Source organism: Pseudomonas sp. MF08831, assembly GCF_059862645.1.
In genome coordinates this window covers 504,899-560,574 of record NZ_JCBCUX010000004.1, presented here as the reverse complement: position 1 = coordinate 560,574, position 55,676 = coordinate 504,899, and the positions used below count along the sequence as shown (strand labels likewise).

The following is a 55,676-nucleotide window of genomic DNA, read 5'->3' as shown; positions in this document are numbered from 1 at the left end:
AGTCGATGGGGCCGCTGACCTTTCCCACCTTCTGGCCCTTGAATGCAATTCCGGATACGGTCATCTTGGGCGTGGGCCTTACAGGCCGATCTACATAAACACCGCGCCGCTGAAGGCGGGATTCTGCCTCTGTTACCGACAATCCGGTGTCATTGGCGACCGTTTCAAGCCAACTCATGGTCATGCGGCATTTCCTTGCAAAAGAGCTTCCAAACGTTGTCGTACGCGATCTGTGATAGGCGCGATGATGTGCTTGAGTGCGGTGTCGGCGTACTCGGCCTGAAGGTACTGGCGGTCTTTCAGTGCCTTACCTCCCGCGCCACCGGCTATCCGGGCTACCACGCAGGCCCTATCTCTGTACCAGGCGATCTCCTCAGCCATTTCCGACAGCTCGTTCATGGCATATCTACCTTTAAGCGTCAGCAGGTAGATATGCTCTTGTACCTTGCCGGGAGAGCCTTGACGTTTGATCCTGATAAACTCGGCAGCGCGCAGAATCGATAGTGCGTTGTCTAACGGTTCAAAAGCACCAAAGCGATAGCGGATCATCGGGACACGACGCAGATCGGGCTCTCGGGAATCAAGTATTTTTTGCGCCAGAACTAATGATGCCGGATCGCCTCCAGCTTCAAACTCCGTGAGCAATTCGTTGGCAAGATAGTCGGGATTTCGCATCCAGAAATCCAAGGCCTGAAGACGAGACTGAGCACGCAACGTTGCGACGACATCGGTTCCCCAAGATTGATTGATGACGTCTGTGGAGCCAGCATCAATGCAAGCGAGAAGTCGTACAGCGCTCTGACGATCGCTGGCTATGGGAATAGAACTCAACGGACGGTGCCCCCCATTACGTCGTGCGCTTCAATGCGCAGATGAATTCTTAATTAAGCAGTGCTGATGAATGGCACATTAGCATCATTTTGTAAGAGTCTGTCAGAATGGCAGGACTGAATTGCATTTTCTGAGTGGGCGCCCCTATAGCTGCAACTACGGGGCATTCCGAGCGATCTCTTGAGTTATGGTAACTATTGAGGCGAAAAAATGGATGTTCATTGGAGCGCAAAACATACGTGCCCACGCTGTGGTCAGGAGTTCCCATTTCCCGCCCTAAAAGCTTGGGGACAGCACAAATCAGAGTGTATGGCGTCATCGAAGCCTGCGGTCCCCAAGAGGAAGCCCACGAAAGCGAAGTACTAGTTCCTAATAAGCCCATTGCTCATGGCTTTAGGGTGCATCATGTGTGGCGTGTTGCGTGTAGACGCAACCAATGTGGTCTATGAACGAACTCACAGATTGATTGGGGCAGTAAAGGAGCAAGAACGCCCCATCATCGTTCTGACGGGGCTATTCCAGTTAGCAGGTTATCGCTCGACTCGGCTCAGGTAGCTTTCGGCAGGTTTATCACCGTCCACTGAGCGACAAGCGTGTACCCAGATATCAAGAGGACCTGCAACGTCTTCTAGAGCTTTGCGACCCTTCGACGTAACGACGAGCGCGACTCCTTCTCCCCAGAATTGATCTTGATCAACATCCAGCGAGGCGCCATCACGCCACCAGATTAGTTTCGCAACGCATTCGCCGACCTGATCAATGTAGTTCATCCAATTGTCTGGATCATGTTGCCACTCCAGACGCTGCAGCCACTCAGGGCACAGCACCAAGAAATGCTCTGGATAACTAGGTATGCGACTGATCGACACCCTACGGACAATAGTCGGAGATGGCTCTTCAGGCGCCCACACTCCTTCAATCCACAGGGCGCCGGGAAGTGAGTAGCCCGTACTCGCCCTGCGTTCCTTGTCGGCAAAGAACGGCGCTCTTGCCCTTGTCATTTCAAGGTTGCGTCTCACAAAACGGCAGTAAAAATGAGATATCTCGGCAATGACAGAGTCGCCGTTATCCATCAGCGGCGAAAGGTCGAGTTCAGTCTCATCCAGCCACTGCATCTCCCCCGAATGCCATCCTGCGTCATGGTGCGCGAAAGGACGTGGCATGAAGGCTGGTCGCACCGTCGGACCAATGAGCGGTGGCGTGTCGGCTTGATAGTTCATGCCATAGAGCAAATTGGGGATGGCGGGAGCCCCCACTTGTCCTGCCAGACGAAGCTCTCCCGCAACATGGCGAAGCGCTCTGAGCGCTGCGAGCATATGCGGTCTAAAGAAGGTGATCTTCATGTCCACTTTAGACAGCCCGGATTGCAAGCGTGTTGTCTCGGATTGGCCAAATGCCTCCAGCCCACCCCATGACTCGATCAGGAAGTAGCAGCGATGGCGGATGGTTGCCATTGAGATGCCGGTTCGGGCCAGGTCATCGACTTGAGAGGTGAGTGCAGCTGTCCATCCGAGTGGGTCGTTCACACGCATCGCCCCGGACGAGGGGTCGGTCAGAAACGAGGGTTCGAGTTCACCCTTGCTGGCAGGCATCTGCAAACGATAGAAAAATGGTAGCTCCTGTCGTGTCATTGCCCAGGCATTTCCCCAACGATCCAGAAGACAACCTGCAAAGACCGCCACTACGTAGTCCGGATCATTTACCAACGGCGAAATCCGCTCGGCCCAATCCGTCGCAGTAGCGTGCGTGTCGCGCAGAAGTAGCTGAAGCGCCTCCGCTGGCTCATCCGCGTTGCCTTCCAATAGGGCGTCTACCAGTAAATGAAAGGCCGCCCTGCCTTGAGGTGCCCTCGATAGCTGCAGGGCACCAGCGCGGGCAAGATTTGTCAGTTCAATGGCAGAAAGGGAAAAGGACCATTGGAACAGCGCCGCAATCAGTGCTTCATCAGATTCAGGGGCCTGCGTTGGAAGGTTAATCTGAGCGAGCGAATGCTCTCTGGTCGTTGCAAGTTGTTCGGCAAGAAGCTCCCACACTGCTGCCCAATTTGGCGTTGCGCAGATAGTCGACAGCACATCCTTACTGTCAAACAGGATCGGGGATGAATTGTCCGGCGCGGTAATGAGTTCCTCGAGCAAGTCTGCGTAGGCTTCTTTATGCACCTTTGATCCATCAAGCTCAATGAGTGCTCGAAAGTACTTTAGCTTCGCTGCGCCTCTCCAGTAGCTCCAGCCAGGGCGACCATCGTCATGGCTCTGGCTATCATTCACCAGACGCCTAGCCAGTGTCTTGTCATCTTCGGCAAGCGCTCGTTCGATCAGTGAGAAGCGGGCATGACTGTCGCGTTGGATGGAGGGCCAGCGTTCAAAAATAGCAGTCGCTTCTTCCAGTGTTGCGGTATCCAAGAGGCGCGAGAATGCGCGGGCAGAGTCGTAGCTCGGAGCTTTGTCGCGGCTAAGCTCATCATCAAGGAGGCTCAATGAGCCAATGTCATCGTACTTTCCTGGCGTGCCCCTATCATGAGGTATGGGTGTCTCAGCTTGCCAACGACGCAGTGCATCATGGGCACGCTCGTTGTTGATTCCCATTTGCTTCAGCGCCGCGACAAGGCGCTGAAGCAACCTGACTCGTGCTGCGCTCGTGCTGTGAATCTCAACACCATCCAGCAGGGTTCCAACAACCGCGGAAAGGTCTGTTTCTGGAGCAATGGCAACGACTTGGCTGACGAACTCGCCAGTTTGATCCTCCCGGTAGTACGGTTCAGTGTAGAAAGGAAGGGCAAGTGATCGCCAAGTGACCGCGCATGACGCGGCCAATTCTGGATTTCGTCGGACTACTCCGATCATCAGCGCATTGATAGCGCGATCCCAGCTCAAAAGCCCCTCTGAGGTGAGTACTTTGGCGGCGCGATACCCGAGTGCAGAATCGCACAACGCCGCCTCTGACAGCGCTCTGGAGGCCAAACGATGAGCGGCATCACGGCCCTCCGTCAGGGTCATGCCAGCAAGCTGTTTTAGCATAAGGACTACACGCTGCGCGCGACCAGCAGGATCCTGATGGTTGGCGCATTCTAGAAGATCTCCCCACAAAGAGTATTGTGGATCTTTTTTGGCCGGCAGGGCATAGCCAAGCGTGTTGGTATGCAGCTGTTGCAACAGTTCGCGGGCGCGTTCGGTGTTGCCCATCTCAGCGAACAGTTTTGCCAGGCCTGCGATCAGATCGATGTGTTCTTCAGGGGTATTACCGTGGATCACACCCAAAAGGTCTTCCAGTCGATCGAAGGCTGCTTGCATATCGCCATTGCTGTGAAAAATCTCTTCAATCGCCGCTCTTCGGGAAGGAATGTTCTGCTTGGCGGTCCCCTTTCTATTGGCAAATGACGAGTCAAACAGTTGCACCACTGCTTTGAATTCTTGCTCGCCACACATTGAGGCGATCCGAATCATCATCCGGCTCAAGATCGGATCAATGTTGTTCAGTTGATGGGTCGCATAGAATTCACTAGAACTCGCCGCGCGAGCATTGTCGAGAAAGCCAAGCAGAGCTTGAGTCGCCTGAATGACTTCACCTGGCGTGATTTCATGACCTGTAAGTGCTCGACCCAGCAGCATGCCAATTGTGTTGGCATGGTGCTGCAGTGGTCTCAGTACCGGACTCTTCGACTTTGCGGTATTGGTAACGGGTAGCCTAAGTGCTGAGGCGAGTGCTGCGTGCTGTATGACTGCATGGGTGATGTTCTCCGCATTATGCTCCCCGATGGCGTCATCCATTAATGCGATGGATGGAGTTTCCAGTCCTTCAAAAATCGTGGTGGACACTGTTTCGTTACCGAGGCGTAGGGCGAGGGTCGCCAATTGCCTACGCATGCCACTAGCAATGCCTGGGAAGCTTGGATGTGTATGCGCTGCGTCGACAAATGTGTGTGCTCTATCAAGTTCTCGGTGATCGTATGCGCGTAGGCCGGCTTCGATCAACAGGTAGGGCAGTTCAGAGTCACTGACACCAAGCTGCCTTGCCGTGAGCGATGGGTCGCTATCAGGATCGGCGAGCATGGCCGAACGGGCGACGTTGCAGCGAAGTGTGGTGATGTCCTCAACGTCCAGCCCGTGTCCGCCTTCGGTGGCGGTCAACTTCGCCAAACATGTCTCTATCTGTTCCGCGTCCCGAAAGTGGAAGACCCGCTGTGCCCACTCTTCCAAATCTGAGTGAATAGGGGACGGCTGTGAATCCTTGGAGAAGGGGTCAATCTTATTGAATAGAGCCTTGGCACTATCGATTTCGCCCGCTACAAGAAGCACATCAATAGCCTTGTAGTGGTCGCCGATTTGTCCCTCTGCCATCGTTCGGACTCCATCAATATCGCCGAGCGCCTGCAGCGCATCGACAACTGCAGGGGCGTACTCAATTGCGGAGCAGCGGCGTTCCATTTCATCTCGTGCGAGCAGCAGACGAAAGACCGCAGATGCGTCTGGCTCGTGCTTGGCACAAATCAATGCCAGGCGAATGTCACCTTGGATCTCAGTCGCTGGGCGTGAATCTGCCAGTTGATGCCTGAATCGGCGCGGCTGTGCCAGCCTGAGTACGTCCTGGTGTAGCTCGGCGCGTGCCAGGTACCTCAACTCGAGCCAGCGTTGCGGGTTATCGGATTCTGCAAAGCGGGCGAGCTCCGCCAGCTTGCAATAGATGGATGGTGCATAGTCTGGGTCAAGTTTCCCAAAGCGAAGTTTGGGTTGTTCCAGTACAAACAGGCGGAAGCTATTGTGGAACACACTCCAGCCGTGAGTGGTCTGGCTGAGTAGATGGCTCGTCGATCTCAATGCCGTTTCTACAGCGTGCTCTGACGTGGCTACTGCCAGCAATTCGGGTGGGATTGGACCTTCAGCACGTGCAATAAAATCGATGACCTTTCTCGCGTCTGCATCATCGGAAATTTCGCGCCATGCCGCCTTGTAGACACGCTCAATGTCGCCTTCAAAGCTGAAGGCCCCGTTTAACAGTGCTTCCCGACGAGCTACGTCTGCTTGACGCAGAGCTTCTATCAAGTACCGCGCTACTAGAGGGTGTCCCTGGCAAAGCTCATAGATGCTAGGTCGGGGCACGGCTTTGTCCAACCCAAGCTTCAGTGCCATCTCGCTGACGGCTTCTGGTGAGAGCGGTGCGATCTGAATATTACGATCCGCCAGGGAGGCTTGTTCCCGAACCTGATGCTTCAGGCTAGTCAGTTCCAGTCGCTGGGTTCCGAGTAGGATCAATACGCCAGCTGGCAACGCCTCTGGGAGTGGCAGCTCTGCCAGCAGTGAGCGAGCAGGGTGCTCTTCTCGGGGGATGTGATCCAATCCATCGACGATGATCAGTGTGCGGATGCCTTCATCGCGATAACGGTCTCCAGCTTGGCGCAGCAGTTGCTCAAGCTCTAGCTGTCGCTCTTGAAGGGTGTTGTTGCGGGCCAAGCGTCCCGCCAAGCCACTTTGCCTAAGCTGAGTGTTGAGATCGTCGAGGAAGTTATCGGCTTCGGCGCGGCCAATGCCTTGGCCTTCGCCAGGCATGTAGGCAAGGTATCGCACCAGCTGCAGCGTCGGCCCGCCACTGAGTGCCGATTGGAGTAGGGTGGACTTACCAGCTCCTGGAGGGCCGACAAGGGCCAGGTATCCGTGGTCCAGTCGGTCAATGCATTCGAGAAGTTGTTGTTCGGTTTTGCGATTACGCTGAACGTGCTCGCCAATAGGGAACTGGTGGGGGCGGTGCACGATGAAGCGATCCTTCCAGCCAAGTTCTGCAAGCAGCTCGGCGCGGCTCCAACGATCCTTATTGCGCCGATCGGCGACCAAGTCGGGGAGCTTTGAGGCAATTTGCTGGACTAGCTTTAACGACTCTGACGACAGGCGATGGCGCAAGATGAAGTCAGCGGCTGATCCCGTTAGAAAATGGACTGCATGTAGGAACGTCTCGAAATCCGCGACAGGGAGTTTCGACGCCGCCGCAAGCTTGTCAATGAAGGGCTGCCAGCGGGTGGCTTTCCATTCGGATAAGGTGCGGCTGTGGTAAAGCTCGAACTCTCGCAAGAAAGCAGCGCTGTGATCGTCCTTGTCGCTTAACAAGTGATCATTGGTGGTGGGTATGTCGTTGGTAACGAAGCGAACTTCTGTCAAGGCCTCACCATGGGATTGGCGCAGACTCGTCCATGCGGTCACCAGCTTCAGCAACATGCCTTCTGCGCCAAGCAGCAGGGCTTCAATCTGGAAAGCTTTGGGGAACGTGGAGGTCTTGAATTGGTGACCAACTGCCTTTCCCGGAAGGCCTAGTACGAGATCGTCAGCAATACCTGCGCTACGATCAGCTAGACCAACCCAATTCAACTGGTCTTTATCTAACGCGGCATAGATGGCTGCTGCGCCGGATTGATACTGTTGAACGAATCCGCGTTGCGCGTTGCGTTCGCCCTCTCCTGAGGTCATGGTGTTGGTTGACTCTCTCATTATGCCTCTCAACTATCCGTACTGTCCGTGATGACGGACGTTGTTCAATCCATGAGGTAAAGCAATCCGGGGTCTTGAGTGCGCGGGCACACTGTGGGGACAGTGTGACGACCTAGGAGTGATCATATCAACTCGGCTTCATATGAAAACGCGTTACCCTGACAGCCCACTGGATCGTTACCAATCGGTGGTAGTAGTTGTTTCAATAAGAGGGTCTGCGCGTTATCGCGGGGTTTGCTGCATCGGTTTGCGACGTGCTTAGAGATAATGGCGGGACTTCAGTCGAGCTGCAGGGAATCTTGCGAAACAACAGTCTGCACGTAGCAAGCTGGTTATGAACCGTTCAGGTGTGCTCCAGCTTGAGGTCGCACGCTATGCAGGCGCTTCTGTCCCAAACGTCCCGGACGAATACAGTCCGAGTGGAGCGGAAAGGTCTGACAGGGTGGGGTTTTCGGTGTTCACTGCATCCAATCCATCATCGAACGCTATGAGCCGCCGGGGAGCGGCAAGAGAGCGGTTCAGTGGCGAGTGCACCCCAGAGTCGATTCTGCGTGTCGAGCTCCAATGGGATGCTACGGAAATTTAAGCTTTTTCGACCTTAAGAAAAGGATTGTCGGCAGGCATCGTTTCGAACAGCAGTTCCGGCTTTTCTAGCAAATAACCTTTGAGTCTTGCTTTCTTCCGAGGACCTTCGACCTGACAGATCCAGATGTTCAAGCCATCGTCCCGTTTCCTGTGGACCTTCAGTTTTTCGAACTGCTTCTGCACCCAACGCCATTCTTCAATCTCTTGATCGGATTCCTGTGAGATACCAGGAAACTCCCGCGCGTAGCGTTGGAAGAGACCTGGTGTGACCAATAGCACGGTGCCGCTCACCGTGTGGATTTTAGCCTTGCTGTCGTTGATGATCAGCTTGTGGTTCTGGATGCCTTCCTTGACCCAATTCAGGAAAGCCTGACCTGGGTTGTCCAAAGGGGGGGCTGAGACTTCGAGAGCATTTTCTGACGGCGTATCACGCACCTCGGCTTCTCCCATTTCGAACATATCCAGCAACGTTCCGAGGTAGTCGGCATCTTCCATCGCCATTGGATCTTCCATCGATTGTTTTTGATGCGATCCTGTTCCGCCTGCCTTGGGTGCTGGTGATGATACTGGTGCGTCAGTCGGGTGCTCATCGACTGCAACGCTCACCATTCCGCGGAAAGCCTCAGGCCGCTCTTCGCTCCCCCAAATCAACGCCGGTTGAAGGCGCAGAAAGGTAAAGCTCTGCTGCCAGTTTCCCTGCGCGACAATAGCGGTCCAGATGGCTTTGCCTTCCGGGGTCGACTCGACCAGCCCATGCGATTGCAGCTCGTCGAACACAGCGATGTTGGATGAGGGAATGCCCTCAATCGATTGCGACAGCAGATAGGCTCGCAGCTTGTCCGTGACCGTCTTGCTGACCAGCCACAGTGTGTCTTGAGTCAACCAACCCGCGGCACCCGGCTGGTTGAGTTTCAGCTCGTGCTGAACCAGATGACGCAGTCCGCTGATCAAGTGATGTTGCAGCGAATGAATCGGCGCTTGTAGCGCCTTGCTTGGGTTGCCGCCAATGTTCTGTGTGGTGGAGACTCGGTCGGCTTGAATCACCAGTTCGCCCAGCACACCAGCATGTTCATACTGACCGGCCAGGACATACAGCAGACTGGCCCACAGCGACGGAAATCCACTGAGCCAGTCCAGGATCGGGCGGTCGAGAATTTGGGTATAGAGCAAGCCTGCGGCGGCACCGTGCAGGTGGTAGTCACGACCTTTGATGTAACGAAAACGGTAGGGCTGATCCAGGGGACCCTGCCAAGGATGCCAAAGCCGGCCATCCTGGCATTCGACCTGCAGGTCCACGGCGATCTTGCCGATGTCATGGAGCAGGGCGCCATAGGCGATGCCAGCGGACCAAGCGTCGGTCTGAGCGGCCTGGTCTTCGGGCGCGGCGCCAGTGGGAAGCAGATACGACTGACGCAGTTTCAAACTGCAAGCGACCAGCTCCAGGCCATGGTCGAGCATGCCGCCGAGATACGCATGGTGGTGCGTCTCGCTGGCCGGGAGTTGCTGGACCTGTTCGGCGTAGCGACGGATCGGATTTAAGTAGAGCTGGGCGAATTGGGCGTGGGAGAGGGCGGTGTACTGCCAGATGCGATCGAGCAACTGGCGGCGGTGCTCCGCGGCTAACAAGCTGTGGACCGACTCGATGGGCAGGTAACCGTCGGCGACGTTGACGGTCGGTGGTGGAGGAGGCTTCTGCTTTTTGTGGCGAAACAGACTGAGCATCGTGACCTCCGGGAAGTGACAGGGTCAGTGGCCCTTTAGCCTTTTCGGATAGGGCTCTTACCCTTGAATCCCCATTCCCTTCCAACCCTTACCTGTCCTTTTGGCTCGTGTCCCTTTGTGCCGCAATCGGAATATTGATACGGCTGGGCATCATTTTGTTGGAGGGCTGGTACGGAAAAGACAAGAGTCGGTACACTGCGGTGCGAATTTTCTCGGGGCTTGCCATGAATCTGACTGACGCCACGCTGGTGCTGCTCCTTGCGGCACGTATCCATGGGACAGACGAAGCCGTCAGGGCCTCGGCGAGGAGCGTGGTCAAGAAGTTGCCACGCAGTAAGCGCGATCTGATCTACAAGGTGATCGACAGCCGGAGACCACTCGAGCTGGTGGATTTTCTGGCGCAGAACCTGGATGCGGAATGACAGGCTGCTGGTGTGCGCGCCTCTCTTGTTCTTTGCGCCAGAGTCCCGCGGCATGGAGCCTTTCTTCTGAGCATAAAAAAGGGCCCAACTCGTGTCAGGCCCTTTGAAGCGTTTGCAACGGTGAGGTATCGATTAAGCTCCATCGTTCATGCAAGGCGAGTCATCCATGACCGCTTGCTTCAGTTGCTGCTCCAAGTCGAGTACATACTCCGATGCGCTTCGGGCGTGACCACTGGCGCGAAAGATCGCGCGCTTGTCTGCCTTGAGCAGACCGAGCCAGGAGTCGATGTAGCCCTCGTGCCGAAGCTCTCCCTGTATACCGGAGTAGGCACATAAAAACGCCGCGCCCATTTCCGCGATCAACTCCTCAAACGCGTAGCCTGGCGAGCCAAACGGACAGACTGACGTCACGCCTTCGCGCTGCAACCGAGTGCGATGCCCGGTCCAGTGCGTCAGCTCGTGAAGTGCGGTGGCGTAATACCCACCTTCATCGTGAAATTGCGCTTTTGTCGGCAGTTGGATGAGATCCCTGATCGGGTGGTAAAAGGCTTCGTCGGCAGATCGATGAACGATTTTCGCCCCGGAACTGAGCAGCAGATTTTCCGCAACGCTGTTGGCCAGGAAGGGATCGGTCGGTTCTGTCTCGAGCAGGGTTTCATTGAGCGTTTCGAGCCCCTCTGTTTGCTCGATGTTGAATAGAAAATGCGTCCTGAGAATGCCAAAGTTAGCGACCTTGGGCTGACCGTGTTCATCGAGTACGGGTTGGCCTGACTCGGTCTGTTCCTCGCGCTCCATCGGCTTGTAGAGTACCGCCAGGGTGCTGTGCTCACCCTTACGGATGTGCCCACCGGCCTTTCTGGCTTGGTTGAAGGTCAGCCAACGATCTTGAGTGAATCCCTGCAACCTGGCTTCGGCCCAGAGCAGTGGCAAGTTGATACCCGAATAGGGACGAAGCGTGATGGCGTTGATGGGGTAGGGTTGATGATTGCCGACGTAAGCTGAGCCACTTGAGGACCAGGGTTTGATCCAGGGAGCAACGCCTTGGTCTAACGCGGTAACGATTTTGTCAGTCACGTCTTGGTAGATATCGCGCATGGCATGTTCCTCAACAACGGAGGAACGCCTTGCCCGTCGGGGAGGGTTCCCCGGTGGGTGATGGGTTGGATTGATGCAGGTCTTGCAAGCGCTCCGACTGTGGATGTGGGTGCCGAGTACGGCCATATGCACTTAGCGCTGATGCTCTTCTGCGAGCGCTATCAGTAAGGCGTTAGGCTGGTCTGGCTCGAGGAGCAGGCTAAGGTTTAGTTGCAGCAACGGGTTTTGGCGTGGATGACCGGTTGACGCGATGTGGGCTACCTCGAACAGCACATAGGGCTCGTGTGGATGGGCCAGGTGAGCCTCGAAGGCTGCGCGCAATACGTTGCTCAGGCGATCGACCTGCAGCTTCTCAGGATGACCTGAGCGCTCGAGCAGTACTGCGCGTTGCCACGCGCCAGGCGTGAACACAATGGGTAACTGTAGGGTGTTCAGTGCTTCCGGCGTAAGTGGGTCGGACATGGTGTGCCTCCGTTGAAAACGCGAAGAAACCTGCCCGTGCGGGAGAGAATTTCCCCGCGGTGGGTTGAAGAAAAACAAGAAGGTTTGCCTGGCGAGCGGAGCTCGGAAGACGCTCAAAAGAGCAGTAGGCGTTCATCACCGTAGAAACGGTGACCGTGCGAGCCACCGAACGCTCATCGCACTTGGGGAAGAACCATCACCGAAGTGACGTAGCCTTGAAGGTTCTGGCTGCCTGGGAAGGTGCTGTCGATAACAGCGATCCGTACCTTGTATTTAGCGTAGCGATTTATACGGGTCAACCTCCGAAGAAAAGCTGTGCCCTGATGTTCGTCTTCTATCTTCCAGTGAAGATTTTTTGGCTGGGCAAGCTGATAAACGGTCAAGCACGGACAGTTTTCAGTAGTAGGCTGTTACTCCTGTCTCAATCATGAAAACGCTCAGAAGAGGGCGAGAACATGCCGACTCAGAACCCTGTTCAGAATTCACGTGCCCTCCGCTGGGCGTACGCCTGTGGCATGTCGGTAAAGCGTGGTTATCGCAAATTGAAAGCGTTTGAGTCCCACCTGGCGGAGCGTGCGGTGACGGCAGGTATGCCTGCGGGTAAATTACTCGTTCGCGGGAGCTTTCTGATTGCCAAGCTGGCATTGATCGGAGGTTTGCTCCTTGTCAGCGTTTGGCTGGTTACTTTTTTTATGATGATGTTGGCTGTCATCACTTTGATATGGTTCAGGGCTTTTGTTGGTTCCGATCATCAAGAGGAAAGTCCAGGGCCAGACTACTTGGGTGCTGATCTCTACATTGGTGACTTCGATGACAATGGGCATTATATAGGCGACAGCAAGTCATCTAATTGAGCGCTTAGTAGCCCCCAATATTTGATCCGTACCTTTGCTCGCTGAATCACTTGCGGCTTTGCTACCGTTCGCCAACATGCCTTGAATCCCGTTGCCGACTGAATATCCTGCCCAGCTCATGGCCCCTAGAAACAGCATCGGTAGCACGATGAACATCGCCCCCATCACATACTCGATCACCTGTGCCGTGACGGTTCCCTCCATGAAGCCGGATGTGGGCAGCGATAACAGCACTTGATTGGAAGCCGAAACTTGGTTGTACAAGGTGTCGAGCATGCTGGAGTCGACCCAGCGGGCTAGTTCCCACCAGAAGCTCAGCATGTGCAAGGTGAACAGCGCAAACGTCACCGTCATGACGGTCTTCAACTGGTAGGTACTGACCAACAGAATCAGCGGCAAGCTGATGATGACACCCATGATCAGGAAAGCCTGCACCATCGGTAGAGCGGCGCGTAACGCATTCATCGCCGGGAAGTTGCTGAAGGAGCCAAGGGCTAGCCCGGTATTGGTGGCGAGATTATTGAGCCCCTGATTGATCGACCCGCCGCGAGCACTGGAGCCATAGTCCTGGTAGACCTGTCCGGGCGACATGGACATCGATTGCTGGCGCGGGCTGACCAGTTCGCGCAGGGTGGCATCCTCGATCTCGTTGCTCGAACGGCCAGTCAACCAACCTTTCAGCTGAGTCAGCAGCGAAGGATCGACTTGCTGGATCAAACGTTCGCGCAAGCCAACACCGCTATCGCTCCACCACTGCTTGCAGGTGGGATAGCCCGCGCCATTCTCCAGCCGAGGTAAGGAAACATCTCGGCTTTCGTCATACGGCCAGCTGACTCGCGGTGTGCGTGAACGATCCGTATCGTAGTAACCGGGTGTGTCAAAAAAATAGTTTGAGCCGATCCAGGACGCGTCATAACTTTGTGCCTTGTCCAACTGCGGACGGTTGGTGAATAGCCGAGAACGGGAATAACCATAGCAATCGCGAGTGAAGTCGGCAACTTCCTGCAGCAGTACCTGACTGTCGATGCGCGAGCTGTCGATCTCCATGCGCATTTGTCGGATATCCGGTGCGCAGGGGATGGAGGCGGTGGCCGCCGCGGTTACCCCTTTGCTCAAGGCATGCACCAGAAACCACCAGATCGGTACGTTGGCGGAGCGTTCGCCGATAGTATTGAAGGTGGTCCCCCAGGCGGTTTCCGTCGGTTTGGCGACACTCACGCCGCAGCGCTGACTCGCCGCATCATCGAACGCCATTGAGGCGAGGCTCAGCGGAAAGACGGGCGCGCAACCGAACAAGACGACGATATAGGCCAGCCACAACCGGTTCTCGATCCGCGGCACCGAGAGCAGTCCCTTGTTGCCTTCATCCGCGCCTTGCTGACGGGCAGACAACCATTCCTGCAAGATAATTGCGCCAAAGGGCGCGGCGAATAGCCCGGTGTCGGACAGGACACTCCAGAGGCCGTTGTTGATGATCCAGGCCAGCAGAGAGAGGTAAAACTCCAGGTAGCTGTTGGTGCTCATGAGCATGGTGGTGACCTCACAGTCGGGTGAGTTCGACGCAGGTAAAGAGCACGAGCCCTAACGCTCCAATGCGTTTCACGCGCAGTCGATGCTGTGGTCGATGTCGGTAGCGCCGAAGCAGATCCCACCAGAGCGCAAAGAGGGCGGCGTAGAGCAGGGCGCGCCACCACCGCAGATAAGGTCGTGCCGATTCGAATGCCTGCTGCCAGACCTCGAAACTACCCAGCGCAGTGCGGCCGATCCAGGCGACCAGTGCGGCGGTCAGGATCATCACCGCGGCAATCCTCAGACCTGAAAGCAGAGTGAATAGCGGTGAGCGTTTCATGGCTCACTTGCGCCTAGCGTCAGCATCATTGAGTCGGCCCGGCTCAGGGTCGCCTTGCTCGACGGTACGCGAAGCATCGGCACCACCCGCATGTCGATCGAGCACCAGGCTGGCGGTATTGGTTGCGAGCATCTGCCGGACCTGCAGCTCGGTTTGTAGCAGACGTATTTCGCGCTCCAGGGCGTCGATATTTTTCGTCAAGGCGGTCTGGGCCGGCTCGGCTGAAGCGATGTTCGGTTCGTGACTGCCTGCCAGCAGGGTGCGCAGTAGCAGCAACGCTTTGTCGAGCACGCTGGACAAGGCCGTTTCACTGGCCAGGCGTCGCGCCAGCAGATCCTGGTCGGGATCGTCGCGCAAGGCTTCGATCACGCCACGGGTCACTGGAAGTATTGGGCTTGAGGCTTTAGCCAGATTGTCAGGGGTAGGCGACAGTGAACCGGACAGCAGCCCTTGCAGGGCCTTGAGGCGTTCGCTGTAGGCCTCCTGGATCAGCGGCGTCAATCCGCTGCCAGCGGCAGCACGCAGGGTTTCGCAGCTGTCGCAGGTCGCGACTTCGCTCTCGCCCAACACCCGAACGGCCCATTCGGATTCCTCCTGGGGCGAAGCCCATGTCTGGCAAATGGCTCCACCCAAACAGTCGCTGCTACTGATCGACGTACTGTCAGCCACCGTCCGGTTATGCAGCAAGTTGTAGCCCGCGCGCACTACGTCGGAGGTCACCCGAATGGGTGTCTGCCCATTCCCACCAGCCTTCGAACCGCCGACCCAGGACACCCCATTGTTGCCGTTTTGGGACTCGGTATTTTTCACCGTGGCCACTGCATCACCGCCGGTTTGCTCCAGATTACTCTGCATCTCCTGGTTCTTGGCCAGCGCACCCCAGCCGGCTTGGCCGACCTTGTCCGCCATTTTCTCGGCCATGGCTTGGCAGGTCAGTTTGGAGCGATCGAAGTCGATACGGCCCTGCATCACCCCGTTGCTCAACAACTCATAAAGGCCGGGGTTGGCGCGCTGGATGATCAACGCTGGCAGCGACATCACCGCTTGGGTCGCGTTCTGCACAACGCTGCCCATGATCTGCTGGAAACCCTCAGTGGCACCGTTCAGCTGGTTTTGCAGGGTATTGGTGAGGCTCATGTTTCCGCACATCATGTTCGCTCGCCAGGACCCGCCGACACCGAGACCACTGGGTCGGTAGAGCGAGCTCGGTGAGCCGACTGCCGAGCCGCCACCAATGGTGTACATCACCCGGTCGTCGAGCACTTCGCCGTGAGTACCCAGGCGGTAATCGCCCTCGGCGGCGTGGGCATGCGTGGCAATGGAGAGCAGTCCGCAGAGCAACAGACTCATCGGGCCCAGCCATGGTCGTGCGAGAAGCCGACTCATGAAACACCACCTTCGAAGTCGATGCTGAACAGGAAGGTCTGTCCCTCACGTTTGCAACAGCTATAGGGGCGCCACAGCGCCCAGGCGTAGCCGCCATCAGCGCTCTGCACCGGATCGCTGGGGAAGATGGCACACGTGGGCTGAATCTGGGGGGAGAGCAACTGCCATTTGTGGGTTGAAGCATCGTTTTCAACGATCGGACCCGGCGGCCAGTAGCCGTCGCGTGGTGCGGGTGTGAGCGGCAAGTACACATGTGGTTGCCCGTTACGGGTGATGACATCGCCGGCCCGTTGCGCCATCACCGCGGCCGCCTTGAAATCGTCGGGCTGTACCAGAAAACCCTGCCGGGGATAGACGTTGCCCCACATGTTTCCCAAGGCCTGCCGACCGATTTCACGGATCCCCGGCATGAGCGACTCGGGGTAAAGACTTTCCGGTATGCCATGGCGCCAGGCCAGCGAGTCCAGGGTGCTCAGGTAGTAGGGCATGAACGCAGTAGCGCCGCTGGCGCAGGCGTAGCCGGAATGCGAGGCCAGTTGAGTGGCGGCCCAGCCACCTGGATGACCGATGCCATCAACGTTTTTGAAGCGAGGCAGGTTGTCGCGGTGGCTGTTCGGCGTGATCAGGTTGCCGCCACCTTCCGCACCGCCAATGGGAGAGGAGAGGGTGGCCATCTCGGACCATGGATTATTGCCCGTAGTGGCGTAGCTCGAGACCACCAGCTCAGGAATGAAATGACGCACCTTGGTCGAGGTTTTGACTTTGCAGCCGAAGGGCGTGCAGAGCAGCCAGAAACAAATGCCGACGACCCTGTAGGCGAGGCAATTTGGCGACAACACCGAGGACGTGATGCTGCCGGTATCCAGCGCCACGCTTGGCCCGCACGCCAGCAGGAGGCTCAGTGCCAAAGGTCGTAACTTCTGGGGCGCAATTGATGGGCATACGACAGGCATGATCCAGGCTCTTTGGGCTAATGGCCTGGACACGTTCGATGATTGAACGTACACCGTCAGTGATAAAGCTGAAGCTGGCGTTGTCGGTTTACAAGGATTTGCAGGGCGACGAGGTAGCTATTCGATGCTCAATGCACGGCGAAGGGTGTCTGACTCAGTGAGGAGCTGATCCGTCGTGATTTCGAGAATATTGGCGAGTTTGCACAGGACCATCAGCGACGGATTGCCCGTGCATCGTTCGATTTGACTGACGTAGGTGCGATCCACCTCGGCCATGAGCGCAAGTTGCTCTTGGGTAAGGTTTTTCACGCGTCGCATCAAGCGGATGTTTTCCGCCAGATGCAGACGAAGCTGTTCGTAGTCTTGAGTCATGCGCGCAAATTGCGCCTTGAGGGACTCTCAATCCACGGGATATAGTCTACATTGGCATATCTAGGCTATTTGATGCTCATGCCTGTTATCGAGCTTTCATTTGGCTTCGTTAGGATTTTCGAGGCTGTACTCCGCGTCTAACAATAAATCAGAAATCTAGGGTGTGTATGGACGAAAACTACATTTCAATTCCTGCGGCGGATGGTTGCCCAAGTCTTCTGACACCATGGAGCAACGAGTTTGCCTCGATGATCGAACGTGGCGTGCAATGTGCTCAGGCTTGGCTTGATACGCCCGGCGAGATTCCCCTGTGGTGGGAGCTGGCGCAAACCCGCAAGACCTTTCCTGTCGGTGACTGCCAGGATGCCTTCGAAGCCGGATTCTTGTTGAGGATTCAGCAGCGGCTCCGGGGCGTACCGCAATAACCGATCACTCGCTTTAGAGCGAGAGGCCTGAATAGATTCCCCTATGCGAGTTCTATTCCTCGCGCTCTATCGATCAGTTCCGCTACCCGATACGCCGCTTCCAACTCAGAGCAGCCGTTCTCCTGCATCAGTGTCCAGCGCTCGGCTTTTTCCTCGGGCTCCGTCATGGCCAGGGCGAGATAAAGACTTGGCGGCACGGCCCGAAACAGCGTTTCGAGCTTCTTCGATAGCACGACCCCCTCAGTGTATTTTCCCGGCTCCTTGCTGGCGGAGAGCAACAAGGCTTTCTGTGCCGGCGTGAGTTTCTTGAACCGTGCGATTTCTTCGATTTCCGCGGGCGGCATGTTCAAACAAATCCACCATTCGATCATGTTGAGCATGGTCTGCGCGGCCGTGGGGAAGTCGGCCAGGTTCTGTGTGGCGAGCCAGAACCAGGCACCGAGTTTGCGCCACATCTTCGTGCCCTTGACCACGAATGGCGCCAGCAGCGGGTTCTTGGTGATGATATGGCCCTCGTCGGTGACCATGACGATCGGTCGACCCAGGTACTGGTCGCGCTCGGCAAGGTTGTTCACGGTGTTCATCAGGCTGATGTAGCTAATGGACATCTGGGCTTCGTAGCCTTCGCGAGCATAGGTGGCCAGGTCGACAATGGTCACATCGCTCTCGGGCCAAGGCGTGCCCTCGCGATCGAACAGTTCCCCTTCGAAACCCTGGCAAAACAGGTCGATGGACTCGCCCATTTCCTGGGCACGCTCACGACGCTTCTCCGGCAAGTGCGTGTCAGCGGCGACGTGCAGCAAGGCGTCGCGCACGTCACGGGTCAGTACCTGGCGACCCGCCGCGACACACGTTTGCGCCGCATCCAGGATGCATTCGCGGATCAAGCTACGATCGGCTCGACTCAGGCGGGCTTCTTCCTTGGCCTCGCCACCGGTGATCATCAGGCGAGCGGTGATTTCCAATTCGCCGAGAACATCGCGCTGGTCTTCGCGACTGGCTACCGCCTCATCGTCCAGCTCATCGATCGACAGACTCGCCACCTGATCCGGCTGCTCGACCAGGCGCCAGGCATCGGCGAACGGGGCGAGACTGACCGAGGCGCCAGGTTTCAATTGGACCTTGTTGACCGACAGGCCCTGTGTCGCGAAGTAGTCGCCCTGCAAACCGAATGAGTTGCCGGCCTCGACGATATACAGGCGAGGGCGGTACACGGCCATGACCTGCATCAACAGGGTGACCAGGGTGGCCGACTTGCCGGCACCGGTGGGGCCGAACAACAGCAGATGACCGTTCATGGCCCGGTCCAGACGTGACAACGGATCAAAACTCAACGGCGAGCCACCACGATTGAACAGGGTTATGCCCGGGTGGCCGGTGCCCGTGCTGCGGCCCCACACCGGAACCAGATTCGCCAGGTGCTGGGCGAACATCAGGCGGGTGTACCAGTTGCGCGTGTCGCAGGCCGGGTTGTACGCCATTGGCAACCAGCGCAGGTAGCTGTTGCAGGCGGCGACCTCGTCGCCTTCACGTACTGGTTGCAGCCCCGCACCCAGCAGCGCGCTGGCCAGGCTGACCGAGCGCTGGTGCAACTGCTGTTCATCGTGACCGCGCACGTAGAACGCCAGGGTGCCACGGTACAGCTTGTGCTGGCGGCCGATGATCGCGCGAGCCTCTTCGACATCCTGGCGGGTTTGGGTCGAGGCCAGGTTTTCACCGATGGCTTTGCGCGCTAGGCGGTTCAACTGCTCTTCGAGCACATCCTGCGGTTTGACCACCAGGGTCAGGCTCATCACCGTACCTTCGGGTAACTGGTCGAACAGCGCATTCACCGCGTCACCCTTGCGGGTTTCGCCAGTGAGTTGGCCAATCAGTGGCGCCCGCCGCAGTTTGTCCACCACCATCACCCGATGGGGTTGATCGTCGAAAAACCAGAATCCGTGCGGCACATCCGAACGCGGCTCATTGAAGAACAACCGCTCGGCGAAATCGTGATCGAAGGGCAGTTCCAGCGACTCATCGTTGCCCGACTCCGGGTAGGCCACGCGGCGATAGAACTCCTCGGGCGATTCATCGGTGAGCTTGGGGGTTGGATTGAACCAGGGCACTAACCAGGCATATAGGCCTCGGCCATCGACTCGTGTCGATTGCACCCCGCACGCCTGCAACGAAGCACCGATACGTTCGCAAGCCTGTTGCAGGGATTGCACCGGGCTGAGTCCCGTCTCCTCATCGCCAGACCCGAGCCAGCGATAAACCACCAGGCGCACCCGGCGGTTGTTGCCACGCCAGGGCAGGCGCGTCACCACCTTGTCCTCAAACAGCCCACCCGGCTTGGCGATGGCCTTCAGATGACGGCGGCTGAGTTGCAAATACGCCTCGGTGAAGACGGTGCCTCGCGCGCTGTCCTGAATATAGCTAGTGAGCCGATTGAGGTAGGGGGAGAAGTCGTTGTCGTCCTGACAGAAAAACTGCGCCACCCACGGCGCTTGGTCCAGCTCGTCAAAGCTATCCTGCAGGGCATCCTCGAGGGCATCGCGGGCGGCCATCAACCAATCGGGTTCGCGCCCTTCAGTGCCAATGGGCAGCAACTCGAACACGGCACCCACCGAGCGGTTGTCATCCAGTAGAAAACACTGCTCGGTGTCGAGGTATTCGACCCATGGCAGGTGATCGGTGAAGCTGGGGTTATGCGCATAGAGTGCAGCTTCATCGGCCAAGGTGGCGCGAGGGCGCAATGGGTGGCGCCAGGCTTTCCATGCAGAAGTGCGGTTGCCCGCATCGCCGGCACGCACTACAAGTCTTCCTGACGTTCACCGGGTAATGCGTACTGCACCCGTTGGTAGAACGGAAAGACGGTCGAGTAACCCGGAACCGGAGCCTGCTCGGTACCACTCAAATGCGGATACACGTACAGCACCAGATCGGGATTGGGCAGGCGCGGGAACAGGTTGCGGATCTCGTTCGCCGCTGTGCGCGTGTACGGTTCCTGGAGAGCCGCGGAGACATCTGCCTGAGCCAGCGGGCGGCGTAACTGCTGTCGAGCATCCAGCAGTTGCTGCTGAGTGCCTTGCGAACCGGCGCCGTTCCAGATATCCATCATGGTTTGCTCGCCATGGGGCAGCAGCGTGTCTTTGTCGGTGGAACACCCCGTCAGGACCCAGCAGAGCGAGCTAATCCAGGTCAGGCAGAGAAGCATGGTCTTTTTCATGGCGAACGCTCCGGCCCTTGGGCTCGTAGTCGATGGTGATCTCATGGTCGAGGTGCAGTGCGACCTGTGCTGCAGGTGGTACGTACACGGCAGCAAAGGCTTCGCCATACAGTTTGTTCACCCACTCGCGGATGTCGCTGACCCCACCACTGAGAATTGAATTCAGTGCGCTATTGCCACTGCTGCTGGTGACTCCGAGCGTACTGCCGCCCGAACTGATCACACTACTGTTGTTCCGCTCATCCTCGAGCAGCGCTGCGACACCGGCACCGGCGGCAGTGATCAGGCTCTGGCTGCCGAGGTATTGCTGGGCGTTCGAGCGGCGCTCGCCAGCGATGCAAGGAATGCCGTACGGATCGGACAGGTAACCGAGCCCGCCACGTATCTTGTCGGTGTTCGAGTTCTTGTTGGTGGAGGCATTGCGGCTGGCTACTGCTTTCGGCTGCGGCACTGTGCGGATGGTGCCATCGGTAAACACAAAGGTGATTGACTCGACCTGTCCGCGTACGCAAGACAGGGTCCAGTCACCGGACGCCGTGCCGCTCATTACGGCACCCGCAACGTCCGGCAGGTCGATGCCGTTGGCTGTTAGGTTCTCGGGGCCGACCAGCACCTTGAAGGGATAGGGATCATTCACGGTGCCGTCTACCGGGACTCGGCCGATCAACGCGGTCATGGCGACCGAGCCCATCAGCGTGGCGTTTTCGGGAATGGTGTAGACCGGTTTCGCGTCTTCGGAACGATCAACGGATCGCGTGAGGTCACGCTCACCCTGGGTGACTGCACGTAGCTGTTTCTGGCTGCGATCATTCGCGTTATCGTTCAAGCCTTCCAGTGAGTTGAAGGCGGTAGGCAGACTCAGTGCGGAAGAGATCTTGGTTTTGCCTCGGGCGTTGGTGGGCGGAGCATCCGAGGGCTCAATCCACTGCAGCGCATCATTGGCAGAATGCTGCCCGTCGAACTGAGCTCCGTCGCCCGGCTCAAGCCCCAATCCTATTGGCATATCCTTGCCTTTGCCGGTCAGCCCCGACAACTGGTCCTGCAATTGCGTCAGCAGACCGCGAGCCTGACGACTGTCTTGTTCCGCTTTGAGCCGGGCCTCGTTGGCTTGTCGGCGACCTTCGTCGACCTGCTGGGTCACGCTGCCAAGCGCCGTCTGGATACGCGAATCGACACTGTTTTCCCGCTCGCGCAGGCGGTTGTTCTCCGTCAACAGCGACTCGTTGTGTTTCTTCAACCCGAGCATGTCGCTACGCATGGCCTTCACCTGGCCGACCAGGGTGGCGACCGTGTCGCGCGGGGTATCGCCCGCAATGCCGAGCGACTTGGCTTGCTCGGCGGATAACTGAATATTGCCCTGATCAACCGGGTGCTCTGGAGAGGGCGTGCTGCCACCCGCGACCCAGCTTTTCAGGATGATCACCACCACGGCCAGCAGCGCAGCCGGTACCAGCCATTTGAGCAAGGCGTTAGCCTTCATCATCAGCACCTCGCGCAACGGGCGGAAGCAGCACGGCGTGTTCGAGGCCAGCACCACGGGTGACGAGGTAGGCAATCGTGGTGTCTTCCGCACTGCCGACCGGCCCGAGAAAAGCATGCTGGAAGGCTGCGGCGAACAGCTTGGCCTGAAGCCGGCGCGGATCGAGTTGCACCGTCTCTGAACCACGATTGCGCAACTTCACCGCTGTCACCCAGTAATCACCGAGTCGCCAGGTGGCGATGGGTGTGCTGGAAACGTTTTCGCTCGGCAGCAGGGTTGGCAGTTCGCTGCGCAGCTTGAGCGGTAGGCGGCGTACGCCGGGCAGGGATTCTACGGTGCGCAGCGGCGCGTACAGGCTCTGTGCGGCATAGCGCGTTAAAGCGACCGGGATCGGCGTGCGTGCTGGAACAGGGACAGTGCTAGATTCTGCCTCGGCAGCCTGCGCCGGAGCATTCTTAAGAATACGCACGGGCTCCAGCGGTTGATCGCCAGGTGTGGCCGCGATGTCCAGGAGGATGACCTCGCCCGTCGCGACCGATTGCAGTTGCAGGCGGGTCGGTGCAATGGCGTCCGACGCGCGCAGGTACAACGTGCCGCCGGTTGATTGCACGCGCAGCTTGCCCGTCAGGGTTGAGGGCACACCGACTCGAACATCTTCATCGATAAAGACCACCCGCTCTTGATTGATCACCAGAGGGACCGCGAGGGGAAGGCGTTCCCAGTGCATCAGCTCGACGGCCTGCACTGCAGCTTCCCATAATATTAGTGCGACGGTGAGCCCCAGGGTAGAAATCCGCTTCATGGCTCACCTCCAGGCAGGGCGATTTTTTGCGGCGTGCCCTGATAACAATCCAGTGCCAGCCCCCACTTATTGCGTTCGGGATCCAGGTCAAAACGCACCACGCGTAATGGATAACGCACCACCACTCGTTTCACCGGTTCGGCGGCGTAATACTCATCGGCGTTGAGGTCGAGCTTGACCAGCCAGCTGTCGCGATCGAGTTGCTTGACCCTGAGTTCCGGATCTTCGCTGTAGCCTCGGCCCAGAATTTCGTAGACGCCACGCACCCGCTGGCGCAACTCGCCAGCGGCCTTGCGGTACTCGTAGTCGCCATCGAGGAAGGCTTTGCAGGAGGGTGTCAGGTAGGACTGCAAGCCATAGATGGCGCGGCGATAGTCCTGCTCGCCATCTGAGGGCCAGCGGTTGAGCTGGCCAAAGATGTACAGGGCAAAGGCATAGACATTCTCTGAGGGGATATCCCACCACTTGCGCGTGCTGCCCGAGCGCAGATCTGGGGGGACATGCACGGTCAGATCGGTCGGTGCCGAACGCCAGCCGTACCAGAGCCCGGCACAGACCAGGGCAAGGATCATTACCGCCAGACGCAGGCTGAAGATATGCGCCTGTTGGGCATCGACCTTGTTTCGAAATCGGCTCATGGCTGCCACCGGGACAGGGCAGGGCGCAGTCGACGCGAACGGCGAACCGTCCAGGCGCCGGAGTGGAGAATCAAACTTCCGCGCCCCAGGTGCCAACGGCTGGCGAGTACCCATTCGAGTTTGCGGTACAACCAGGTCTCGGGGCGAGCCCGTTTGGCCCGGCGCAGTAGCGTGCCACCGGCAAATAGCACCAGCGCCATGCCTGCGATCATGCCGGTCGGCGCTACGGCAATGGAAGCGGTGGCAATCGCTAGAGGAACGCCCAGCAGTAGGCCAATGACGGCGCCGGTGCCGAGTGCTACCCACATCTCATCATTGGTCAACCCGCGCAATACGGCGGGATCACGATTGAGTCGCTCTGGGAGAAAGACCAAGGTGCCGTCGGCCAGGCGTTCGATAGTGTCGTTCATGCCAACCTCACAGAATCGCGGCCGCCTTGGTCAAAAACCAGATGATGATCACCACCAACAGGGCACCGATGCCGACTACAGCACCCAAGTCCTTCCAGGTCTTGCGCTGGTTCTGCACGTCGGCATAGACGGTCAGCGAATGCCAGGCCACACCGAGAAAGGCGAGCAGGGCGATCAGCAGACCCAGCAGGATGCCGCCGTCGTAGGCGTAGTTTTTGATCGTCTCGATCAAACCAGATCCTTCGCCACGCGAAGGGGCTTCCATGGTCGGGAGTTCGGCAAAAGCCAGGCTTGGACCGAGCACCAGCAACAGACCGATCAAGCGCAGGTTCGCACGATCACGCAGGTTGTTTTTCAGGGGGACAAGGCACTTGAGCATGACGGCGATCTCCTGGTTTAGGAAAGGGTGAAGAACATCAGAACCAACAACGCGAGCAACACGCGTGCAGTGCTGCCACCGAACAAGCCGAAGCGCACACTGCCTGTCGCCCATCCCCGGTAAGCCGTCCACATCACCCAGGTACACCAAAGCAAAGCCAGGACGAGAACCAGGGACAGCCACAGTGTCGAACTGCTTTGCGCCGAAAAGCCGGAGGCGTTTTGAAAAGCGGAGCTCTGAGCGTCAGTCATGCTCATGGCGACGGCTCCGCGGGCAGTGCGTCCAGACGGTAATCGCCGACCAATTCAGTAGCATCGCGGGGTTGAGCGCGAGAGGGGGACATATAGCCCTGCACCCCCTGGCGAATACGTTGGATGTCCTTAGACAGACGGAGATAGTCGAAGCGATAGCGCTCGACTGGTTCAGCCGTGCTGGCTGCCTCAGCTCGTGTCGCAAGGCGTTCGATGGTGTCGAGTTGCCGCTGGATAAGGCTGAGTTGATCCTGCTCATGAGCCGAGGCGGCATAGCTGCTGCCGTGAACGATAGCCAGCGAGAGTAGTAAGCAGCGAAAGACGGTAGTCGGCATGATGCTGTCCCATATGGAGCTGGGAGCAGAATCAAGTCAAAGGTCGAATTATTCCGTAAGAAACCTGAGGTCTAATGAATCGCTTTTTCTGGGGAGGTACTGGAGATGTTTACTTACAGCTATGTGGTCCTTCGATCTTTGATGGAGGGAGTGGTTGAGGCTCTAGGGAAATTCCACTCTCGATGAGCTTCGTTGATGACGATATCGTCACAACCCATTTTCCGTGAACAGCACGGCACGCGGGCCTGTAAGCTATTCAGGAGGCCCGCTGCCAACTCTCTCAGGATCGTCCGCGATTCGTCACCACTCCTGACAGAGAACCCCATGACTGCACCCATCCGCCGCGCAACATCTCTTCGCCCAGGGCAATTCAAACACCTGATCCGCGTTGCATCCGTTACTGGCCGTCTGCCAGAGCGTGACGTGATGCTTTTGTGGCTCACACACACACCACTGGGATTCGCGTCACCGAACTGGCCTTACTGGAGGTCGCAGACGTGCTGTACCCCAGCGGAGCCATCAAGCCCGAGGTGTATCTACGAGCAGACATCACAAAGGGTTGCCGACCGCGCAATGTGTACCTGACACATGCTCGATGCCTTGCGGCCCTGGACGGCTGGACGGCTGGATCGCGGTTCGCTTGCGACGACGCTGGGGCCTTTCCGGCGCTGACGAATACCGGGGCCTGCGCCCAGGTTCAAAGCTGGTTACCACACACAAGGGCCAAGCCTTTGAGCTGGCATTCAAGCACCGCGAGTTGAACAGTGGGTCGGAGGTGTACCGGGCCTGTGATTCACTCCAGCAGGCGATCAGCCGGCTCTACCGGCAGACCGGTATCAAGCAGGGGGCATCGCACAGCGGCAGACGCTCACTCGCGGCAAAGGTGTTGGCCGCGACAGGCGACGTTGAGACCGTACAAACCATTCTTGGCCATTCCTGCCTCGATCACAGCAAGCCGTATCTGAGCGTTGACCAGCTTGTTATCCGTAGGGCATTTGAGCTTGCGCTGTAGACGACTATCGCTAGCGTTAGAGTCTGGCGCCTGATTGGGGGCATTCACTTTCGCGATATTTTTTAAGCGAATAGTCTTGTGGACCCAATCCTCATCCTATCGCTTTCCAATAAACGAGCCGCCAAATAGATGGCTTTTGGCCGCATGGCTGATTAACATCGGGATGCCTCGCCTGCTTGCTGGTGCAGCCGCCTCACAGCACTGAACCAAGTTTGACAGACGCCAGCCATCTCTCTTCGGAGGTTGTTGTCCGGGTCGCGACCAAGATCGCCGTTAAGGCTTCGCGGTCTCCCGAAGGTAAAGGGCACCGCTCGACTGCTGCGTCAATAACCGTAACTCTGTCTGTACGTTGGGGTCACCAGACGGTTAGCAGCTTTATTTTCAGCGCGGTGTTCGATGTTCAGCCGCATGGCGCGCGCTTGACCGCGAAACCCAAAAAGGTACGATTTGCACCTTGGCGGGGCCTTCGGAGGACAATATGCGGTCGTGCAAAAACGTGCCAACCTGGCGCATGGCGCGAGCTTAACCGCGAGGCCCAAAAAGCTACGATTTATCGTATTTTGACGGAATCTTTGGGGGTAATCATGCGTTTATGCAAAAACGTGCCAGCTTGGCGCTCGCCGCATCACGGAGTTTCGTGACTGCGATCAGCCTCGCCTGCTTGCTGGTGCAGCCGCCTCACAGCACTGAACCAAGTTTGACAGACGCCAGCCATCTCTCTTCGGAGGTTGTTGTCCGGGTCGCGACCAAGATCGCCGTTAAGGCTTCGCGGTCTCCCGAAGGTTGAAGGTCCCCTGTAGCAGTTGGGTGAGAGTTCACTGGTGTCTCCCAACAAACAAGGAGTTTTTGTGGCCTCGTCGCTTTACCGTAGAATCTACAGCGGGGATTCGTTGTATTCGGCCTGGAGGAAGGTCAAAGAAAGCGCCTTTTCTTCATCATCCGAAACTATCCGAAACGAAGCCAAGGATTTCGAGAGCCAACTCCCCAAGTCGCTTTCCGACATCCAGCGCGCGCTATCCAAGAAGACCTTTACCTTCCAAAAGCAGACCGGCGTGGCAAAAACCAAAGCCAACGGAAATTCTCGCCCGATTGTGCTTTCACCTATACCCAACCGGATCGTCCAGCGGGCTCTACTCGACGCCTTATCCCGTATTAAGTTCGTGAAAGAAACGCTGGCTACCCCTACGAGCTATGGGGGCATAAAAAACAAACGGGTCTCGATGGCGATAGCCGACGCCAAAGCAGCCATTGCCAAAGGAGCCGCCTACCATATCAGGTCAGATATCGCCGAGTTCTTCACTAGAATTGACAAGGCCCGTGTGATGAGACTCGTGGCCCCTCACATCAAATGCGCAGACACAGTTGCTTTATTTCAAGCAGCTATCACCACAGAGCTTGCGAACATTGACGTGCTTCGGCGACAGGGTCTCGATGAGATTTTCCCCATTGGGGTGGAGGGTGTAGCCCAGGGATCTCCCCTGTCGCCACTCATAGCCAATTTGTACCTCCACGACTTCGACAAAACCATCAACGATGGTGAGGTCACTTGCCTTCGGTACATCGATGACTTCCTGATCCTCGGGAAGGACATGGGCTGTGTGGACCGTGCTTTTAGCAAAGCACAGACTGAGCTCAAAAAGCTCTCACTTGAAGCATACCGGCCCTTAGCAACAAGCGACAAAGCTTCAAGGGGCCTTACAGCTAAAGGATTCGATTTCTTGGGCTGCTTCGTTTCGGCAGGATTGGTCCAGCCATCTACAGCTACGAGGGAGCGATTCAAGAAACGGATCAAATCCGATTTAGACGCATCGATACGCATGATGAAATTCAGTGTCGAAGCTGGAGATATATCCCCAAAGGGGTCCTACTCTGGCGCGCTACAGAATCTCGACCGAGTAATCCTGGGTTGGGGAAAGGCCTTTTCCTTCTGCAGCAATGGCCAGTGGATAAAGAGCCTGGATGACTACATCACAAGTACATTGGCGCAGTATGAAATAGAGAAAGCGAATCTCTTTCAAAAAACAAATGGCACGGCTCAGCGTAGGATGTTGGGGGTAAGGCTGCTTGCAGCGGTCCACTCGGAGCGCCCTGAGCCAGCGCAGGGCATTTGAAATTGCCTAATGCAGGGCCGTAAATCTCACCGGTGACAACATCCTTGGCATGAGCTTGCGGCTTTGCAGCGTGATTTGCAGCGTCAGGTCTAGGAAAATCGACCATGCCGACCACCAACACCCCGTTTGTGCTGTATGTGTACCGCTGCACCGTTTGTGGCAATGCAGGCACGTTGCATCTGCCTGAATCAGCGCCCGAGGTGACAACAGCCTGCTCCGCGTGCGGTGCCGAAGTACGGGTCGAATGGGACGGCGGCGTAGAGCTGACCACCAACGAACCCGAATGACGGAAAATCCCGCGACACTTCATCTTGTGTCGCCGGCAGCTGCGATCGACACCACATCTAGTGGTACAGAGGAAAAACCCCTGATCGACTACTGAGACCCTTGAGGACCTGAACTTATGCTCCAGCCCACGGTAACAGATGAAATCGTCTCGGCCTTAGCGACGAACGACATACCTGGCCGCAGATTCAAGGCGATTTTCGATTACCTCCTTGAGCAAGGCCTCAAGCCGGAAGGTAAGTCGAATTCCGGAACGCTGGTGTTCCAGCATCGCGATACGGATGGCAACTTTATCGACGTGCTCGCTTTCCGCCGCAAGCTCGAGGATGTTCTTTCGTTCCCGCGCTCGTACTGGGGCAGCCGTTCAGATCGACGCGAGGCGCTGTGCAAACCGTTCGATTATTCAGAAAGTCCTTCGGTGGCGACTGGGGTGGTGGGCTATACAAATTACTCAAGCGGGCAGCTTGCGATCAAGTCGATCACCCAGGAGCGCGTCATGGCTGTTTGCGTCGCCGTGTGCAGCGATCTGAAAAGAGGTGATGAAGCATCGGCCACGGCAGTTGCCCTATTGAGTGAGTGATGCTGGATAACCTGATGATTCCGGCTGTTGCAGCAGGTGTCAGCGCCGCCGTGTACTTCACCTTCGGCAAGTGCGCCGGGAAGTAGGAAAAGGACCATGAACATTGAGACTATGGCAGCAGCCGTCGCGAAATGGGCCAGCTCCGAGCCGCTAATTCGAAAGGCGTATCTCTTTGGCAGCCGAGTTCGTGGCGCGCATAAGCCAGACAGCGATCTGGATGTTGCGGTCGAGATTTTCACCTTGCAGGGCGATAGCAGTCCATTTACTACCTGGACCTGTGAAGCGCAGCGCCTCAAGGCCTCGATAGCTGGAGTTGTTCCTGTGATCATCGATCTTGATTGGTATGGGGGTGAGGTAGAGACGCCCCGCATCCATCAGGCTTTAGAGCAGTCAAGTGTCGTGGTCTATAACGTTGAAAATTCCACCTCAACCATCCCGACCAACTGATCAGGGAAAATCTAACCATGGCACAATTTCCACGCCCGATTTACGTCGATACGCGCAGCAACGTCATGATCGGTGGGAAAAGCTCAGAACAGACTGAAGCTGACCTCGCTGCGGGGGTTGCCCGTGTGGGTGGGTTCTTTCGTGAGCCAAGCTACTTTGAATCCTACTTGCACGCCGCACAGGCGCTGATCGACAAGGGAAGGGCTGACGGGAATCTTGATGACTTGGGCATGCCGGCGTTCTACCTACAGCGTCACACTTTGGAACTGCTCTTGAAGTCGGTGCTGAGTTGGCTCCATAGCATTGATGATCTAAAGAAACGGATACTCAATGTTAATTTTCAGCCAGACCTCGACGCACGCGATAAGAACGTGAATAAGCACAGTCACCGAAAGCTTCTAGATATGGTGCTAGCTGCGGCCAAGGAGCTTGAGTTGCCGGAGCCGCCTTCAGAGCTGGAGACTCTCGTGGAGAGGTTCACGAGTTTTGAACAGACAGGTACGTGGGCTCGCTACAGCTCATCCCGAATGCGCGGGCATGAGAAAGTCCAGCATCTTGAAAACGAAGTAGTGATCCCACTTGTAGATCTACAGTCATCCCTGGCAGATCTGGCAGCAAGGGTGATTTCTAGAGACCTGGATGCACACAGCTACGAAAACGTTCTCGTCGACGAATGGGACTACCTGAACCAGCAGGTAGAAAACATGCGATCGTGCAACTGATGTAGACCGCCAATTTTCATTTCCGTGATCGAGGGAATGCGCAATGAATATAGGCTTCAGAGCTGTATCGTTAACGGTTATTGCAATGCTTTCACCTTGCGCCATTTCAGCTGCTGAACTGGCTCCTGGCGTACTTGATGCCCAATGGTTGGTGAAAAACTGCGGTTCAATTCCCCAAGGCTCAAGCAAACCTAGTGGTATCGGAGCTGCTGCGGAAGCTGGAGCCTGTATTGGATATCTCGGTGCGCTTGCAGAAACAGCACCGCTTCTGAACCGTGTTGTGCCTGCAAATGCTCAAGTGTGTACGCAAGGTCAGGTCAAACCTGCTGCCCTGGCACAGGTCGTCCTTGACTACATCAAAAGGCGACCCGCCGTAGCAGGTGATCCACGTCTTGTGGTCTCACTGGCTGCTCTTTCTGAAAAATATCCGTGCCGATAGGACAGTTCGCAATGCGTGAGGTAACGGAAAAAAGGACAACAGATATGGAAGATGTTCGGGCAGTCGAGTTGTACGCTGAGTTCCGAAGGAGCTACCAGACAAAACGGGTAACCATCTCTGTTTCGAGCCCTGACTTAGCTGACGATCTGACGATGCCCGCATTCCCGATGATGTTCCACCAGGCTGTCTCAGACCCTCTCCGGGAAATGTCGAGAAGCACGAATGACTTCCAGCGTTGGATCAACATGCTCGCGGCCTGGGAGCCGATATACGAAGCCTGCAATCAAGATGAAAAGCTGAGCATTCTAGGCGAACACATTGCGCCCATCTCCGCTCTGGTACTGGGCGCCCCACAAGCTCTACGGGGCCGTATGATATTTGCGGCTGCAACCGGATGTGGTCATGCAAATTATCACCTGTCAGGTACTCGGCCTGATCTGCAATGGAATGGCTCTGGCCATCTGACAATGAGTGTTGCGTCGCGGATTGGCCAGCCATGGGCGAAATGGCGGCAATTGGCCCCAATCCTGGGCGAGTTGGGTAGAGGCTCAATCTCCGAAGACACGGATGACTACCGTAATCAACGGGAACATGGCCATCCCCGCAACATTGGAATGGGACTTACGGCTTCCGTATCCGTGACGGAGGATGCTGGCGGCCGAAGCTGGGGTTTCGGTTCCAAGGAAGCAATACCGCTTGAAACGGTCATTAATGTCGCAGTGGGTCAACATGCAGTTGTCGTCAGGGCCTACGAAGCGCTCTGCGACCTTGCACATGAACAATTCGAGGCCCTGATGGTGTTTGACCGAACCAACACCGCCACGTAGCAGCACAAGAACGACCTTGGCAAACACAACTGAATCCACGGAAAAGCCGCTCCACCGCCAGCCCGCCAATGCGCGGGCTAAGCCCGTAGGAGGGGACCACTTTCGCGTCCACGTTTACAAGGGGATCAGCATTATGAGCACTGCTACCTGCCGCATCTGCGGGCTTCTTTATGTGTCGTCTTTGGTAGAGGATCAAAAAACTCACGCTGCTATTCATAAAAAGCTAGCAAGCGGTTCACAGCCGCAGAAGGTTCGGGACTTTTCCAAAGCCTTTGGCTGGGCGGTAGCTCATAACGATGGCGGTCTTGAGCGAATGAAAGATCAGCATGACCCTGAACTCGGTAAGCTGGTAGTCGCATTTTCTTGGTGGAGTCGCGCTCTTTCGAATGGTGTCCAGGTGAAGGACTTTGACAGTTACATGGAGGCTCACCTTGCATTTGCCGATTCACTCGTCAGTGGTATAGACGTGGATAAAACCAGCGCAGCGATCAAAAAATGGGAAATGTTCGCAGGCTGATCACCAGCTAGAGGAAACCACGGCTATGACCATGCGCACATATGAATACTTTGCTTGCCCCAACGGCCACCAGGGCGAAGAGAAAACCACCGAGAACGATCAGCCATATTCGAAGTGCTGGGAGAGTATTTCGATCAAGGGCCTCAGAAACGGGCCATATGGCAGCTATTTATGCGAAGTGTGCGGGTTGCTGATGTCTCGCGTCCCGAAGCCATCCGCATAGGAAACGACCATGCCATTCCCAAAGATCCACCAGCACAATTCACACGTCACGGCCGATCCGATCATGTCGGACTATGTTCGCGAGCAGTAGCAACGGCTTCATATCGAATGGCTTACTCATGTTCGACCACCAATGTAAGTCGATAACAGGTCGATAAGGCCGAGTCCCAACTCGTAGCTGATTTGCACTCGGGCATCCTGATCTAGGCGTCGGTCGAGTTGGTAGCAACGGCCACCGTTGATGGGCGCAAGATGATGAGTGCTCTGTTCATAGCGTTCGCACGCATAGGCGGCCCGAAGCTCGTGGAAGCCTTTGAGGTTGTGCGAATGGAGCATCTCTCGTGCGGGGCGGACGATTTGCCGTTGTAAATCGACATAGCTTTCGTTCGGTGCAAGCAGATTGCGGCTACCGTTGGGTGAAACCTGTTCGGCAAATTTCAGCGCGTCACGAATAGGATCATTTACCGTAATCCAACGAAGCGCCGACGCACGTGAGCGGCCACCTTGGATGCCATCTCGGATGTTGATTTTGCCGTAGTGTTCGGTCTCATGTTTTAGGCGCGGTAGGTCGGCCAAAATGGCCTCGCGCAAGCGCATGCCGGTGGCTCGCGCCAACTGAACGATGGCCGCCGCGCGTGGCATTTGGTGTTCGCAGAGCACGTCGACGATCGGCTTCACCTGCTCATGGTCTTGGCCTTGCGGCGTCGAGCGACGAACACTGGTACGCCGCATTCCCAAGGCCTTACTCGGGCTCGGCACCGCCACAGACTGATCGCCGCGAAGCGCCGCCATAGTCCGGTTCACGCTGGACAACCGGTTTTGCGCGGTGGCGATGCCGATAGCGCCTTGTTCAACTAGTTGGCGCAGATGCCCTGCGTAGTCCAGCAAGGTCTGCCGATCTATCTGTCGCGCATCGTTAAACCCCGGCCCATCCTCCGAACGACACCAGCGGACAAACGCCTGCCAGCGATCACTGTGCGCCTTGACCGTGGCGTAATGCCCACCACCAAAAAGATCGCGCAAGGCTTGCGGTCCGGCATAACTCAGTTGTCGGCCATAGCCAAAATTGCGCCCATCTCGTCTACCAACCAATGCCATGATCAAACTCCTCTCGAAGCCAAACACCTGTGAGGGTTGTCCACTAACGCGAGACTGGCGGCTCCTTACGACCGGGAGCTTGGGCCTCTCAAGAGCTGGCCTCCTGAACACTTCCGCAGATAAGCATTCGTGTCGCACTCAGAGATATTTTTTGAATGTCGCCGTCGTGATGGCCATGGCGACCCCGAGCATCACGGCGCAAGGCAGAAGTACCGCCATTGGGTTGAGCGAAAAGGGTTGGGACAGGTAAAGAATCCAGGGCACGATCAGCAGTGGGATGACCGCTCGCTTGGCCCGATGATAGACAAAGCTGCTTTCGCGCCCAGCGCCGAATTTCCGCAGGTCGCGGCGCATCAAACCATCGATGAAGCCGGTGAACATGGCCAGCAGAAGCAGGGGGGTCGCCAAGACCAGAATGGTCAGACGCACCACGAAAGTGAAAGTGACATACACCGCCGCCAGTACAAAATCCTCGATGCTCACATACAGCTGATTGAGCCCGCTCCAGAAGCGGTTGTCCTGGCTAGACGCCCGCGCCTGCTGGGCGAAATCCGTAAAACCGGTCTTGACCAGTAACCACTGCTGGAGGAAATCCAGCCACTGGACAATCGTCTGTCCAGGCTGTTGGATAATCAGTGAGGATGTGAAGTGCTCACTGAGCCAGCCCAGTTCGCTGCTCAGCATCGCCTGACTGTGTCGCCGGCCTTGATCACCCCAGAACAGCAGCAGACCGGCCCACTCGATCAGAATCGAGAACAGCAATGAGGCGATCAGCAAACCGATGACGTGCAGGACCAGGTTAATCGCCGAGACGATTAGCCCTGGGCGCTGGATGGGTTGCGGTGGAGGGTTCTGAGCTGAAGTCATCCTTCTTGACTCCGCGAGATGCACTGCAGGGCTGACGGTGTCATGGGGCCTCCTGAGCAGGAACACTTGCATCCACCGCTGAAGAAGTGCGTGGAGGCGTAACCCGATCTGGATCGAAGTCGAGCGTCGGGCCGCCACCGCTTGCGCTCCACCATTGTCTCGCCTGCTCGTTGTAGGTCGCCCGCATCCGCTGAGTGAGTTCCTGCAGGTCCTTGGGCATGGCATCGTCGTTGGAGGGTTTTGGCAACGGCATGCGGACTTTCCAGAGCTGGCCACCGGCCTGGAAGGAGAACATCTGTCCCTTGGGTAGACTGACGATATGCGCTGGCTCGATCAGCGGCACACTGGTGCTGCTGACACGGTCCTGCGAGGAGGAGGTGAAATCCGTGTTGGCTTCAGGATCGGAGGTGTCGGTGGCGCCGGACACCAGGGTCTTGGTCAGCACGTTAACCTTGGGCAACTGCTGGGTGAGCAGTTCAGCAGTGGCGGTTTCGCGCACCCGCAGCATCTGCAGGGTGTTGAAGTTGCCAATAACCTGGCCAGCTTTGGCGCGGTTGCCGATTCGCGCTTCGATATCGCTGAGGGTCTGGGTGTAGGCCGTCACCTGGATGCCGGCCCCGCCGCCCTTGTTGATCAGCGGGATGAATTCATCGCCCATCAACTCGTTGAACTCATCGGCGTGCAGGTTGATCGGTAGCTTGTCGGCGCTGCTGCCAGCGGTAGGCAAGCCATGGTCGATGCCGTGTTTGTAGATGTGTCCGGCGACCGAGACCAGATCGGCGAACATGGAGTTGCCCACGGCAGCGGCGACCTCGGCATCGGTCAGTGCATCCAGGCCGACGTAGACGATGCCGCGCTTACGGATGATCTGTATCCAATCGAAGATCGGTCGTGGGTCATTCAGGTCGGTGTAGTTGGGGGCCAGCAGTTGAGAGGTCTTGCCGGTGGTGAGTTTCTCCAGCAGCGGCAGTAGGGAGGCAACGATTTTGTCGAAGTAAGTACGGTCATATCGCACCGCCGAACGCAGTCCATCCAGTACCGGATCAAATACCCGCTTCACCGCCAGGTACTGCTCGATCGCCACCACGCGCTTTTCGCGCCCGATCATATGCCGGGGAATGTTTTTCTCGGTGAGTTTGCCTTCAAACTGGACGATCACTTCCCACGCCTTCGGGTCAGTTTTGGCGAAAAACTGCTGGGCGTATTCGATGAACAGTGCGTCGATGTTGACCACATGCCGTTGGATCTGCAGGTAGTCTGGACGTCGGCCTAGCTCGATCAGCGCTCGGGCGATGATGTTGACGAAACGCCAGGCGAACTCGCGAAAAGCCGCAGAGTTACCTTCACCGCTAAGCTGCCCGGCGATGCGTGACGCCACTTCCGAGATACGACCGAAACGTCCCACGGCGTTGTAGCGGGCCGAGATTTCTGGCCAGCCCAGATGGAAGACATAAAACTCCTTCTCCCGACCGGCACGTTTGGCTTCGACGTACATCCGTTTGAGCAGGTCGGCATCGCCCTTCGGATCGAAGACAATCACTACCTCGTGTTCAACGCGGTGTATGTCCTGGGTGATGTACACCTCGGCGAGTCGCGTTTTGCCGACACGGGTCGTGCCCAGCACCAGGGTGTGTCCGACCCGTTCGCCCAGCGTCAGGCTGACTTCCGTTTCGTTGGGTTCGACCCCATGCAACAGCGGCGAACCACCGACCGGGGGCAAAGGCCGCAACGGATTGAAGGCGCTGTCCCAGGCCGTGACACGCGCCAGTGACGAGAGCGGAAACGGTGCATGCTCCAGGCGGCGTTCGAGTTCACGTGCCAGCCGGTAACAGGTCGGTTGGTCGACATAGTGGGCGACCGCCGGATCCTGGGCTTCGACCAGGCGCTGGGTGTGCAGGTGTGTCCAGCGAAAGCCGCGCCCCATAAACAAACGCTTACGGCTGACTGGAATCTGTCGGCTGGTCAGTTCGTAGCGGGGCAGCCGACGGATATTGCGCCGATAACGCAGCACCTCCCAGGCTTGTCGCAGCCGGATCAGGCCGAACAGGGCATAGGCCAGCGCCGCAACCAGACCGATCTCGGGTGACAGGGCCACAGCCCAGGGCGAGTACACGCACAACACCGTGGCAGCGATGCAGATCGCTACGGTGTACAGCTCCACCGCTGGCCGGAGCTTGGACTCCATCGCATGCTCGGCCATGACCTGGACTCACTGTTCCAGTGAGGTGGCAGTGATCAAGACGGGATAGTGCTCAATCTGCAGGCGGGTGGCGATGTCGTTGCCGTTGACCGGCAGGATGGTAATGCCCGGAGCGGCTGCTCGAATCCGGGCCAGGGCTTCATTATCGGCCACTTCGACGGCGAGGCCAGCCGCGCCCATTTCCTGCAGTTCAGTCGCGCGTTGACGCAACCAAGCCAGCGACTGGGGATCGTCACCGACCAGGACAAATGGCCGCAAACCAGGCATGCTCAGGGCGCGAGACATGATCTGGCCGGGGCTCAAGTGAAAGCTGCGGACGGGCAGTATCCAGGCTTCATCGGCAAACGTGGACAGGTCCGCATGCATGACCCGATCAGGCTGGATCTTGTTGTTTATTGGCGGCCTGGAAACTTGAAAATGGGGCCGGGTGACGTCGCTCGGCTGATCCTCGGCAACGCTCAGTTCCGGCTGGGCGAAAGGTGCCAAGAGCAGGATGAGATAGCAGGTAAGGGATATTCGCTTCATGGTGGTGTGCCTTGTTCGAAGGAAACCAGCAACCGTTCGAGTTGCCGGGAAAAACCTGCGCGGTAACGCGCGGCGGGCGCTCCTCCTGCCGGGCGGTGATAGCGTCCGGCAGCTGACACCCAATCACCGGTGGCGGCGTGATGCTCCTGCAACAGCGCGGCGGTTACGGCGAGATTTCGGTAGGGATCGAGGGCTTCGCAGGGACTGGAAAAACGTTGCCCGTGGTAACCCAGGTTGGTTTGTCCAAGACCGACATCGACCCGCTTGGCGTCATGCAGGGCGAGCGCCTGAAGCAAGGCGTGACAGGCGGCCTGGCGAGTGGCGAAGTGGTAGGGTGTTCCGGCGATGTTCAGGGTCCAAGGCCAGGGCAGCAGTCGACCACGGACGCGGATACCACTCTCCTGCAGGGCAATCGCGAACAGCACCGTAGAAGGGATGTCGGCGTCATGCGCCGCCAATTGGTAGGCAGGAGGCGGAAGTTCGTCAGCCTGGACGGCGAGCATTGTCAGCAGGAGCGCAATACCACTCAGTCGAGGCGTTGCCATTGTCCATTCACCTGTTGAAATGTGGCAGGCAATGGCCCCGGGGCACCCAGGTTGAACCAGCGACCACGGTCATGGTTCAAGGTGATCTGCCGGCGTTGGACCTTGACCGGATCGATGTCCGCTTGCCGAGCCCAGCGACGGACGCGTTCATCCTCGCCTTGGCTGCCCACCAGGTAGATATCGAACGCCGTGTCGCTGCTTTGCAGACGCTGCGCTTCGTCGGTGCACGTCTGGCAGTGGTCCTCCACAAACAGGGCCTGGCGCGACATGACCGATGAGCTGGCAGGGGGTGGGGACGCCATGCCCTGGATCGGCAGCAGCCCGGGAAACAGCTTGGTCCAGGCCGCGGTGTAAGCGTTTTGGTAAGCCAACTCGCGCTCGGCGCGTTTGGCTTCCAGCACTATCTGTAATTCGGCATAGCGCTGGCGCTCTTGGTCGGTCTGGGCTTCGACCCCGAGTGCGGTCAACGGATCGAGGTTCGGGCTCCAGAAACCGCGCGGGCCGGCTTGGATCTGTTCGAAGCGCGTCCACTCCTGCTCCGTCAGACCCCAGCTCGTCGCCTGTTCAGAGTCAGAGCGCCCCAGGGGAGCGGACTGCGTGTCCTGGATCCGTGACTGTGTCGCGACGGGGTTGCCCACCGCAGCGCCCATGGCCAGTAGCGAAGCGAGACAGACAACGGTGGGCAGTAGCGCTCTGTTCATGATCACTACTCAAGGGAGGTGCACGGTCTGATCTGGCTGAGCGGCCACCGCGAAGATGGCTGAGTTCGGCTCCAGCACTTTCAGGTGCCAAGTTCCGAGATGCTCGCCGCTATGCAGCAGCCGGACATCCGTGAGCGAGCGACTGTCATGAGGTGCGATCGCCAGAAAGCGCTCACCACCGCGGGACTCGACACTCAATACTGAAAACGGTGGCGAGAGCGGGGTGGGTTTGGGGCGAGCGGTCTTTTTCGGTTTGGTCGCAGAAGGCGTCAGCGGTGGGGGGGATGGCTGGGTCTTGTGCTCCAGGAGCTGCTGCTCGACCTGTTCAAGGCGTGGGCGCAGCGCTGTCAGGTCTGCCTGGGTGGCGCGGGCTGCCAGACCATCACGCAGTTCCTGTATCTCTTGCGCCCACTGATCCAACATCGGATCGAGGGTCTTGACCTGTTGCTCACCAGTATCGACCATCTGCTTCAGGTCTTTCAGCGCGTACTGCAGCTTCTCCTGGGCATCCTTGAGTGCGCTTGAATCATGTTGCAGGGTGTCCAGGGTTTGTAGGTGTTGGGTGTTCGTGCTCTGCAGTTCGGCCACGCGTTGATACTGGTTATACAAACCACCGCTCAGGCCGGCGACCGCCAAGCAAAGCAGCCCAATGATGAGGGTTTGAAACGTCGAGGCTCTCATGGGCGTGCCTCCAACAGATGGGGCGAGACGGGTGTGATCAGCGCGCCGCCGGCCTCCGTTTTCTGCTGTTCGAAGCAGACCGAACGGCTGACTTCGTCGGTCGTGAGTTGCCAGGCGGGGCCAGCGAGCACTTGCAGCGCGCGGCGCAAAGAGATCGGGCCGAGCCGGTAATGGGCCGCGGGCAGGGGCCGAGTAAACAGCACCCTCACCGACGCGGTAACGGGGCAGAGAGCATAGCCCGAGCGCTGCAATACGTACTGCAATGCATCCTGCACTGAAGGGTTCAGGCTGGACGGGATGCTCACGTCAATGATTTGGGCAAGAAGATCGCGTTGTTCCGTGGTGGGCTCGGTGCTAACCAGCGTGTAGCGGCCATAACGAAGCTCTGCCGGATAGCTTTCTTCGGCTATGCCCTTCGAGTGCTGGGCCCGATTGGAGCCACTGTCTATCTCTGGATTGGTCGGCAAAGGATCGGGGATTTGCGCGGTGCAGGCGCTCAACAAACCCAGCAGGCAGACAGGCGTGAAAAAACGCTCCATGGAAGAAACCTCATGTCAGATTCAGTGCAGAACCTGACATGAGGTGAAGGAACGATTCAGTGAGAAAGTTGATTCAAGGTGGGTCGTGTTAACACTGAACACGTTGCTATTCATCGAAAATGGCGAGCCCATCCAAGACGGCAGCGTCGGGGTCGAAGATCAACAATCGCACATCCGCCAATGCCGCCAAATACAGTACGTTGACCAAGGTTTCCGGTGTGCCTGCGTCGAGTTGTTCTTGTCTCAAGCTCGAATAACGATTGCCCTCATTGTTCAACAAGTTATCGTCCGTCCATGGCGTGCCGATCAGTTTGCAACCGATACCGCAGCAATCTGGAAGCGTAAAAAGCTCGAACAAAAGGCCGGTCTGCCGCAGAGCGAAGTTACTGACCCACTCTTTCAGATAAAGCATCGCTGCTTCGGGAAGGTGTGCGGTGCTGATTTCCCAGGCTCGACTGTAGTGTCCCGTTTCGAAGCTTAAGCGATGTACCATGGCTTGTGCCTCTTCCAGGGAGTACAGATCTCCGAGGTGATGCCGCTCGTTGAGCATTTCGCCCGTCACAGCGTAGATTACTTGGCGCACTAGCCCGGTGGACTGGCAGCGTTCATCCAAATCATCCGAAATGGATTGGCCTTCGCTGATCACGGCGAAATCGTCATTGAACAGGCAGGGGAACAGTTGCAGCTCGTCGTCGGGCAGATGGGCCTGTGCGTCGTGCACGGGTCGACAGCAGGGAGGGCAGTCGTCTTCGTAGGTGATCAGTAGCAGCCGTTCGATATGAAGGTTGTCGTAACCGCGAGCAAATGGGTTGGAGGCCGTCAGCAGGGCTGCAGCTTGGTGCGTGGGGTTCATGAAGGATCTCCAGAATGATAATGGACAAGGCGCCCGAAGACGCCTGTGAGGATTAAAGCCAGCCATGTTCGGCAAGAGAAAGTGGACGACCTTCACCCACGATGAAGTGATCCAGTACGCGCACTTCGATCAAGGCCAAGACCTCTTTCAGCCGTGCCGTCAAGACGCGATCCGCCTGGCTGGGTTCTGTACAACCTGAGGGGTGGTTATGAACAAAAATGGCGGCCGCGGCGTTATGCGCGAGGGAACGCTTAACGACTTGGCGGGGATAAACGCTGGCGCCATCAATGCTGCCGTGAAAGAGGACTTCGAACGCCAACACCCGGTGCTGGGCATCGAGAAATATCACACCGAAGACTTCATGCTCTTGTTGCACAAGATGCAGTTTTAGGTATGAAGCCACGGCGTCAGGCGACATCAGGTTAGGGCCGCGGGCGAACAGCCGACGATCCAGAATATGCAGTGCTTCGTCGATCACCTGGTTTTCTTGGACGATACGATCAGCCTCGAAATCCGAGGTCTCAATCAGTGTGAGTTGGGTGCTCATGGTGGTACCTCCGAAGGGAACAATCAGGGGTACACACCCGAGGGGAGTGGTGTCCCCGAGGTGGATATAGAGTTGTGGGCGTTAGCAGGTGACGCGCTGTTTACAGCCGAGTGAATCGGTGGCGTTGACCGTGTAGGTGTGAACCACAACCGTCGCAGGGCAATGGGGAAAAAGCCTTTATTCCCCAGCCAGTTTCGGGATCGAAGTCGGCACTGATGGGCATTAACCGAACCAGTCCACGATGGATACCGGCGATGCGTTTCTCAATTTCATCCGTCGTGTAATAGAGCGATAACGTGCTGTAGTCCTCGTAAGCAGTAGCGAACAGGCAGTCGTCGCAAAGCCAGAACGATTCCATGATGGTTCCCTTGTGCGGATTGAAGAAAAGGCGCTCGAGGGAGCGCCTTGATGGGAACATCGTGGACTGTTCAGGCGGACTGAACGGTACGTGTAGCATCACGGCGAGCCGTGCGGGGAGCGGGTGGAGATTCAGGTTCGACCCGAGCCTCTGTTGGGTTTGCGGTCTCCTCAGCTTCGGTATCAGCCGATGAAGGGGATGGCTCACTGTTTGGCGCTTGCTCAGCAGGTGCTGTTACTTCCTGCCTGACGGGCGCTTTGTATTCGAACGTGCCGTTGACCTTGATCCAGTCAATGAACAGCAAACGACCTTTCAGGCTGGCGCCCGGTTGACCTTGTTTATCGCCTTTCTCGTAGAGAAACGGATCGATCCACAGGTCGCCGATACGGAACGACAGCAAGACCTTTTTCTCGGCTTTGACGGCGCCCATATAGAGACGAATCAAGCGTTCAGCTTCACCCCCAGCGACTTTGCAGTCGAAACGGGTGTACTCCACCGCATCGGTGGCACCGTGCAGGGCTGCGATATCGCAAGCCATGAATGGCTGGCCGCGGCGGACTTGTACTTCACGAACACGGTTGAGATAACCGATACCGACGGTGTGCAGATTGAAGTAAGTGGTCGCTTCTTGGGAGTGGTTGGCGTGGGCCATGGTGTTTCTCCTGTTTCAAGGGAAAACGGCGACGCACAGCCCCTGACGGGGAAGCGAGCCCCCGTCAGGGTGGGTAAGGTGAAGGCGAGCGATGAACGACTCGGCACCGGCAAGCCGATGACGATCAGAACGATGCGTCTGGGGAAATAGCGGTGCAGCAGAGGAGCATCTGCGGTGGTGATCCGCAAGCATAGGGTAGTGGGCATTCATTACCGCTGAAGCGGTAACCGCGCGAGCTTCCGAACGCTGATCGCACTTGGGTAAACCACCACGAACGTGGCGTAGCCTTGAAGGTTCTGGCTACCTGGGCTGGGCTGTCAACGACAGCGAACCACGCCCTTTGTATAAGCCTGTCATAGGGGAGCGTCAAGACGCTGCCACCCGATTTTTTATGGCCGGAATATAGTGGTAGTCACTGGACTGAAGAAAGTGAAGAGTGCGCCTGGCGGGGTGCCAGGCGAAGAAGAGAAAAGCCACCTTTGACGGTCGTACGCAGTCGACAAGCTCCTCGCAAAACTGTATTCACTGCGTCACGCTTCGCCAACCGACCCTTGTCGTGGCCCGGGTCGGAACATGCTGGCACGCATCCGCGCACAAAGGGTGCCCAGTGTTTCCCCGGTGGGCTCCGGAACTGAATACGATCGCTGAAGCGGATGACCGCTATTGCCTGGTAGAGGCAACAGTGGTCATCCGCCACAGTGATCAGGTCGAGCACAAATCAGGAATGAAATTCCGCAGAAAGAGAAGGCTCCGAACTCAAGGAGTTCGACCGACCTGCCCGGAGCGATTCGGTCTTGGGTCGCCGTTGGCGATGATCCTGAGACACTACAGCAGAGAGGGTGGGATCACGTCAAGCCAGTGGGCGATCCCGCATAAGCCACTACATTGAGCACGATGAAAGAGGTTACTTACTGCCGAGATGAGCGGCCAATTGTTCGACGGTTGCCAGGATAAAGGCGCGGTCACTTTCTTTGCCTTGGCCCGTGAAATCGGACAACACTTTATCGACTTAGAGAGGGATCAGCCGCCGTTGATGATGCACTGATCAGCACATCACCCCAATACTCATGCCGATCTACAGTGAAGCGTCATGAGCGACGCGTATCTTTTCTGATCGGCACTGTTCCCTTACAGTCGGGGTAGTGGGAGCATGACCAGAACGGTCCTGATTTGCCCTTTCGTTTGAGCATTGAGGCGTTGCAAATGGGGCAGGTCGGGCCGGCTTCGACCGGTACCGCCAAGGTGAGTGCGCCACAGTGTTCGACCAATTGTGCAATCCAGTTCGCCTGCTTGGCAACGAACGCATCTAGGGTCAGGCGTCCCGCTTCGATTTCGTCCAACGCCTGTTCCCAGATTGCGGTCATACCCGGATCTGCGACTGCTGCTGGTACCGCCTCGATCAGGGTATGGGCCGCGGCGGTGGCCATCAAGGCGCGTTTTTTCTTCAGCAAATAACCGCGATCAATTAACCCTTTGATAATGCCGGCTCGTGTGGCTTCGGTTCCGATACCGGTGGTGTCCCGAAGTTTCTGTTTCAGGCGTGGGTCGTTGACAAGCTTGGCGACGTTTTTCATCGCCTTGATCAGATCACCCTCGGTGAGAGGTTTAGGAGCGGCCGTTTGCATGGATTTGAGTTCGGCATTGTCCACTGCGCACTGCGCTCCCTTTTGCAAGATGGGTAAGACTTGGGATTTGTGACTGGGCTCATCCTCCTCGGTGTTTTCGGAGAGTAAGCTTTTCCAGCCCTGGACCAAGATCAGTTTGCCCACAGCGGTCAATCGTTCTTCGCCACGCGCCAGTTCGACCTGGGTCCGATCAAACTCATGATGCGGAAGAAACTGCACTAGGTAGTGGCTACGGATCAGTTCGTAGACATGGCGTTCTTGTTCGGACATCCGCACCAGGTTTGCCGGTTCGATGGTGGGGATGATGCCGTGGTGCGCAGTGACCTTGGCATTGTTCCATGCGCGGGAGCGCAATGATTGATCGAGGTCCTCGAATGCAGGTCTGAGTGCAGGATCCGTTTTGAGCAGGGCGTCTAGTACCGCGGGAGCCTCGTTGAACATATTCTCTGGCAAATAGCGGCAATCGCTGCGCGGGTAGGTGGTGGCTTTGTGGGTTTCATACAGGGCTTGGGCGATGTTCAGGGTTTCCTGGACGCCGAGCCCCAGCTTACGCGAGCAGACTTCCTGCAACGTGCTTAGGTCGAAGGGCAGGGGCGGCGGTTCTCGGAAGTGCTCAGTATGTAACGAGATTACCGTGGCGGACTTCTCGTCGGTGATTGTTTGGACCGCGTGATGGGCAAGCACTTGTTGTAGGCAACGCCCCGACTCGTCCCGTCCTGAGCATGGCGGTAACCACGCCGCGATGAATCGCTGGCCCATCGACGATAGGTGTACCTCAATGTTCCAGTAAGGTACCGGGACGAAGCCGGCAATCGCACGATCCCGATCGACCACCAGACGTAAGGTGGGTGTCTGGACGCGCCCCACTGACAAAACGCCGTCGTAGCCTGCCCGCCGACCAAGAAGGGTAAACAAACGACTGAGGTTCATGCCGATCAGCCAGTCGGCACGGCTGCGGGCGAGGGCCGAGTGATAGAGCGGGAAGGTCTCCTGACCAGACTTCAGCGAGGAGAGGGCTTTGCGAATCGACGCCTCGTTGAGGGCGGACAACCAGAGGCGCTGAACGGAGCCTGGATACTTGCAGAGCTCCAGCAACTCGCGGGCAATCATCTCACCTTCTCGGTCGGCGTCGGTTGCGATGACAACGGTGGTGGCTTCGCTGAGCAGGCGTTTGATGATTTTGAACTGCGCGGCAGTCTTGGGTTTGACCTCGACCTGCCACTGCACGGGAATGATAGGTAGATGATCCAACGACCAGTTTTTGTACTGAATGCCGTAGGTTTCAGGCGGGGCCGTCTCCAGTAGGTGGCCGATACACCAGGTGACAGTTGTCTCGGGGCCGATTAGGCAACCATCACCACGCCGAGTGGCTCCGAGAACCTTGGCGATGTCACGACCCTGGGAAGGTTTTTCGCAGAGGAAGAGGCGCATATAACTACTCCGGATTGAGTTCGGAGCAGCGTTGTTCGAAGTAGCAGGTGCGAGATATGAGAAACCCGAATGGCAGGTTCCTCATATTAGTCGGTGAGGGCGGCTTTGAATGGGCTGAAGCTGCTACCTTATTGGAGCGTTTGCAACTGGGTGGGGGGCTTCATGAGCCGCGAGCAATGACAGGCCAGGAACTTCGCGCAAAGGCGCAATTTTTATGCCTGAAGTCGTTCAGGCCTTAGGTGATTGCCCTCTGTGTTTCCTGGGTTTCGAGGTCGGCGAGCTGGCCTGCTCAGTATTTTGAGCGGCCGTCGGTTCACTGGAGCGTTCCCGCATGACCACGCTGTGCACCCGGTGAGGCAGGATGCCGACTCGACGGGCCTCGATCTTGAAGGTCACCCGCGCATTGTCTTCGCTGTCCTCCCACTCATCGCGCACCGTACGACCTTCGACCAGTACGCGCATGCCTTTCTGGTACAGGGTGCTCCAGTGTTCAGCCTCACGGTGCCAGAGCTCAACCGGCGCCCAATAGCCGCCCCGATCTTCATAGCTGCCCTCGCGTGGGATGGGGTTGTCAAAGTACACATTCAGCCGTAGCAAACGCCGCGGCTCGTCATTGCCAGAGGCGAACTCCTGGAATTCTGGCGCACTGCCGATGTTGCCTTCGCCGACGAAAAAAGTACTCATCGTGATATCTCCGCTGCGGTTGTGAACTGGCGCAGCAGCCGTTCGGCACTGGCCATTTTGATCGCGCAGGTCGAGGCCTGGCGGTAAAGCGAATGCACCACGCTCATCTGTAGGTTCAGTGCAATGCGCTCGCATTCGAAACGGTGCAATCCTTCGCGCACGACCTGGGACAGGGAGTTGTTGCGGACCTGGCGTTCCCAGACCGCAACCCCCATACGGGCAAAATCACGGGTGCGCCAACGCAAAAAGGTGCTGCCCGCGCTGGTGTTCTGCAGCACCAATCGAATGTCCAGCAGTGAGTAAGGAGGCTGTCCGGCCTGCTGCACCACAGCCACCATCAGGTGACACAACTGCGCCTCGATTTCCCTCGCCACCTGCGCCAGGTGCTCCAATTCCCCCTTACCCTTAAAAGGTTTTAAAAGGCCTTTTAGGGAGGCTGCGTGTTCGAGCTGTCGATAGGAATCCTGTGTCAACGTATCGAAGGGCATTGGGTGAGCCGGATTCATGGGATTCATGCTTCGTCCTCCGGATCATCCACTGTCGTAGGCAGCTCCTCCGCGTCTTCTAACAACGCGTCGGCATCATCCACTGCCGCCGCACCACGGCGAACGATTGGCGGCGCGAACTGGGAGCGGCGATGACCCTCAAGAATGTCCATGGGGGGCAAACCCAGTTTATCGATGGCCGCCAGGGCACGCGCGTTGTTCGCCGCCATGTCATCGCGTGTGACGCCAGCATGCCGATAGCGTTGCGCCTGGCCGAACAGGCTGCGCAATAGATGGGCGCCGTCGTCGATCCAGGCTTCCATGTCGACGCGGCCGATCAAGGCGGTGTGATGGGCCAATAGGGTCCGGCGCACCAGGGTGTCGTAGTCGGTCAGCAGGTAGACCGCCAGAAAACCCAGCTGGCTGCCGATGTACAACGGCAAGGTGACGGGGTGGATGTTGAGGTTGTCGCTCATGTCGATCTGTGTCGGCAGGTCCTGCCTGATTCGATCCAGCTGTTGGGTCAGTTCCAGCATTCCGGTCTTGGCCTGCATCAGCTTTTCTTCGAGTTGCACCATGGCCCAGTCGGCATAGGGATCGTCCTGGGCCGCGGTTTGTTTGATCAGGTTGGTGACACTGATGTAGCCGGCCATGCCCATGATCGAGTGGACGCCTTCGCGTGCGGTCCGACCTTGCCAGATACGGGCGGCGTGGTGGGTGTGCAGGGTCAGGGTGATGCTGCTGCGCAATGAACCCAGGTTGAGTTGATAGTGATCGGCCACGGTGTTGTCCTCGCATTCGCTTGGACGGGAACGTTGCGACAGATGAGGGTCGAGGGCAGCCAAAAAACTGAATGCGGTCTGTTCGGTTTGGTTTAAGAGGGCTAATTATGGAGACGTCAGTAGATTTGATGCCACCGGCATCAAATCTACTGACGTCTACGTTCATCGAAAGAGATGTCCCGGCTTTTCCCTAAGAGTTTCATAGTTTGGTCCGATGTGTTCGTAGAGTGGAACACCATGGATTTGATGCCACTGGCATCAAATCTACTGAGGTCCACCGCGTTTGCCACGCAGTTGGCGCAGCTCATTCAGGCACGCTTGTGCGAGGGCAGACGCGGGTTCGCCCTGTTGTCGAGATGGCCGCGAGGGAGCGGGTGGAGGTGATTCTGCAATGGGTGAAGGTTCGGCCTGACCTGCCCAAGGACGAAAGTCACCTTTCAGTGCGCGCTGGATCAGGCCCATCAGATACGCCGCTGGCTTGCGGATTCCACCGGCCGCACAACGTGCTCCCGCTTCGTTGAGCACCGCCTGCCGATCCGCTGGTTTGAGCTTGTTCAGCGCCACGGCGACGGCCTGACGCTCGCTTGGGCTCAGGTGCAGCGCAGCGGGCCAGTGCAGGTTATCCACCGCTGGGGTCGCGCGCGGTACTGTACAAATACTTTCTTTTAATACAGTACAGGCGGCGTTCGGATTCCGAACGGTGTCTGAAACATTGACGTTCAGGCCCGGTTCGGAATCCGAACGAGGGCCTGCACGATTCCGAACGCGGTGATCTTCCTCCCGTTCGGAATCGTGGAAGGCATCAACGGCTGGCTGATCCAATCCTTGCTGCGTCCAGTGTTCGCCCCAGCTGTCGAGCCGCGTCGGTAACCGATCACGATCGATATTCGTGTCCTGGCGGACTTCCTCCACAACGTGCTGAGCGACAATACGCACCGCCTTCGTCGCATGGCCGAGGGCATGCCCGACCAGCGCCAGGTAATCCTGATCCAGTTCCATGGCTTCGGCGGGGGTTAACGGCTCATCGTGCAGAACATACAGCGAACCTTGAAGACGTCCGCTGAGCTGATCGCGTCCGCGACTCACCAAACTGAGCCAGCGCGTCAACCTGAGCATCGTCAACACCCGAGCAATGGTTTCACGGGAGGCTGACGCACCGTAGGGCACGCTCGACAGGTAAGGCTGCAAATCCTCATAGCGCGGCGTGACCACGCCCTGGCCTTGCAGCATGAGTCGAAACACCTGCCAGGCATTGCGTTCCAACGGCGTCAACCGACTATCCAACAGCAGCCGACGTGGCACGACTTCGTGAGATTGGCCACTAAACAGAAAGCCAGCCTGTAGAGCCTGGTTGGAGGGCTGCTCAGTGGTTGGGCGTGCAGGCCAGCGCTCATGCAGCTGCTTTGTGCATTGCTGCAGGACACGTTGCCAGCGTCCGGAAGGAACAGCATTCATGTTTTGTTGCTGTACTGGTCGATTTGCTGCCAAACGATGGTCAAGCTGATCTGCTGTTCTTCGGCAAGCATCATCATGGCGTCGAGTTTATCCTCGGTGCCGTCCTCTGTTCGTATTTGGCACCAACGTTGCCACAACGCATGCTCCTGCGCTTCGCTCAAATGTTGGGGGCGGCCTTTACGGGTTTCTATTTTGAGTAGACGCCGGCGCATGGCTGTTTCCGAATGCGCCAGGCCGAAGCACTGATACATGATGGTGCTGCTGGCGCCGAGCTTGAGCGCTCGGTTGATCAACCGTTCGTTCTGTTCATCACGTTCAGCTTGTTCGATCAAACGATGCAGCACCGGCGAGTCAATCTTGACCTCAAGCCAAGGGACAGTGGCATGGGCCAGGCGCGATAACGTGGTCGGTGGTAAGGATTGCAGCATGAAGATGTCATCCTCACTCAGTCCAAGTGCCTTGCAGCGTTGCAGGTTGCCCAGGCGTAGTTCGTGCAGTACCTGGGTTAGCATGGCTTGATTGAGCATATTGAAGGACAAGTTCATCTCAGCTCCTCCGGTGAGTTTTTGTCTTCAAAGATGAGTGTTAAGTCGATTAGGCGCCGGGCCAAGCGGATCAGGCGAAACAGTTTGATTAGCATACTGTCAGGCAGTCGCTCCAGACCCACGTCCGTGACTGGTCTATCTGGTAGAGGGAGTTGATAGACCCCCAGCAACAACTGCCCGAACAGTGCGGAGGGGATTTGCTTGCGATCCTCCCAGTTCACCTCGTCTTGAGCCCGTAACAGGGCCAGGAGCATTAGGTGAACGCCCGTCGAGCGAGGCGCTGAAAGATCGAGTCGCTCAATGTTCAGGGCGAAGCCCAAGCCACGCTTTTGATCAATGATGCTCTCGGCATCTCCGGCATAGGCCGCCATTTCTCGAGCCAGTCCAGCAATGGCTAAACGCAGTTGTTCAGGTGTATCCAGCTGTGGTGTGATGATCCAAATGTCGTCGATTGGGCAGGTTTCGACTGGAGACGTCGGCTCGGTGGAGATCTCGCGATCGATTTGCTCACGAATCTGTTGAACGCGTGATAGATGACTGACCGCAGGTGAAGTATTTTTTTCGGGGGCTGTGAGTCGTTCTTCTGAAATTGGCTCTATCTTGCTCTGGGCATCAGTTGATTCGGGGTTAGGGTCGGAGGAGGGCGACTCTGCCGCAGTTTCATGCCCGCTTGGCCGATGGCTGTTTTCTGAAGGCGTGGTGGTGACAGCCCTAGGCGTGGCGACGACCCGTTGGGTATCGCTCAGCTCCAGGGCCAGCATACGGTAGGACTGTCCAAGCAGGTGGCTCATGCGTTCGAGCAATTCGTCCTGGATCTGCTCAAGATCAAAAGATTCAGGATCGCCATCGAAGTAGCTCATGGTCTCTAGCCAGAACTCTGCAAATGAAACGGCAGCGGTTGGATAACGGTTCCAGGCTCGCTCAGCCTGACTACGTAGACCGATCAGGCGCTCTATCTGAGGCTTACCCAATCCGGCATACAGAGTTTGTGGAATGGCAGGCAATAAGTGTTCGAGGGTGTCCATCATACGGCTGATATGCGACTGCGAAATCGGATAGCCTCCAGCGGCAAGACGTCGAGCCAGCTCCCGTTGTGAGAGATCTGCGCCATCGGACTCAAGCATGGTTTTGAGTTTGGCTACTGCCAGCGCCCGTTCGATGAACGTGAGTTGACCGTGCAGGTCGCTTTCCGCCAAATGGCCGAGTAGGGCGGTGATTTCATTGCTCCAAGGTCGGAACAGGCAGTGGATCCGAAAGAAACGCTCGTCGCGAGTTTCCTGCCACAGTTCGCCGAGAATGGCTAAGCGCGTATTACCGCCGTTGCGGATGATGAAAGAGGCTTCACCCGGTCGGCGGGTTATCGGTGGCGGTTGATCCAGCCCGCGTTCACGGATCGACGCCTTGATATCGTCATAAACCGGGTTACGAATGAAGCGTGGGTTGTGTTCGTAGGGACGTAACTGTTCCAGAGTGACCAGCATGGGAGTGTCGATGCCGGGATCGGACAGTCGCTCCAGTCCAGGACCTTGAGTGAAGTGGTCCTGGTGCAGCTTGTCGGTGATTTCCTCCTGACTGAGCTTCTTCATTGGAACCGCCTCGGTTAACGTCGGCTACGTAAATGGTCACCGACCTCGAATTTCACGATTTCGGCAGTCCCTGAACCTTCGAAATGTTGGGAGAGTTCTGCGAGGAAACACACCATGGCCGAGCGCCCCCCTTGCAAACGAAAAGCCACGGTGCAGTACTTCTCGCAAGCCGCGTCGCGTGGTCGAATGGAAGGCTGAACAACGATAGGAAACTGATCCAACATTAGAAAACTCCTTACCAAGCTCTATTGGCTTCAAGGTCGATCAAAAAAAAATCGGTGAAATGCTGATTGGGCGATTTTTTTATCGAGGCTCCGCACACCTCATTACCGAAGAGATCGCTTCACGCCATTCAGGGAATAATTCGATGGCCAGCGCCTGCATGATTTCTAGCGCAGACTGCGAGCGCCGGCGTTTACTCGACGGGCGAGCGTCTATTCGGTGGACCGGTAAGCCTAGGGAGGCGGCATTGAGATACGCCACCCGATCCGGGATTACGGTGTCTAGAACCGAGATCTTGGTAGCCTCTGGGAAATTCTCGCGCAGGCTTCGGATGATCATCCGGGTGTCCAGCCGATTGACGTTCACTTGGTTCAGTAAGAGCCGCAACGGCGGCGGGTCGATGCCTAGATGACGAAACGGTTCGAGCTCACTCAGTAGTTTTAAGGTGCCCCGACGCATTTCGCGGGCAGCGAGCATTTCCGGCGTGATGGGAGAGAGGGCGAGATCGGAGGCCAAGATGGCCATTTCCAGCAGCACACTGCGGGCTCCCTGAGTATCAATCAAAAGCAGGTCATAATTGAGATGCAAATCGTTGAGCAAATTGTGTAGGCGTAGTCGTCCGTCAGGGGCATGTAGCAACAAGGTGCTCAGTCGACCTTGATCGTCATTAGAGAAAATCAGGTCGAGACCGACGACTGCAGTCCTAGAAATTATTCGTTCAGGTATTGTTAGATTGAGTGCAATGAGCTCGTACGCACCTGCCTGCGCTTTCTGGCTCAATGAATAATAACTGGAGAGGGTGGGTTGGCTATCCAGATCCAAGAGCAGAACACGGAGACCAGCATCGGCCAACAGGCCGCCGAGGTTCGCCGCTACTGTAGTTTTGCCTACACCACCCTTGGTGGAAACCACCGAGACCACGTGCATCACCCTCACTCCTGTTGTGAAAGGCGTTCTGCAATCCAGTGTTCGATTTCCAGAGAGTCCCAGCCGACCGCGCGCAGCCCGATACGCTTCGCCCGCGGGAACTTGCCTTCCTTCATCAGGTTGTAAATATGCGCACGTTTGAAGCCGGTTTTTAGTTCAACCTCTTCACGTCGCATGATGTGGCGTTGGGGTTGAGGCGCTTCGGGTTCGGGTACCGATGGGTTGGACATGCTAGTCACTCCTGGCGCCTGTTGGCGCGTGGTGGGAAGTGACTTGGATTGAATCGCACTAGCGCGGCTGAGTCATTGCACTGCAATCAAGCCCATTGCAACGCAATTGACTGGATCAGTTGTTTTTCTTGAGGCTACGATTGGCCACAGCAAACTTTTCATCCAGCGTCCGCTTGCTGAGGCCGGGCACATCTTTGTGACGGGCGACAATGGCGTCGACGATGGCTGCTTGATTCGTGAATACCGAAAGAGGTTTTCCGGCGGGCGAATGGTCCAAAAGAAGGCTGACCAATGCCCCGATCATATTGTGATAGGTCAGTTCACTACGCTCGCTGAGTTGACCATTCGTTTTGGCCAAGGCTTTGAGATCATCTCTTTCAAGTCCAATCGACTGGAGTTCTCCCAAGATTTCTTGAATGTGTTGCTGTTGCGCTTTCAACGCTCTCGATAACTCGTCTCGATCTGCTTTCACTGAAAGAAACGTTCCGAGACTGACCTTTGCAGATGTATCCTCACCGGACTCGAATAAAAAGCTGGGCTTATGGTCGGGATAATGAATTTCCATCCAGCGGCGTAAGTCTGAATGGCGTATGGTCAGCTGATAGGGCTCTACGTAGCTTCCCAAAGGAACAGAAACGCCGAGGCAGCCGTACGGCAGTTCTCCATTGCGTATGGCGTCTAAAATCCTTTCGACAGCGATGTGAAGATTGGGCCATCGGGGAAAGAGGGTTGCAAGGTTCTCAGGACGAGACCAATCCGCGTGCATAATTTGGGCTTCGTAGCGAGTGAGATTGCACCAGCGCAATGCTGCATCTATAGGGCGATAGAAGCTTTTGCTATGCGAATTAAAAACATTAATAGCCATAGCGTGACGGACCTCCATTCCTAATGGATAGGCCTCTCACCGACTATCAATATTCAAACTAGCGATTCATGCTAGCTGTTTCCTCCATCGACCAAATCGGTGAGGTCATTTAATTTCGAGTGCTACCAGAAAGCAATACCCGAGTAGCAATCGATTTTTTACGCGATCCAGAGCCACAATCTCGGTCTCTTAACCAAAAATTCGGGTTCTGATTAGGTATCCTCCACATGACCCAGAGGTGCAGATATCATTAATCAATGATGCAGATTCTTGATGTTTGGAACTTCTTGATCAATTGAACCGCTCTGGATGTTAATAGCTAGGGAAGATTGATTATATTGTGCTCAGGCCCAGAGCCTAATTTCGTAATATTTTCCGCACCCCTGTCATTTACAATGAGCACGCTGCCCTCTCGATATCCGCCAGCACCTTGCGTACCTTCCGGTAGCATTACCATTGGTGTCATCGATACCACCATGCCCGTTTCTAGCACCGTCTCGATATCTTCGCGTAATTCGAGCCCAGCCTCCCGTCCGTAATAGTGGCAAAGGACTCCATTTGAGTGACCGTAACCGAAAGTGCGATAATTGAGCAGATCCGCTTGTAGATAGATTTCATTTAGCTCTGCCGCAATATCGCAGCAACGAACCCCTGGTCTAATTATCTCTTGCCCGCGTTGGTGTACTTTGCAGTTGATTTCCCATATGCGACGCTGCTGGGCATTTGGCTCACCCAAAAAAGCCGTTCGTTCTAATGAAGAAAAATAGCCTGCGATCATCGGAAAACAGTTAACTGAAAGTATATCGCCGGATTTAACTCGACGACTGGTAACGGGATTATGGGCGCCATCAGTATTCAGGCCGGATTGAAACCACGTCCACGTGTCACGAAGCTCACAGTAAGGCATGCGCTTAGCAATTTCCCTGGTCATTGCAGCCGTCCCTGCAAGTGCTACCTCGTATTCAGGCACACCTTCAGATATCGCCTCTAAACAAGCCGCACCTCCTACGTCCGCTACGGCTGCACCAATACGAATCAGCTGGATTTCTTCGGTTGACTTGAACATGCGAATACGGTTGGTGCCAGGCGCGATGCCAATTAGTTCCGCATTGTCAAGAGCGGCTTCTACCTTGCGAAATTTATCGAGGGATAGATGATCGAACTCTACGCCTATACGGCGAGATTTTAATGGGATTGCTTTACGTAGAGCAACAAAATAGTTATCACGCTTCCAGTCTGTATAGACAAGATTATCTCCCCAGCTGCGGCGATAACCTTGGCCTCCATCAATATTGGTCGTGATAAGAATGGAGCTATCGTGCGTTACTACTAATGCGTAGCTACGCCCAAACTCGCAGTAGAGGAAGTCGCCAAAATAGTTTATGTTGTGTATTGAGCTCAATACAATGGCGTCCAAACTGGTGTTGGTCATATGCTGACGTAATAGTTGAAGGCGTCGGGACATTTCCTTCACACTGAAAGTAGACCGTGTTTTAGGTCCATTTTGAAGTGTAATGTAATTAGGCATGCTCATGCCGAGGTTCCTGTCTAGTGAAGGCAGCGCGTAGCATCTCCTTCACGCCCAATAGGAACAAATGACGATTTTTAATTCCGTACTATTAGCAGAGCTTATGGCTCAGGCAGATATCTAGCTACCTAGGTTCAAGCGCCGCTGTGACAGGTGCTGCTCCACCTCGCTCTTAATCCACTTCTTCAGCGCCTGAACCCTAGGGCGGTCTTCATGGATGCTAGGGTGCACTAGCCATACTTGGCCATCTTGCATTACCTCAGGGAACGGCCTGACCAAAGTACCGTTTGCTATCTCTTTGGCACACAGCGAATGCCGCATTAACGCGACCCCCTGGCCATCACAAGCCGCCTGCAACACAAGGTCTGCCCGCGAAAATGAGCAGCCTCCACGGGTATTGATATCGTAGCGGCTGTGCCGGGAGAAAAAAGCGTCCCAGTTGGTGCTGTAGGCAGCGTGAGGCATAGAGTCATGTAACAAGATCGTCTGACACAAATCACCATAATCTTTGATTTCTAATCGTGCCAACAAATCCGCGCTGGCTACTGGATAAACGAGGTCATCGAATAGGTGTAGCTGAGAGAGCTTGGCATTGTCAGTCCAAGCGCAGCTGATTGCCAAGTCGACGCCGTCGCTATTGAAATTAGGGGTACTCAGATCCGCTTCTACCTCCAACTGTATGCCAGGGTAGGCTTGATTGAAGGATGGCATCCGCGGCAGCAACCACTTGCTAGCGAAGGAGGGCATCACGCGCACTTTTAGCGTGCCACTTAGCTCTTCATCTCCAATTTGGTGCAAAGTCGTTCCTAAAAGCCTCAACGCTTGGTCGACTCCGATGTGCAAGCGTTCACCGCGGTGCGTAAGCCTCAAGCCCCTAGGCAGGCGATAAAAAAGCTCATAGCCCAGTTCCTGCTCAAGCGCTTGAATCTTCTGGCTTACAGCGCTTTGTGTAAGGAACAGGTCTTTTGATGCGCGAGTGAAGCTCAAGTGCCGTGCAGCAGCATCGAAGTAGCGCAATCCCTCAAGAGAAGGTAGGGCACGAGACATGACGAGGCTCCAGCAGTTGGGATTTTACCAGTACAAGCATGAGTCATGCCGACATTAGTAAACCTAATGAGTCGACGTTAAAAATAGCCGTTTGTTCATGATTTCGGTTGTGGACATGCTGTGTGAGCGCCAACCGATTCGCCCACTTCTACTCGTAACTCATCGAAAGGATCGCGTCATGAGACCACTGTACTCGCTGCTGACTCCATTGTTAGTTGGCACTTTAGCGTCCTTTGCAGCTGCTGAGGCTAAGGCTGATTTACTTTCTGACATCAAGGGGCGTGGCGAGATTGTCGTCGCAACCGAAGCACGTTATGCGCCTTTTGAGATGATCGAGGACGGTAAAATTGTCGGGTACGGGAAAGACTTGCTCGACGCGATTATGCTTGATTTGCCCGGGGTCAAACTTAAACAATTAGATGTGCCATTTCAGGGCATACTTCCTGGATTATCCAGCAAAAGATTCGACTTCGTTGCCACGTCACTTACTATAACTAAGGCGCGAGCAGAAAGTTTTGCTTTTACCTTGCCTTTTTCCACTGCTAGTGTGGCAGTATTGAAGCGTAAAGGAGACGCTCGGATCAATAGTGCCGAAGATTTG

At 56.7% G+C, this 55,676-nt stretch carries 57 protein-coding genes and 1 pseudogene (2 of these 58 running past the window's edge); 13 read left to right on the top strand and 45 right to left on the bottom strand.

What is annotated here, in order from left to right:
* The 4 genes from AC19YS_RS11710 to mobH all read right to left on the bottom strand — a co-directional run.
* Window positions 1–184 carry the 5' end (the start) of a coiled-coil domain-containing protein gene (locus AC19YS_RS11710; protein WP_010567744.1) on the bottom strand. Its footprint begins 1,760 nt before the window's first position, so 184 of the gene's 1,944 nt are visible here — the first part of the coding sequence; it begins with the start codon at window positions 182–184; its stop codon lies off the left edge, out of view.
* Window positions 181–831 (bottom strand): hypothetical protein, encoded by a 651-nt coding sequence (locus AC19YS_RS11705; RefSeq protein WP_034113479.1) that lies wholly within the window; start codon window positions 829–831, stop codon window positions 181–183. The genes AC19YS_RS11710 and AC19YS_RS11705 overlap by 4 nt, the downstream gene beginning before the upstream one ends.
* 530 nt (window positions 832–1,361) lie before the next feature.
* Window positions 1,362–7,304 carry an AAA family ATPase gene (locus AC19YS_RS11700; protein WP_500601747.1) on the bottom strand — a complete coding sequence of 1,981 codons (5,943 nt, stop codon included), beginning with the start codon at window positions 7,302–7,304 and terminating at the stop codon, window positions 1,362–1,364.
* A gap of 582 nt (window positions 7,305–7,886) precedes the next feature.
* Window positions 7,887–9,611, bottom strand: coding sequence for a MobH family relaxase (mobH, locus tag AC19YS_RS11695; protein ID WP_010567741.1), 1,725 nt, complete (start codon window positions 9,609–9,611; stop codon window positions 7,887–7,889).
* A gap of 224 nt (window positions 9,612–9,835) precedes the next feature.
* Between mobH and AC19YS_RS11690 the strand changes: the two genes are divergently transcribed.
* Complete coding sequence (locus tag AC19YS_RS11690; RefSeq protein ID WP_034113511.1) at window positions 9,836–10,033, top strand: DUF7740 domain-containing protein; 198 nt, start codon at window positions 9,836–9,838, stop codon at window positions 10,031–10,033.
* A gap of 132 nt (window positions 10,034–10,165) precedes the next feature.
* Here the strand turns inward: AC19YS_RS11690 and AC19YS_RS11685 are convergent, their stop codons facing one another.
* Window positions 10,166–11,128 carry an ArdC family protein gene (locus AC19YS_RS11685; RefSeq protein ID WP_010567739.1) on the bottom strand — a complete coding sequence of 321 codons (963 nt, stop codon included), beginning with the start codon at window positions 11,126–11,128 and terminating at the stop codon, window positions 10,166–10,168.
* A 132-nt stretch (window positions 11,129–11,260) separates the two neighbouring features.
* Window positions 11,261–11,590, bottom strand: a complete 330-nt coding sequence (locus AC19YS_RS11680; RefSeq protein WP_010567738.1) for a hypothetical protein — start codon at window positions 11,588–11,590, stop codon at window positions 11,261–11,263.
* Window positions 11,591–12,045: 455 nt separating this feature from the next.
* Here AC19YS_RS11680 and AC19YS_RS11675 point away from each other — a divergent pair, with 455 nt between their 5' ends.
* Window positions 12,046–12,444, top strand: coding sequence for a DUF3742 family protein (locus tag AC19YS_RS11675; protein ID WP_010567737.1), 399 nt, complete (start codon window positions 12,046–12,048; stop codon window positions 12,442–12,444).
* Here the strand turns inward: AC19YS_RS11675 and AC19YS_RS11670 are convergent.
* The 5 genes from AC19YS_RS11670 to AC19YS_RS11650 all read right to left on the bottom strand — a co-directional run bounded on the left by AC19YS_RS11670 (window position 12,433) and on the right by AC19YS_RS11650 (window position 17,004).
* Window positions 12,433–13,974: a conjugal transfer protein TraG N-terminal domain-containing protein gene (locus tag AC19YS_RS11670; protein ID WP_010567736.1), complete on the bottom strand. Its 1,542-nt coding sequence runs from the start codon at window positions 13,972–13,974 to the stop codon at window positions 12,433–12,435. The genes AC19YS_RS11675 and AC19YS_RS11670 overlap by 12 nt on opposite strands.
* Window positions 13,975–13,984: 10 nt before the next feature.
* Window positions 13,985–14,293 carry a hypothetical protein gene (locus tag AC19YS_RS11665; protein WP_034115544.1) on the bottom strand — a complete coding sequence of 103 codons (309 nt, stop codon included), beginning with the start codon at window positions 14,291–14,293 and terminating at the stop codon, window positions 13,985–13,987.
* Between the two features lie 3 nt (window positions 14,294–14,296).
* Window positions 14,297–15,679 (bottom strand): integrating conjugative element protein, encoded by a 1,383-nt coding sequence (locus AC19YS_RS11660; RefSeq protein WP_034115543.1) that lies wholly within the window; start codon window positions 15,677–15,679, stop codon window positions 14,297–14,299.
* Entirely contained in the window at window positions 15,676–16,632 is a 957-nt protein-coding gene (locus tag AC19YS_RS11655) for a TIGR03756 family integrating conjugative element protein (RefSeq protein WP_034115542.1), read from the bottom strand. Before AC19YS_RS11655 ends, AC19YS_RS11660 begins: the two co-directional genes overlap by 4 nt.
* 117 nt (window positions 16,633–16,749) lie before the next feature.
* Window positions 16,750–17,004 carry a helix-turn-helix domain-containing protein gene (locus tag AC19YS_RS11650; RefSeq protein WP_010567732.1) on the bottom strand — a complete coding sequence of 85 codons (255 nt, stop codon included), beginning with the start codon at window positions 17,002–17,004 and terminating at the stop codon, window positions 16,750–16,752.
* Window positions 17,005–17,171: 167 nt separating this feature from the next.
* Between AC19YS_RS11650 and AC19YS_RS11645 the strand changes: the two genes are divergently transcribed.
* Window positions 17,172–17,429, top strand: coding sequence for a LasR-specific antiactivator QslA (locus tag AC19YS_RS11645; RefSeq protein WP_034128270.1), 258 nt, complete (start codon window positions 17,172–17,174; stop codon window positions 17,427–17,429).
* Window positions 17,430–17,470: 41 nt separating this feature from the next.
* Here AC19YS_RS11645 and AC19YS_RS11640 read toward each other — a convergent pair whose 3' ends face one another.
* The 9 genes from AC19YS_RS11640 to AC19YS_RS11600 are packed head-to-tail and all read right to left on the bottom strand — an operon-like array spanning window position 17,471 to window position 24,935.
* The gene (locus AC19YS_RS11640; RefSeq protein WP_010567730.1) at window positions 17,471–20,224 is read right to left on the bottom strand and encodes a conjugative transfer ATPase; all 2,754 of its coding nucleotides are present in this window, start codon (window positions 20,222–20,224) and stop codon (window positions 17,471–17,473) included.
* Window positions 20,224–20,640, bottom strand: a complete 417-nt coding sequence (locus tag AC19YS_RS11635; RefSeq protein ID WP_010567729.1) for a TIGR03751 family conjugal transfer lipoprotein — start codon at window positions 20,638–20,640, stop codon at window positions 20,224–20,226. Before AC19YS_RS11635 ends, AC19YS_RS11640 begins: the two co-directional genes overlap by 1 nt.
* Window positions 20,603–22,120, bottom strand: a complete 1,518-nt coding sequence (locus AC19YS_RS11630; RefSeq protein WP_010567728.1) for a TIGR03752 family integrating conjugative element protein — start codon at window positions 22,118–22,120, stop codon at window positions 20,603–20,605. Before AC19YS_RS11630 ends, AC19YS_RS11635 begins: the two co-directional genes overlap by 38 nt.
* Window positions 22,110–22,922 carry a TIGR03749 family integrating conjugative element protein gene (locus AC19YS_RS11625; protein ID WP_010567727.1) on the bottom strand — a complete coding sequence of 271 codons (813 nt, stop codon included), beginning with the start codon at window positions 22,920–22,922 and terminating at the stop codon, window positions 22,110–22,112. Before AC19YS_RS11625 ends, AC19YS_RS11630 begins: the two co-directional genes overlap by 11 nt.
* Window positions 22,919–23,560 (bottom strand): PFL_4703 family integrating conjugative element protein, encoded by a 642-nt coding sequence (locus tag AC19YS_RS11620; RefSeq protein WP_010567726.1) that lies wholly within the window; start codon window positions 23,558–23,560, stop codon window positions 22,919–22,921. Before AC19YS_RS11620 ends, AC19YS_RS11625 begins: the two co-directional genes overlap by 4 nt.
* Window positions 23,557–23,970, bottom strand: a complete 414-nt coding sequence (locus AC19YS_RS11615; protein WP_069551355.1) for a TIGR03750 family conjugal transfer protein — start codon at window positions 23,968–23,970, stop codon at window positions 23,557–23,559. The genes AC19YS_RS11620 and AC19YS_RS11615 overlap by 4 nt, the downstream gene beginning before the upstream one ends.
* Window positions 23,971–23,977: 7 nt before the next feature.
* Window positions 23,978–24,349 (bottom strand): TIGR03745 family integrating conjugative element membrane protein, encoded by a 372-nt coding sequence (locus tag AC19YS_RS11610; RefSeq protein WP_069551356.1) that lies wholly within the window; start codon window positions 24,347–24,349, stop codon window positions 23,978–23,980.
* 17 nt (window positions 24,350–24,366) lie between these two features.
* Window positions 24,367–24,606, bottom strand: coding sequence for a TIGR03758 family integrating conjugative element protein (locus tag AC19YS_RS11605; RefSeq protein ID WP_500601739.1), 240 nt, complete (start codon window positions 24,604–24,606; stop codon window positions 24,367–24,369).
* Window positions 24,603–24,935 (bottom strand): integrative conjugative element protein, RAQPRD family, encoded by a 333-nt coding sequence (locus tag AC19YS_RS11600; protein WP_069551358.1) that lies wholly within the window; start codon window positions 24,933–24,935, stop codon window positions 24,603–24,605. Before AC19YS_RS11600 ends, AC19YS_RS11605 begins: the two co-directional genes overlap by 4 nt.
* Window positions 24,936–25,361: 426 nt before the next feature.
* On the opposite strand from AC19YS_RS11600, the pseudogene AC19YS_RS11595 reads away from it, so the two are divergent.
* From AC19YS_RS11595 to AC19YS_RS11555, 9 genes and pseudogenes are all read left to right on the top strand, one after another.
* A pseudogene (locus tag AC19YS_RS11595) lies at window positions 25,362–25,947 on the top strand (site-specific integrase).
* 848 nt (window positions 25,948–26,795) lie between these two features.
* Window positions 26,796–28,058 carry a reverse transcriptase domain-containing protein gene (locus AC19YS_RS11590; protein ID WP_168224052.1) on the top strand — a complete coding sequence of 421 codons (1,263 nt, stop codon included), beginning with the start codon at window positions 26,796–26,798 and terminating at the stop codon, window positions 28,056–28,058.
* A gap of 104 nt (window positions 28,059–28,162) precedes the next feature.
* Complete coding sequence (locus tag AC19YS_RS11585; RefSeq protein ID WP_069551361.1) at window positions 28,163–28,345, top strand: FmdB family zinc ribbon protein; 183 nt, start codon at window positions 28,163–28,165, stop codon at window positions 28,343–28,345.
* 116 nt (window positions 28,346–28,461) lie between these two features.
* The gene (locus AC19YS_RS11580; protein ID WP_069551362.1) at window positions 28,462–28,923 is read left to right on the top strand and encodes a hypothetical protein; all 462 of its coding nucleotides are present in this window, start codon (window positions 28,462–28,464) and stop codon (window positions 28,921–28,923) included.
* A gap of 96 nt (window positions 28,924–29,019) precedes the next feature.
* The gene (locus AC19YS_RS11575) at window positions 29,020–29,370 is read left to right on the top strand and encodes a nucleotidyltransferase family protein (RefSeq protein ID WP_069551363.1); all 351 of its coding nucleotides are present in this window, start codon (window positions 29,020–29,022) and stop codon (window positions 29,368–29,370) included.
* A gap of 17 nt (window positions 29,371–29,387) precedes the next feature.
* Entirely contained in the window at window positions 29,388–30,092 is a 705-nt protein-coding gene (locus tag AC19YS_RS11570; RefSeq protein ID WP_069551364.1) for a hypothetical protein, read from the top strand.
* A gap of 43 nt (window positions 30,093–30,135) precedes the next feature.
* The gene (locus AC19YS_RS11565; protein ID WP_141718204.1) at window positions 30,136–30,531 is read left to right on the top strand and encodes a Rap1a/Tai family immunity protein; all 396 of its coding nucleotides are present in this window, start codon (window positions 30,136–30,138) and stop codon (window positions 30,529–30,531) included.
* 11 nt (window positions 30,532–30,542) lie between these two features.
* On the top strand, window positions 30,543–31,358 hold the full coding sequence (locus AC19YS_RS11560; RefSeq protein WP_141718205.1) for a hypothetical protein: 816 nt from the start codon (window positions 30,543–30,545) through the stop codon (window positions 31,356–31,358).
* A 133-nt stretch (window positions 31,359–31,491) separates the two neighbouring features.
* Window positions 31,492–31,875: a hypothetical protein gene (locus tag AC19YS_RS11555; RefSeq protein WP_500601735.1), complete on the top strand. Its 384-nt coding sequence runs from the start codon at window positions 31,492–31,494 to the stop codon at window positions 31,873–31,875.
* A 339-nt stretch (window positions 31,876–32,214) separates the two neighbouring features.
* On the opposite strand, the gene AC19YS_RS11550 is transcribed toward AC19YS_RS11555, so the two are convergent.
* The 25 genes from AC19YS_RS11550 to AC19YS_RS11430 all read right to left on the bottom strand — a co-directional run bounded on the left by AC19YS_RS11550 (window position 32,215) and on the right by AC19YS_RS11430 (window position 55,075).
* Window positions 32,215–33,195, bottom strand: coding sequence for an integrase domain-containing protein (locus tag AC19YS_RS11550; protein WP_010565126.1), 981 nt, complete (start codon window positions 33,193–33,195; stop codon window positions 32,215–32,217).
* A 138-nt stretch (window positions 33,196–33,333) separates the two neighbouring features.
* A complete protein-coding gene (locus AC19YS_RS11545) occupies window positions 33,334–34,062 on the bottom strand; it encodes a TIGR03747 family integrating conjugative element membrane protein (protein ID WP_500601734.1) in 729 nt (242 codons plus the stop codon).
* A 40-nt stretch (window positions 34,063–34,102) separates the two neighbouring features.
* Window positions 34,103–36,262, bottom strand: a complete 2,160-nt coding sequence (gene traD, locus AC19YS_RS11540) for a type IV conjugative transfer system coupling protein TraD (RefSeq protein ID WP_010565128.1) — start codon at window positions 36,260–36,262, stop codon at window positions 34,103–34,105.
* A 9-nt stretch (window positions 36,263–36,271) separates the two neighbouring features.
* Complete coding sequence (locus tag AC19YS_RS11535; protein ID WP_010565129.1) at window positions 36,272–36,787, bottom strand: integrating conjugative element protein; 516 nt, start codon at window positions 36,785–36,787, stop codon at window positions 36,272–36,274.
* Entirely contained in the window at window positions 36,784–37,332 is a 549-nt protein-coding gene (locus AC19YS_RS11530; RefSeq protein ID WP_010565130.1) for a lysozyme family protein, read from the bottom strand. Before AC19YS_RS11530 ends, AC19YS_RS11535 begins: the two co-directional genes overlap by 4 nt.
* Window positions 37,314–38,033 carry a TIGR03759 family integrating conjugative element protein gene (locus AC19YS_RS11525; protein ID WP_500601732.1) on the bottom strand — a complete coding sequence of 240 codons (720 nt, stop codon included), beginning with the start codon at window positions 38,031–38,033 and terminating at the stop codon, window positions 37,314–37,316. The genes AC19YS_RS11530 and AC19YS_RS11525 overlap by 19 nt, the downstream gene beginning before the upstream one ends.
* 9 nt (window positions 38,034–38,042) lie before the next feature.
* Complete coding sequence (locus AC19YS_RS11520; RefSeq protein ID WP_010565132.1) at window positions 38,043–38,714, bottom strand: chemotaxis protein; 672 nt, start codon at window positions 38,712–38,714, stop codon at window positions 38,043–38,045.
* Window positions 38,711–39,253 carry a PFGI-1 class ICE element type IV pilus protein PilL2 gene (gene pilL2, locus AC19YS_RS11515; RefSeq protein WP_010565133.1) on the bottom strand — a complete coding sequence of 181 codons (543 nt, stop codon included), beginning with the start codon at window positions 39,251–39,253 and terminating at the stop codon, window positions 38,711–38,713. Before pilL2 ends, AC19YS_RS11520 begins: the two co-directional genes overlap by 4 nt.
* Before the next feature lie 106 nt (window positions 39,254–39,359).
* Window positions 39,360–40,106, bottom strand: coding sequence for a DUF5983 family protein (locus AC19YS_RS11510; protein ID WP_010565134.1), 747 nt, complete (start codon window positions 40,104–40,106; stop codon window positions 39,360–39,362).
* Between the two features lie 52 nt (window positions 40,107–40,158).
* A complete protein-coding gene (gene radC, locus AC19YS_RS11505; RefSeq protein WP_010565135.1) occupies window positions 40,159–40,653 on the bottom strand; it encodes a RadC family protein in 495 nt (164 codons plus the stop codon).
* 100 nt (window positions 40,654–40,753) lie between these two features.
* Window positions 40,754–41,011 carry a hypothetical protein gene (locus tag AC19YS_RS11500; protein ID WP_034113377.1) on the bottom strand — a complete coding sequence of 86 codons (258 nt, stop codon included), beginning with the start codon at window positions 41,009–41,011 and terminating at the stop codon, window positions 40,754–40,756.
* Between the two features lie 70 nt (window positions 41,012–41,081).
* Window positions 41,082–41,663: an STY4534 family ICE replication protein gene (locus AC19YS_RS11495; protein ID WP_010565136.1), complete on the bottom strand. Its 582-nt coding sequence runs from the start codon at window positions 41,661–41,663 to the stop codon at window positions 41,082–41,084.
* A 1,088-nt stretch (window positions 41,664–42,751) separates the two neighbouring features.
* Window positions 42,752–44,719, bottom strand: a complete 1,968-nt coding sequence (locus AC19YS_RS11490; RefSeq protein WP_010565137.1) for a DNA topoisomerase III — start codon at window positions 44,717–44,719, stop codon at window positions 42,752–42,754.
* 228 nt (window positions 44,720–44,947) lie between these two features.
* Window positions 44,948–45,403 carry a single-stranded DNA-binding protein gene (locus tag AC19YS_RS11485; RefSeq protein WP_010565138.1) on the bottom strand — a complete coding sequence of 152 codons (456 nt, stop codon included), beginning with the start codon at window positions 45,401–45,403 and terminating at the stop codon, window positions 44,948–44,950.
* Complete coding sequence (locus AC19YS_RS11480) at window positions 45,400–45,918, bottom strand: DUF3158 family protein (RefSeq protein WP_034128265.1); 519 nt, start codon at window positions 45,916–45,918, stop codon at window positions 45,400–45,402. The genes AC19YS_RS11485 and AC19YS_RS11480 overlap by 4 nt, the downstream gene beginning before the upstream one ends.
* Window positions 45,915–46,670: a PFL_4669 family integrating conjugative element protein gene (locus tag AC19YS_RS11475; RefSeq protein ID WP_010565140.1), complete on the bottom strand. Its 756-nt coding sequence runs from the start codon at window positions 46,668–46,670 to the stop codon at window positions 45,915–45,917. Before AC19YS_RS11475 ends, AC19YS_RS11480 begins: the two co-directional genes overlap by 4 nt.
* 264 nt (window positions 46,671–46,934) lie before the next feature.
* Entirely contained in the window at window positions 46,935–48,125 is a 1,191-nt protein-coding gene (locus tag AC19YS_RS11470) for an STY4528 family pathogenicity island replication protein (RefSeq protein WP_034128264.1), read from the bottom strand.
* Complete coding sequence (locus AC19YS_RS11465) at window positions 48,122–48,670, bottom strand: DUF2857 domain-containing protein (RefSeq protein ID WP_010565142.1); 549 nt, start codon at window positions 48,668–48,670, stop codon at window positions 48,122–48,124. Before AC19YS_RS11465 ends, AC19YS_RS11470 begins: the two co-directional genes overlap by 4 nt.
* On the bottom strand, window positions 48,667–50,256 hold the full coding sequence (locus AC19YS_RS11460; protein ID WP_500601728.1) for a ParB family protein: 1,590 nt from the start codon (window positions 50,254–50,256) through the stop codon (window positions 48,667–48,669). Before AC19YS_RS11460 ends, AC19YS_RS11465 begins: the two co-directional genes overlap by 4 nt.
* A 14-nt stretch (window positions 50,257–50,270) precedes the next feature.
* Window positions 50,271–50,480 (bottom strand): hypothetical protein, encoded by a 210-nt coding sequence (locus AC19YS_RS11455; RefSeq protein WP_010565144.1) that lies wholly within the window; start codon window positions 50,478–50,480, stop codon window positions 50,271–50,273.
* A gap of 79 nt (window positions 50,481–50,559) precedes the next feature.
* A complete protein-coding gene (locus tag AC19YS_RS11450; RefSeq protein ID WP_010565145.1) occupies window positions 50,560–51,405 on the bottom strand; it encodes a ParA family protein in 846 nt (281 codons plus the stop codon).
* Between the two features lie 5 nt (window positions 51,406–51,410).
* On the bottom strand, window positions 51,411–51,635 hold the full coding sequence (locus AC19YS_RS11445) for an AlpA family transcriptional regulator (protein WP_010565146.1): 225 nt from the start codon (window positions 51,633–51,635) through the stop codon (window positions 51,411–51,413).
* Window positions 51,636–51,750: 115 nt separating this feature from the next.
* Window positions 51,751–52,500, bottom strand: coding sequence for a caspase family protein (locus AC19YS_RS11440; RefSeq protein ID WP_010565147.1), 750 nt, complete (start codon window positions 52,498–52,500; stop codon window positions 51,751–51,753).
* Between the two features lie 319 nt (window positions 52,501–52,819).
* On the bottom strand, window positions 52,820–54,034 hold the full coding sequence (locus AC19YS_RS11435; RefSeq protein WP_010565148.1) for an aminopeptidase P family protein: 1,215 nt from the start codon (window positions 54,032–54,034) through the stop codon (window positions 52,820–52,822).
* Between the two features lie 114 nt (window positions 54,035–54,148).
* Complete coding sequence (locus AC19YS_RS11430; protein ID WP_010565149.1) at window positions 54,149–55,075, bottom strand: LysR substrate-binding domain-containing protein; 927 nt, start codon at window positions 55,073–55,075, stop codon at window positions 54,149–54,151.
* Window positions 55,076–55,253: 178 nt separating this feature from the next.
* Between AC19YS_RS11430 and AC19YS_RS11425 the strand changes: the two genes are divergently transcribed.
* Window positions 55,254–55,676, top strand: the beginning of a protein-coding gene (locus AC19YS_RS11425; RefSeq protein ID WP_010565150.1) for a transporter substrate-binding domain-containing protein. It continues 429 nt past the right edge of the window; 423 of the gene's 852 nt are visible here — the first part of the coding sequence; its start codon is at window positions 55,254–55,256; its stop codon lies off the right edge, out of view.

What these genes read in the sequence shown, in the direction of transcription:
- mobH (WP_010567741.1), bottom strand. Translation starts at nt 9,611, where the DNA reads ATGCTCAGTCTGTTTCGCCACAAAAAGCAGAAGCCTCCTCCACCACCG.
- AC19YS_RS11685 (WP_010567739.1), bottom strand. Translation starts at nt 11,128, where the DNA reads ATGCGCGATATCTACCAAGACGTGACTGACAAAATCGTTACCGCGTTA.
- AC19YS_RS11465 (WP_010565142.1), bottom strand. Translation starts at nt 48,670, where the DNA reads ATGAACTTGTCCTTCAATATGCTCAATCAAGCCATGCTAACCCAGGTA.
- AC19YS_RS11525 (WP_500601732.1), bottom strand. Translation starts at nt 38,033, where the DNA reads ATGAACAGAGCGCTACTGCCCACCGTTGTCTGTCTCGCTTCGCTACTG.
- AC19YS_RS11690 (WP_034113511.1), top strand. Translation starts at nt 9,836, where the DNA reads ATGAATCTGACTGACGCCACGCTGGTGCTGCTCCTTGCGGCACGTATC.
- AC19YS_RS11470 (WP_034128264.1), bottom strand. Translation starts at nt 48,125, where the DNA reads ATGAATGCTGTTCCTTCCGGACGCTGGCAACGTGTCCTGCAGCAATGC.
- AC19YS_RS11550 (WP_010565126.1), bottom strand. Translation starts at nt 33,195, where the DNA reads ATGGCATTGGTTGGTAGACGAGATGGGCGCAATTTTGGCTATGGCCGA.
- AC19YS_RS11510 (WP_010565134.1), bottom strand. Translation starts at nt 40,106, where the DNA reads ATGAACCCCACGCACCAAGCTGCAGCCCTGCTGACGGCCTCCAACCCA.
- AC19YS_RS11565 (WP_141718204.1), top strand. Translation starts at nt 30,136, where the DNA reads ATGAATATAGGCTTCAGAGCTGTATCGTTAACGGTTATTGCAATGCTT.
- AC19YS_RS11570 (WP_069551364.1), top strand. Translation starts at nt 29,388, where the DNA reads ATGGCACAATTTCCACGCCCGATTTACGTCGATACGCGCAGCAACGTC.
- AC19YS_RS11630 (WP_010567728.1), bottom strand. Translation starts at nt 22,120, where the DNA reads ATGAAGGCTAACGCCTTGCTCAAATGGCTGGTACCGGCTGCGCTGCTG.
- AC19YS_RS11680 (WP_010567738.1), bottom strand. Translation starts at nt 11,590, where the DNA reads ATGTCCGACCCACTTACGCCGGAAGCACTGAACACCCTACAGTTACCC.
- AC19YS_RS11535 (WP_010565129.1), bottom strand. Translation starts at nt 36,787, where the DNA reads ATGAAGCGAATATCCCTTACCTGCTATCTCATCCTGCTCTTGGCACCT.
- AC19YS_RS11530 (WP_010565130.1), bottom strand. Translation starts at nt 37,332, where the DNA reads ATGGCAACGCCTCGACTGAGTGGTATTGCGCTCCTGCTGACAATGCTC.
- AC19YS_RS11485 (WP_010565138.1), bottom strand. Translation starts at nt 45,403, where the DNA reads ATGAGTACTTTTTTCGTCGGCGAAGGCAACATCGGCAGTGCGCCAGAA.
- AC19YS_RS11490 (WP_010565137.1), bottom strand. Translation starts at nt 44,719, where the DNA reads ATGCGCCTCTTCCTCTGCGAAAAACCTTCCCAGGGTCGTGACATCGCC.
- AC19YS_RS11450 (WP_010565145.1), bottom strand. Translation starts at nt 51,405, where the DNA reads ATGCACGTGGTCTCGGTGGTTTCCACCAAGGGTGGTGTAGGCAAAACT.
- AC19YS_RS11585 (WP_069551361.1), top strand. Translation starts at nt 28,163, where the DNA reads ATGCCGACCACCAACACCCCGTTTGTGCTGTATGTGTACCGCTGCACC.
- AC19YS_RS11460 (WP_500601728.1), bottom strand. Translation starts at nt 50,256, where the DNA reads ATGAAGAAGCTCAGTCAGGAGGAAATCACCGACAAGCTGCACCAGGAC.
- pilL2 (WP_010565133.1), bottom strand. Translation starts at nt 39,253, where the DNA reads ATGGAGCGTTTTTTCACGCCTGTCTGCCTGCTGGGTTTGTTGAGCGCC.
- AC19YS_RS11560 (WP_141718205.1), top strand. Translation starts at nt 30,543, where the DNA reads ATGCGTGAGGTAACGGAAAAAAGGACAACAGATATGGAAGATGTTCGG.
- AC19YS_RS11645 (WP_034128270.1), top strand. Translation starts at nt 17,172, where the DNA reads ATGGACGAAAACTACATTTCAATTCCTGCGGCGGATGGTTGCCCAAGT.
- AC19YS_RS11610 (WP_069551356.1), bottom strand. Translation starts at nt 24,349, where the DNA reads ATGCTCAAGTGCCTTGTCCCCCTGAAAAACAACCTGCGTGATCGTGCG.
- AC19YS_RS11635 (WP_010567729.1), bottom strand. Translation starts at nt 20,640, where the DNA reads ATGAAAAAGACCATGCTTCTCTGCCTGACCTGGATTAGCTCGCTCTGC.
- AC19YS_RS11655 (WP_034115542.1), bottom strand. Translation starts at nt 16,632, where the DNA reads ATGCCTGTCGTATGCCCATCAATTGCGCCCCAGAAGTTACGACCTTTG.
- AC19YS_RS11430 (WP_010565149.1), bottom strand. Translation starts at nt 55,075, where the DNA reads ATGTCTCGTGCCCTACCTTCTCTTGAGGGATTGCGCTACTTCGATGCT.
- AC19YS_RS11615 (WP_069551355.1), bottom strand. Translation starts at nt 23,970, where the DNA reads ATGAACGACACTATCGAACGCCTGGCCGACGGCACCTTGGTCTTTCTC.
- AC19YS_RS11625 (WP_010567727.1), bottom strand. Translation starts at nt 22,922, where the DNA reads ATGAAGCGGATTTCTACCCTGGGGCTCACCGTCGCACTAATATTATGG.
- AC19YS_RS11660 (WP_034115543.1), bottom strand. Translation starts at nt 15,679, where the DNA reads ATGAGTCGGCTTCTCGCACGACCATGGCTGGGCCCGATGAGTCTGTTG.
- AC19YS_RS11440 (WP_010565147.1), bottom strand. Translation starts at nt 52,500, where the DNA reads ATGGCTATTAATGTTTTTAATTCGCATAGCAAAAGCTTCTATCGCCCT.
- AC19YS_RS11495 (WP_010565136.1), bottom strand. Translation starts at nt 41,663, where the DNA reads ATGGCCCACGCCAACCACTCCCAAGAAGCGACCACTTACTTCAATCTG.
- AC19YS_RS11545 (WP_500601734.1), bottom strand. Translation starts at nt 34,062, where the DNA reads ATGACTTCAGCTCAGAACCCTCCACCGCAACCCATCCAGCGCCCAGGG.
- AC19YS_RS11455 (WP_010565144.1), bottom strand. Translation starts at nt 50,480, where the DNA reads ATGTTGGATCAGTTTCCTATCGTTGTTCAGCCTTCCATTCGACCACGC.
- AC19YS_RS11650 (WP_010567732.1), bottom strand. Translation starts at nt 17,004, where the DNA reads ATGACTCAAGACTACGAACAGCTTCGTCTGCATCTGGCGGAAAACATC.
- AC19YS_RS11670 (WP_010567736.1), bottom strand. Translation starts at nt 13,974, where the DNA reads ATGCTCATGAGCACCAACAGCTACCTGGAGTTTTACCTCTCTCTGCTG.
- AC19YS_RS11445 (WP_010565146.1), bottom strand. Translation starts at nt 51,635, where the DNA reads ATGTCCAACCCATCGGTACCCGAACCCGAAGCGCCTCAACCCCAACGC.
- AC19YS_RS11555 (WP_500601735.1), top strand. Translation starts at nt 31,492, where the DNA reads ATGAGCACTGCTACCTGCCGCATCTGCGGGCTTCTTTATGTGTCGTCT.
- AC19YS_RS11700 (WP_500601747.1), bottom strand. Translation starts at nt 7,304, where the DNA reads ATGAGAGAGTCAACCAACACCATGACCTCAGGAGAGGGCGAACGCAAC.
- AC19YS_RS11435 (WP_010565148.1), bottom strand. Translation starts at nt 54,034, where the DNA reads ATGAGCATGCCTAATTACATTACACTTCAAAATGGACCTAAAACACGG.
- AC19YS_RS11620 (WP_010567726.1), bottom strand. Translation starts at nt 23,560, where the DNA reads ATGAGCCGATTTCGAAACAAGGTCGATGCCCAACAGGCGCATATCTTC.
- AC19YS_RS11500 (WP_034113377.1), bottom strand. Translation starts at nt 41,011, where the DNA reads ATGGAATCGTTCTGGCTTTGCGACGACTGCCTGTTCGCTACTGCTTAC.
- AC19YS_RS11580 (WP_069551362.1), top strand. Translation starts at nt 28,462, where the DNA reads ATGCTCCAGCCCACGGTAACAGATGAAATCGTCTCGGCCTTAGCGACG.
- AC19YS_RS11605 (WP_500601739.1), bottom strand. Translation starts at nt 24,606, where the DNA reads ATGAGCATGACTGACGCTCAGAGCTCCGCTTTTCAAAACGCCTCCGGC.
- radC (WP_010565135.1), bottom strand. Translation starts at nt 40,653, where the DNA reads ATGAGCACCCAACTCACACTGATTGAGACCTCGGATTTCGAGGCTGAT.
- traD (WP_010565128.1), bottom strand. Translation starts at nt 36,262, where the DNA reads ATGGCCGAGCATGCGATGGAGTCCAAGCTCCGGCCAGCGGTGGAGCTG.
- AC19YS_RS11480 (WP_034128265.1), bottom strand. Translation starts at nt 45,918, where the DNA reads ATGAATCCCATGAATCCGGCTCACCCAATGCCCTTCGATACGTTGACA.
- AC19YS_RS11665 (WP_034115544.1), bottom strand. Translation starts at nt 14,293, where the DNA reads ATGAAACGCTCACCGCTATTCACTCTGCTTTCAGGTCTGAGGATTGCC.
- AC19YS_RS11575 (WP_069551363.1), top strand. Translation starts at nt 29,020, where the DNA reads ATGAACATTGAGACTATGGCAGCAGCCGTCGCGAAATGGGCCAGCTCC.
- AC19YS_RS11520 (WP_010565132.1), bottom strand. Translation starts at nt 38,714, where the DNA reads ATGAGAGCCTCGACGTTTCAAACCCTCATCATTGGGCTGCTTTGCTTG.
- AC19YS_RS11600 (WP_069551358.1), bottom strand. Translation starts at nt 24,935, where the DNA reads ATGCCGACTACCGTCTTTCGCTGCTTACTACTCTCGCTGGCTATCGTT.
- AC19YS_RS11675 (WP_010567737.1), top strand. Translation starts at nt 12,046, where the DNA reads ATGCCGACTCAGAACCCTGTTCAGAATTCACGTGCCCTCCGCTGGGCG.